The sequence below is a fragment of the Comamonas sp. wu1-DMT genome (genome assembly GCF_040187805.1).
Lineage (GTDB): Bacteria > Pseudomonadota > Gammaproteobacteria > Burkholderiales > Burkholderiaceae_C > Comamonas > Comamonas thiooxydans.
Genome location: NZ_JBANEM010000012.1, coordinates 161,329 through 205,831 on the forward strand (window position 1 = coordinate 161,329; position 44,503 = coordinate 205,831).

The window sequence follows — 44,503 nt, forward strand, 5'->3', positions numbered from 1 at the left end:
TTCTTCTGCATGCGCTGGTACAGCGAATACAGCGTGCTCTCGCGGCCCAGCAGGCGCACCGACAGGCTGTGCGTGGCAAAAGCGGTGCTGACTTCATCCTGCACGCGATGGACCAGGTCACGGCGGCGTGTACGCGAGCGACCGATGGCTTTTTCCAGCGTGGCATAGCGCCAGGGGTGCAGATGCTTGAACGACAGGTCCTGCAGCTCGCGATAGGTCTGGTTCAGACCCAGCCGGTGGGCGATGGGGGCGTAGATCTCCAGCGTTTCGGACGAGATGCGGCCCCACTTGCTGCGCGGCATGTCGCTCATGGTGCGCATATTGTGGGTGCGGTCGGCCAGCTTGATCAGGATGACGCGCACATCGCGCGCCATGGCCAGCAGCATCTTGCGAAAGGACTCGGCCTGGTTTTCCTCGCGGGTATTGAACTGCAGCTTGTCCAGCTTGGTCAGCCCGTCCACCAGTTCGGCCACATCCTCGCCAAAGCGTTCCTTCAGATCCAGCTTGGTGATGCCGCAATCCTCCATGGAGTCATGCAGCAGGGCCGCCATCAGGGCGGGGGCATCGAGCTTCCAGTTGGCGCAGATTCCCGTGACCGCGATGGGGTGGGTGATATAGGGGTCTCCACTGCTGCGCCACTGATCGGTATGTGCTTGATCTGCGTAGATATACGCTTGGCGCACGCGCTCGGCGCTGTCGGCATCCAGATAGCCGAGATGCTCCATCAAGCCCTCAAAAGCAGCAGCCGACACACGTGCAGCCTGATCAGCGGGCATGCGCTGAGGCTTGGCCGGTGCCGTAGAGGAAGGAGCAATCGTCGAGTTCTGGGCCGCTGTCATATTCCTTAAATGTAGCCTGCAAGTATGGAGTGCAAGCTGCTAGGCACAAAAAAGCACCGACGAGCGGTGCTTAATTGTCTATTTTGGTGCTGCGATGCAACAGCTCAACCCGGCACCTTCTTCAGCATTTCCAGGCCTACCTTGCCGTCTGCGATTTCACGCAGGGCTGTGACGCTGGCCTTATTCTTGGTTTCAATCTTGGGGGTATGGCCTTGATTGAGCATGCGGGCGCGATAAGTCGCGGCCAAAACGAGCTGGAAGCGGTTGGGGATCTGCTCCAGGCTATCTTCAACAGTAATGCGTGCCATCAGGAACTCCGGGAACGGTCAGTTGGATTCAGGGATATTGAGCGACTCGAAGGTGTCGGCGCGAAGGCGCCGCTGGGCCGCATATTTGAGGCGTTGCGCGTGAATGATCGCCTTGAGATCAAAGAGCGCACTCTCAAACAGTTCGTTGATTATAACGAAGTCGAATTTTGCGACCTGCGCCATTTCCTCTTCGGCGTTCTTCAGGCGCAACTCGATGACTTCGGGAGCGTCCTCGCCACGGTTTTCCAGGCGGGCCCGCAACTCGTCCCAGCTGGGCGGCAGGATGAAGATCAGCACGGCATTGGGAAATGCCCGTTTGACCTGCAATGCGCCCTGGTAGTCGATTTCGAGGAGCACATCGGTGCCGCTCTGGATGCGCTCTTCCAGAGACCTCTTGGCCGTGCCGTAGCGGCGGCTGTGCACATTGGCCCATTCCACAAAGCCGTTGTTGGCGACCATGGCGTCGAATTCGGCGTCCGAGACGAAGTAATACTCACGGCCATGTTTTTCCTGGCCGCGCGGCGCGCGCGTGGTGTGAGAGACGGAGGGGTAGACGCGTGCATCGAATTCACGCAGGGCGCGTACCAGAGAGGATTTGCCGGCACCGCTGGGTGCCGACACGACAAATAGATTTCCGGGATGGTCCATGACTTTGGGCATGACTTTGGGCATGAATCGAGCGTACGGGGTAGGTACGCCCAGGGCTTGCTTACTCGATGTTCTGCACTTGTTCGCGCATTTGCTCGATCAGCACCTTCATGTCGACGCTGATGCGGGTCAGCTCCAGCGTGGCTGATTTGGAGCCGAGGGTGTTGGCTTCACGGTGCAATTCCTGGATCAGGAAGTCCAGACGCTTGCCGATGTCGCCACCCTTTTTGAGCAGACGCTCGATTTCGTCGAGGTGAGAGCCCAGGCGCGTGACTTCTTCAGCCACGTCGATGCGGATGGCAAAGGCCGTGGCTTCGGCCAGGGCGCGGTCCTGGGCGGCTTCGGGTGCAACCGAGCCTTCGCCGAGGGCCATGGCCTCCTTCCAGCGCTCCAGGAACTTCTGGCGCTGCTGCTCCACCAACTGCGGCACCAGCGGCGTGGCGGTCTTGGCCAGTTCGCGCAGTTGCTTGATGCGGTCGAGCAGCATGTTGGCCAGGCGCTCGCCCTCACGGGCGCGAGCTGCGAGCAGCTCGGTGACGGCCTGTTCGGCCAGGGCCGGAGCGATTTCGCTCCAGTCCGTGGTGGCGGTGGCGGTGCCGCTGCACAGGCGCAGCACATCGGCCACGGAAAGGTCGCGTGCCTTGGGCAGCCAGGCCTGAACCGAGTCCTGCAGGGTCACCAGGCGTTGCAGCTGGGTGGCTGAGGGAATGGGCAGGGATTGGTTGCTGGAGACGTCGATGGCGGCTCGTACTTCCACCTTGCCGCGCTTGAGGCGCGCGGTGAGCAAGGTGCGCAGGGCCGGTTCAAGGGCGCGCAGTTCGTCGGGAAGGCGGAAGGACAAATCCAGAAAGCGGCTATTGACCGCGCGGATCTCAAGGCCCAGACGGCTGTTGGACTGGGACTCTTGACCACCCTCAACGGATGCGCTGTGCTGGGCACTGGCGTATCCGGTCATGCTGTAAACTGGCATTGGACTTTTGATGGATGCTTGCAATTTCCCGATTATCCGGGTTTCGTATCATCCTTGAGGTTTACCGGTAAAAAATGTCTACAAAAACCAAGCCAGCGCCCCTACCGTCGGGCAGCACAATAGGCGGATACCGGGTGGTGCGCAGGATTTCCTCGGGGGGGGTTCGGGATTGTCTACCTGGCTCTGGACGCCGATGGCCAGCAGGTAGCGATCAAGGAGTACCTGCCGGCTTCGCTTGCCACTCGGGCGCCTGCCGAACTGCAGCCCATGGTGGCGCCAGAAAAACTGTCCCTCTATCGCCTCGGGCTCAAGAGCTTTTTCGAGGAAGGGCGCTCGCTGGCGCAGATTTCCCACGCCTCCGTGGTGAGCGTGCTGAATTTCTTTCGCGAAAACGAAACCGTCTACATGGTGATGAACTACCTGGAAGGGGCGACCCTGCAGGAGTTCATCGTCACGGCGCGCGAGCTCAAGGCCGACAAGGTGTTCAGGGAGTCGACCATCCGCTCTCTGTTTGACGAGGTGCTGCGCGGCCTGCGCATCGTGCATCAGCACAAGATGTTGCATCTGGACATCAAGCCCGCCAATATCTTCATCACCAATGACGACAAGGCCGTGTTGATCGATTTCGGCGCCGCGCGCGAAGTGCTGTCCAAGGAGGGCAACTTCATTCGTCCCATGTACACGCCGGGCTTTGCTGCCCCTGAGATGTACCGGCGCGATTCCCAGCTGGGTCCTTGGACCGATATTTACGCCATTGGCGCCTGCATCTATGCCTGCATGCAGGGCATACCGCCCAATGAAGCTCCGCAGCGTCAGGACAAGGACCGACTGGCCCTTGCCTTGAACAAGCTGCGCGGCGTGTATTCGGACAATCTGATCGAGGTGGTGGAGTGGTGCATGGCCATGGATCCGCTCTCGCGCCCGCAGTCGGTGTTTGCCCTGCAAAAAGAGCTGAGCCGCGAAGGCGAGCGTCGCTATACCAAGCTCAGCATGCAGGAGCGCATGCGCATGCAGTTTGACAACATGGTGCATGACGCCAGGAAGAATCTTCAGAAACTCGGCGGCTCCGAACGTGGAGCGGTGACCGACAGCAATCGCAAACCATGAAATTTTCCGTCTTCCAGCTCAGCCGTCGTGGAGGCCGTGCCCTCAACGAAGACCGCATGGGCTACTGCTACACGCGAGAGGCGGCATTGTTCGTGCTGGCGGACGGCATGGGCGGGCATCCGGACGGCGAAGTGGCCGCACAGATAGCATTGCAGGTGGTTTCCACGCTTTTTCAGCAAAAGGCCAAGCCCATGCTGGAAGAGCCTGCCCTGTTTCTGGAAGAGGCGTTGCTGCAGGCCCATCGCCAGATACTGCGTTATGCCAGCACCAAGGGCATGATGGACACGCCGCGCACCACGCTGGTGGCGGCCGTGCTGCAGGACGGCAAGGTGACCTGGATACACTGCGGCGACTCGCGTCTGTACTGGGTGCGCGACGGGCAGCTCGTCGAGCGAACACGTGATCATTCGTACAGCGAGATGCGCAAGGTCTCCGGTGCGCTGGCGCCGGCCAACCGCAATGTGCTGTTCACCTGCCTGGGCTCGCCTTCCAAGCCCATCTTCGATGTGAGCGAGACAAGGCGGCTTGAGGAGGGCGATCAGCTGATGCTGTGCTCCGATGGCCTCTGGGGGGCGGTGCCGACGCCGGAAATTCTCCAGATCATGAACGGCAAGGCCGTGGCCCACTTTGTGCCCATGCTGGTCGATACGGCGCTCAAGCGAGCCGGGGACGGCAGCGACAATGTCACCGTGCTGGCACTGGTATGGGAAACACCGAATAATTTCGAGCCGTCTTCCATTTCCACACAGGAAATCGAGGATCAGGGCTTCGAGTCCACGATACAGGTGGGGCCGATCGAAGACTGCGAGGATGAGCTCGACGACGAGGCCATCGAGCGATCGATTGCCGAAATCAACGAGGCCATACGCCGTTCGGCACAGCGCCAGAAAGCCAAGACCTGAACACGGTTGCACGCTGCAATAGGCGCTGGCTTGAAACTACTGAATCAATAGCTGATTGCGTAAGCGCCATAAGCGCTTCCATGGATTTTTATTATGAAAATTGTGCTGGCATCCAACAACCGCGGAAAGCTCGCCGAGTTGCAAGCCATGTTTGCCCCGCTGGGCGTGGAGCTGATTCGTCAGGGCGATCTGTTCGAGGGAGAAGCTCCCGAGCCCTATGGCACCTTTGTAGAGAATGCGCTGTCCAAGGCGCGCTTTGCGGCCGAGAAGACCGGCTTGCCCGCCATTGCCGATGATGCCGGCATGTGTGTGGATCATTTTGGCGGTCTGCCCGGCGTGGACACGGCCTACTATTGCACCCAGTTCGGCTACGAGAAAAGCGACGACAACAATGTGCGCGCGCTGCTCGAGCAGATGCAGGGTGTGACCAACCGCCGTGCCGCCATGGTCAGCACCCTGGTGGGCGTGCGCTCGCCCAAGGACCCCGAGCCGCTGATTGCCGTAGGACGCGTGCAGGCTCTGCTCACGACCGAGCGCCGTGGCAGCAATGGCTTCGGCTTTGACCCGGTACTGCTTATTCCCGAGCTGGGCCTGACCTTTGCCGAGATGGAGCCCGAGCTCAAGCATGCGCACAGCCATCGTGGACTTTCTTCGCGCACCATGATCGAGATGGTGAAAGAGCGCTGGTTATAACCAGCGGTCTTTGACCGCACTCCCCCTGAGGCGCTTTGCCTAGGCGGCCCCGCGCCTTCCCCCTTTCTCTGCGCGCTATGAAAGGGGGACGACAGCCTCGCTGCGGGGCGGCGGGGCCGCCTAAGCCCTTGCTTGCTGTCCCATGGTGTTTTAGCGGCGTCGGTTTTGTTTGCGCTAGAAAAGCATATTTCCCATGATTCCCATTCAGCATCAAACAGAGACCGCCGAAGCGGCGGTGCAGCGCGATATTCAGCATTACATGCGGCCTGGCACGCTGCAACTGGGCAGCCTGCCGCCGCTGTCGCTGTATGTGCATCTGCCCTGGTGTCTCAAGAAATGCCCGTATTGCGACTTCAACTCGCATGCCTGGGCCAAGGGAGATGCACTGCCCGAGGATCGCTACATCGATGCTTTGATGGCCGATCTGGAGAGCGCACTGCCGCTGATCTGGGGGCGCACGGTGCACAGCGTCTTCATGGGCGGGGGCACGCCCAGCCTGTTCTCGCCCGAGTCCATAGACAAGCTGATTGCCGGTCTGCGCGCGCGTCTGCGCATGGAGCCCGATTGCGAGATCACCATGGAAGCCAACCCCGGCACCTTCGAGAAGGACCGTTTCAAGGCCTTCCGTGCGGCTGGCGTGAACCGCCTGTCAATCGGGGTGCAGAGCTTTGACGACCGCTATCTGCAGGCTGTCGGCCGTGTGCATGATGCGGCGCAGGCCCAGGCTGCGGTGCGCGAGGCGGCGGACAATTTCGAGACCTTCAATATCGATCTCATGTATGCGTTGCCTGGCCAGAGCATGGTCGATCTGCAGCGCGATGTGGACACGGCACTGTCGTTTGCACCGCCACATCTGTCGATTTATCACCTGACCATCGAGCCCAACACTTATTTCGCCAAATATCCGCCCGTGGTGCCGGAGGACGATACGGCCTATGAGATGCTGGACCTGATCACGGCCAGCACCAGGGCTGCGGGCATGCAGCGCTATGAGGTCTCGGCCTATGCCAAGGACGGCCATCAGTGCTTTCACAACAGCAACTACTGGCAGTTCGGCGACTATCTGGGCATTGGCGCCGGTGCGCACAGCAAGCTGAGCTTTGCCCACCGCATCGTGCGTCAGGTGCGTTTCCGCGATCCGGCCCGCTATATGGACATGGCACTGGCCGGCACGCCGCTGGCACAGGACAACGAGGTCAAGCGCGCCGATCTGCCGTTCGAATACATGCTCAACGCGCTGCGCCTGCGCGGCGGCTTTGCCTTGCAGGAGTTCATGGAGCGCACGGGCCTGCCCATGTCGGCCATTGCCAAGGGGCTCGATCAGGCCCAGGCCAAGGGCCTGATCAGCCGCGATCTGGGCCGCGTGGTGCCCACCGAACGCGGCTTTGACTTTCTGAGCGACCTGCAGGAAATGTTCCTGTAAGTCCTGGCGGGTGCTCAGCCGCAGCGCAGCGCCGTGATCTTGCCTGCGTCATTGGTGATGACGTTCAGGCGCTCCTGGTTGTAGTCCATGGTCGCGGGCTGACCCTCGCGCAGCACGCGCAGCAGGTACGAGCCGGACTTCTGGCGGATGGTTTCCAGCGTCGATGCCACGGTGTTGTGGCCGATATAGATCTGTACCGGCTCCGCGTGGCATACCTGCAGCTGACGCGCAGGCGGGGCGGTCTTGCCGCCTGCGACCATGCCGTTGCTGGCGCAGCCCGCCATCAGCACAGCCATGCTGGCAGCAGCCATGCCGAGCAAAGGGCGGGTGGAAATATGCAGAGTGGGTGTTCGATGCTTCATGCCCCACACCATAGCGCCCCCAGGTGCTCGCGCATGCCAGACCAAGCCTTGATGTGCAAGCGGGTGCAACAAAGCAATGCGAAAATTTGATAGCTTTATGCGCAATTCCCTCAAGGGAATGGTCGCATTTTGACTGTGAATTTTCAGCGCCAGAGTCTATGGCTTGTGGGCTCCTTCTGCACTTTGAAAGATGCCGGCATCGATATTCGCGGCCTGCAGCTTGCGTGCAGCCTTTTCAGCGCGCTTTCGGCTCTCGAAGGGGCCGCTGCGTACTCGGGTGACTTCCCCCTTGTTGCTGGCCATCTTCTGCGTCAGCGCGGGCAGTCTGGACTTTTGCAGCTGCGCCAGCACCTTGTCGGCATTGCCGGCCTCGGAATAGACGCCCAGATTCAGATAGAACTTGCCAGGAACCAGGTCCGAGCCGGCATGGGGTGTCGAGGGGGCAGCTTGTTCCTTTGTATCTGTCGCGGGCCTGGCTGTCGGCTTTTCGCTCAGCTCGGCCTTGACCGCCGCTTTGCTTGGCACTGAGGCAGCTGCGTCGGGCGCAGCCTGCGCTGTGCGTGTGTCTGTCTCGGTGGCGGTCACAGGCGCTGGCTCTGCCGGGCGGTTTTCTGGCTGGGCGGCAGCAGAGGTCGCCTCGGGGGCGGGCTTTGCCAGGTCCGGGCTGACAGCTGGACGATTGGCCACGGCGGTGGCTGCAGGCGCAGCGCTCTTGGTCGGTGCAGGGCCGTCGGCGGGCAGCAAGGCCAGGCCCGCGCCTGCGGCCGCTGCCGCAGGCAGGGCCAGCACCAGCATGGCTGCGGTTCTGTTGCGAGGAGAGCCGACCTGCGCCTGCAAGGCGGCATGGGCGGCGGCCATATTGGGCGCGTCCGTAATCGCCTGCAGCGTCTGGGCCCTGATCTTGCGCCAGTACCAGCCATTGCCCAGCAGGCCGGGCACGGCCACAGCCACCAGCCAAAGTGCAATGCCCAGGCCCAGCGCCATGGCCTCGGGCAGAGCCGGGCGCAGGCCAAACCACCAGATCAGCGCGGTTGCCGTGACGGCTGCGAGGTATTTGCCAGCCTCGCGCCATAGACCGTGCAGGCTGCACCAGGCCAGGGTCAGGAAGGCTGCCGCCATATTCCAGCTGGGCAGGCTGCGGTCCAGGGCATCGAAGCGCTTGAACTGGGCCAGGTAAAAGTCGCGTGAACGTGGGCTCAGGCGGCTGGCATAGAGCTGGGGCAGCAGGCCGCTGTCCTCCTCTTCGGGTGCAGTGCTCTGCCCGGCCTCGTGTTGCAGACTGTGCTGCATGGAATAGGCCGCGGCTGCAAAGGCTCCTGCAATGGAGGCAGGCAAGGGGCTGGCATCCGAGCGCGCAGGCTGGTTCAGTACGGGCTCCTGGCGCTGGTTTCGGCCAGCAGGGGCGAGCGCAGGGGTGGGGGTGTCCGAAGCGGAAGGCATGGCTGCAATTGTGTCATGGCGTTACGAGCAGGCCGAAGGCAGATTCCCAACAAAAAACCGGCGCCAGGCCGGTTTTTTGCGGGATGGCCGAGGCCCGCTCAGGCCTGGTGCGCGGGCAGAACGGTGGCACGGCATTCGCCAAAGCCGATGCGCGCGGCACCGGGCTTTTCGCACCAGCCGGCAAAGACCACGGCGTCTCCGTCGAGCAGGAAGGTGCGGGTTTCGCCGTTGCTCAGGCTCAGGGGCTTTTTGCCGCCTTCGGTGATTTCCAGCAGGGCGCCGGCTTCGGCCATGGTGGGGCCGGACAGCGTGCCCGTGCCCAGCAGGTCACCGGGTTGCAGATCGCAGCCGTTGACGGTGTGGTGGGCAATCAGCTGGGCCATGGTCCAGTAGGCGTGGCGGTAGCTGGTCCGGGTGATCTGCTCGGCGGCCTTGCCTTCGGCGCGCATCTTCTCGGTCTGGATGGCAACCGTGAGCTGCACGTCGAGCGCACCGCGCTGCGAGTTGGCTTCGGAGCTGAGGTAGGGCAGGGGCTGTGGGTCCTCGGACGGGCGGACAAAGGCCGTGCGATAGGGCTCCAGTGCTTCCAGCGTCACAATCCAGGGCGAGATGCTGGTGGCGAAGTTCTTGGACAGGAAGGGGCCCAGTGGCTGGTATTCCCAGGCCTGAACGTCGCGTGCCGACCAGTCGTTGAGCAGGCACAGACCGAAGATATGGTTTTCGGCGTCCTCGATGCCGATGGCATCGCCCCAGGCATTGGCCGAGCCGGCATAGATGCCCATCTCCAGCTCATAGTCGAGGCGGTTGCAGGGCTTGAGCACGGGGTCGGCATCGGGAGCCTTGAGCTGGCCGTTGGGGCGCTTGAAGTCCACGCCCGAGATGCGGATGCTGGAGGCACGACCGTGGTAGCCGATGGGCACCCACTTGTAGTTTTCCATCAGCGGGTTGGTGGGGCGGAACAGCTTGCCCACATTGGTGGCGTGGTGCACGGAGGTGTAGAAGTCCGTGTAGTCGCCCACCTGTGCGGGTACGCCGTATTCCACATCGGCCTGGGGCACGAGGCAGGCCTTGAGGGCGACTTCCTGGGCAGCACCGGCACGCAGGGCGCGCGACAGGGCCAGGCGCAGGGCCGACCAAGACGCCGGGCCCATGGCCATCAAGCTGTTGAGCTGAGCTTGCGCCGCTGCGTCGACCTGGGCCTGCACATCGCCGCCCAGTGCCTTGGCATCGCGAACAGCCGCCATGTCCAGCACCTGGTCGCCAATCGCCACGCCGCCGCGAAAGGCCTCGCTGCTGTTTTTGCGACGAAAGACTGCAAACGGCAGGTTCTGGATGGGGAAGTCGCTGCTGCCCGTGTTGGCGCTGGCGACCCAGCTTTGCAGGCCGGCGTCGTGGGTTTCGTTCAATGCCATGTTCGTCTCCTTAAACGATTTGAATAAAAACAGGCTGCAGCGCTGATCTGCTGTGCGCTGTCAGCCATCGATCTATGACTGATCTATGGGATCTGGCTTGTGGATCCTTCATGCTGCGGTAAAGCCTCCATCCATATTCCACTGTGCACCACGCACCTGGGCGGCGTTGTCGCTGGCCAGAAAGCCGACCAGTGCCGCGACCTGTTCCACCGTCACAAAAGCCTGCGAGGGCTGCTTGGCGCCCAGCAGCCTGGCGCGGGCTGCCGCCTCGTCCAGCTGCTCGCGCTGCGCCAGGGCTTCGATCTGGGCCTGCACCAGCGGCGTGAGCACCCAGCCGGGGCAAATGGCGTTGCAAGTCACGGGCGTGGTGGCCAGCTCCAGTGCCACGGATTTGGTCAGGCCCAGCAGGCCGTGCTTGCTGGCCACATAGGCGGGCTTGTGGGCCACGCCGACCAGGCCGCTGACGGATGCCATATTGATGATGCGCCCCCAGCCGTGCTCCAGCATGGCCGGCGTGCAGGCCTGTATGGTGTGAAACGGTGCGCTCAGGTTGACGGCCAGCATGGTGTTCCATAGGTCTGGCGGAAAGCTGAGCACGGATTCCACATGCTGCATTCCCGCGTTGTTGACCAGAATGTCCACCGCGCCCAGCTCGGCGGCGATGCGCCGGGCCAGCGGGGCAATGGCCAGGCCGTCGCTCAGATCCAGTGGGTAATAGCGGGCGGCCACACCCAGTGCGTGCAGCTCGGCCAGCTGTGCATCGGTGCTGGCAGACGCCTGTGCGCTGCCATGCAGGGCAATGGCGGCGCCTTCGCAGGCCAACTGTCTGGCAACGGCCCAGCCTATGCCGCTGGTGGAGCCGGTGATCCAGGCCACACGGCCGCTATGGGGCCTGGAGAGCTGCCGGACTTGGGGCAGGACGGTGGTCATTTGAGCAGGTCCATTTCGATATGCACGTATTCGCTGATGAAGCGTACCTTGGCCCAGTAGACGATCAAGCCCTGTGGATTGCAGGCCCAGCGCAGCGCCTGCATCAACGGCGTGCCCAGCGGAACGCCCAGATGCTCGGCAATCAGCTCGTCGGCCGGGGCTACGCTCAGGTACTGGCGGGCCTTGGCGATCTGCGCTGGATCATTTCCCAGCGCCTGAGCAAGCGTGGTGCGCTCCAGCTGCTCCTGCAGCCTGGGGTAGAGGTTTTGTTCCAGGTACAGCTCGGACAGGCAAAAGCGTGCATCGCCGTGCTTGTGTACGCGCAAAAAATAGGTATAGGCAGAGGCCAGTTCGCCAGGGGAAGGGAAGCCGGCCGGAATGGGCGGCACGCAGTCATTCGCTTGCTGCAGCGTAGTCTGCTGAATCTGCTCACCAAAGGCCACCAGCTCCTGCCAGGTCGTTGGCAGCAAAAAGGATGGGGGCTTGTAGGGCTGGCCAACGACCTTGGTGCCGCCGCGCTTGCGGGTCTGCAGCAGGCCTTCATCGACCAGCGCATGTACGGCCATGCGCACCGTGGTGCGCGAGACGCTGTGCAGGGCCTCGAGCTCCTCGACGGTGGGGATGCTTTGCCCGATCGTCCACTCGCCCGTCGCTATCTTGTTGCGAAACAGTCGGGCCAGCTGCAGGTGCAACTTGTCGCGGGTTTGGGGGGCGGTGGACGTCGCAGTCATAGGCACGGTTTTGCGGTGCAGTGTAGCAAATAAAGTATCTAAAAAAGTACTTTATTGAAAAAGACCAGCAGGCACTCAAGATGGCGCAATAAGGCAGCGGACGGGAGTGCAAACCAGCCCAAAGAAGCGCAAGAGTTCACAAATGTCACCATTCAGACAGTGCAAATGACTTTTAAACTCCTCGCTTTTGATAGCGGATAGTGCAGGCAGCCATTGGTTGCAATGTGCTTTGACAAGGGCAATCCTTGCCTGGGAGTTGGTAGTTTCATGCAGAAGCAGTACGAGTGGCAGTTTTTCCGCGCCGGCGAGGTGGACCAGGTGGTGATTCGCACGGGCCAGGACATTGCCCATATTGGTGAGCTGGATCAGAAGCTGTGGGTGGCTCTGGCCTGTCCCACGCGAGGTATCGAGTTCGACAGCGCAACGCTGGATTTGATTGACGAGAGCAAGGACGGCCGTATTCGCCCTCCGGAGCTGGTGGCCGCCTGTGAATGGGCCGTGGCAAGAGTGCGTGATCCGCAGGTTCTGGCCGATGGCGGCGATGTGCTGCAACTGAACAGCATCAACGATGCGACGGAGGAAGGCGCGCTGTTGCTGGCAGAGGCCAGACGCGTGCTGGAGCTCGCGGGCCTGCCCGATGCCCAGGCCATCACGCTGGCCCAGGTGCAGGAGCGCATGGCTTCGCTGCAGGCCCTGCGTTTCAATGGCGACGGCGTCGTCAGTGCAGCCACGGCCGAAGGCGACGAGGCCCTGGCTGGTCTGATTGCCCGCATTCAGGAGCTTTACGGCGCGGTGGACGGCAGCGATGGCGTTCCAGGCATCGATCGCAGCAAGGCCGAGGCCTTCTGGGAGGACGTGCAAGCCCTGCAGACCTGGTTTGCCCAGGCGGCAGAGCTGGGTTGCAATCTGCAGCCGCGTGCACTGGCGCTGGCGGCTGCGGAGGCCGTGAACGCAGTGCAGGCCAAAGTCGATGACTTTTTTGCCCGCACGCGCCTGGTGGAGTTCGATGCCAATGCACGTGCACCGCTCAACCCGACGGAAGAAGGCTATGCCGCTTTGGGGGCGCAGGTGCTCAGCAATGCATCGGAGTCTCTGGCCGCGCTGCCGCTGGCCGCAGTGACCGGTGAGCGCAGCCTGCCGCTGGTGAATGGCGTCAACCCCGCCTGGGCTGCTGCCTTGCAGACCTTGCGCGAGCAGGCCGTGCAACCCGTGTTCGGCGAAGCGTTGACGGCGCTGACCGAGGTGCAGTGGGATCAGCTCAAGACCATGCTGGCCCATTGCCAGCAATGGTTGTCGGAGTGCCCGGCAACGCCGCTGGGCGCAGTGGGCGAGGCCGAAATTCAGCAACTGCTGTCCAGCGGGTTGAAAGACGCAGTGATGCAGTTGCTGGACCATGACGATGCCGAAAAAGAGCATGCCGTGCAGGCCATGGCTCTGGAGAAGCTGATCCGCCTGCAGCGCGATCTGCTGGAGCTGCTCAACAACTTTGTCTCCTTCTCCCGCTTCTATCGCCGCGAAGGCGCGGCCTTCCAGGCCGGTACCTTGTTCCTGGACGGCCGCAGCTGCGATCTGACCGTGGAGGTTGCCGATGCGGCAGCCCACTCCACGCTGGCCGCCATGGCCAAAACCTATCTGGCCTACTGCGAATGCAAGCGCGAGGAGCAGAAAAAGACGATCGTCGCGGCCTTCACGGCAGGCGATGTGGACTTTCTGTTCGTGGGGCGCAACGGCGTCTTCTACGACCGTGCGGGCAATGACTGGGATGCCACCATCGTCAAGCTCATCGACAACCCGACCAGCATCGGCCAGGCCTTTTTCTCGCCCTACAAGAAGTTCCTGCGCATGATCGAGGAGCAGGTCGCCAAGCATGCCGCAGCCAAGAACGATGTGGTCAATACCAGCCTCAGCGACAACGCGACCAAGCTGGTGACGGCGCCCAAGGACTTGGCCCAGGCACCTGCTCCAGCGCGCAAGACCGATGTGGGGACGGTGGCCGCCATCGGTGTGGCGCTGGGCTCGCTGAGCGCCGTGATCGTTGGCATCTTCGGCAAGTTCATCGAACTGGGGCCGTGGATTCCGGTAGCCATACTGGGTCTTATCCTGGCCATCTCCGGTCCCAGCATGCTGATTGCCTGGCTCAAGCTGCGTCAGCGCAGCCTGGGACCGATTCTGGATGCCAGCGGCTGGGCCATCAATGGCCGCATGAACATCAATCTGGGCCTGGGCCGCAGCCTGTCGCAGACGGCCAAGGTACCGGTCAACGCCAGGCGCAATATTGCCGACCCTTACGCGGACAGCCATGGCCTGCGCAACAGCCTGTGTGTGCTGGCACTGATGGCAGCCGCCGCGCTGCTGGCCTGGCGCATGCACTGGCTGGACGCCGTGCTGCCTGTCAGCTGGCAGCATGTCCCGGCGGCGGCCAGCGCGCCAGCGGTCACCGCACCGGCAGCGGCCGCAGCAGAGTCCGCTGTCAGGTAAGCCAGAGGCGCGCGCCGTCTGCAGAGGCTGGCGGAAGGCCCATCGCTTCGCCGCACCACCCAATACCGCTTGCATGGGTGCGGTATTGGGGGCTGGAGCCGGAATCTGTCCTAGAGTGCTGTTCTGTACTCACCGAAGCATCTTGGATGTGCATGCATTCAAGGTGCTTTTTCATTGCATTTGATGACAGGAGCAAGCCATGGGACGTGCCATCCATTCCGCGCATGAACTTCTCGCCACCAATGAGCGTGAGCTCTACGATCTTTCCCAGTCCGATACGGCGCTGGTCAGGCTGAGCCCGGCCCAGCGCCGCCTGCAGCTGCAGCGCGCCCGCGCCATGCGCGATCGGGCACGTGCGCTGTACCGCCGGCAGGTCGGCCACACGCTGCACCACACGGCCACCAAGCGTGGCTTCACGGGCATGGCCAATGAGCGCACCCGCCAGAAGGCCCAGGTGCTGTCCGAGGTGGTGCGTCGGCTGGCGGGCGAGCCGGCCTGAGTCCCGCAGTCTTTGCGGAACTGTGCAGCTATCTAAAAGTGAGCTTTCTGCGCATGTCATTCAATGATTTCAATATTGAATGTCATTGAAATCATTGAATGAATTACGTATTCAGCTCATTTTTATGCTTGCGGTAGATGCACGGCCGACAGCAGCGGCATGCCGGTGCGGCGCGTGAACTCCTCGTAGCTGATGGGCGGGCCCATGCGGGTGTCGGCACTATTGGCCTGCCAGTACTCCCAGCTCTTGCCGGTGCTGGCGTCATAGACCAGCTTGAAGATGTGGCAGGGCACATGGACCTTGCCCGGCCCGATGGTGAGCGGCTGCCCGTCGAACACCGGGCCGGTGAAGACGTAGACATCATTCTTGGCGCGCTGGGCGTAGCGGCGCGTGTCCTGCTCGACCTTGCTCCAGACGCCGCCGTTGTGGGTCTGGTTCTGCGGAAGTCAGGATTCGATTCGACCAAGCCACAAGAAGACGGAGATCATCGAGTGGTCGGCCTGGATGCTCAGTCAACTCTCATGATTTTTCTGAGCGATGAGATCTTCCCAGTCATCTGGGCGCTGATCCTCTCCGCGCGAGTGCCAGTACTCATCATTGTTGGGATTGCATTTATTTGCATGGTTGTCGTTGTCGGCTTTGCTGGGCATGGTCGCTCTCCTTGATGGATGTGTCAGGAATTCCATTTCTGCTTTTTTGCGATGGCTTGTTGCATTCGATCAACATACGAGCCCTTGGGCACGCTACCTCCGGTCTTGATTGCAACAGCGCTTTGAATACGGGAAATCGCCGTCTGGGTAACGGGGGTCGGGTTGGCTGCCGGGCGCAGGGGCACTACGGCGAACGGATGACTTGGTCATAGAGTCTCCAATGAAGTTGAGAACGTGGCATTTTTCAGTGCCACGTAGGCACTGTCATCGATCAGTTCAATGGAGTTCATCCAGAAATGTTCACTTTGGCATGGGCGTGTACGGCACAGGGCAAGTTTTTGGAGGTACCCACGTCCGGCACAGGGTGCGGTCTATGCCAAAGCGGGTCGGCAGGCACCTTATCCATGGAATGTTTGCGTTTTAGATAAGTGATTGCTAAAGTGTCGCCATGCCCGAAAACGACATCTTCAAGGCCCTGGCCGACCCCACGCGCCGCTCCATCTTCGAGAAGCTGGCCGCTGGCAGCATGCATGCCAGCGCACTGCGCGAGGGCAAGGAGATCAGCCAGTCGGCCATGTCCCAGCATCTGGCCGTGCTGCGCAATGCGGGGCTGGTGAGCGAGCAGCGCCAGGGGCGCTTCGTGCATTACGAGGTCGATCCCGAAGGGCTGGCGCTGATTGCGGGCTGGCTGGCGAAGTACCGCGCCTACTGGCCGCAGCGTGTGGATGCCCTCAAGGGCCTGCTCAAGGACATGGACCAATGAATGATATGGACAACGACGATGCGGCCTGCGAACTGGTGCAGGAGTACGCGCTGGACGCCTCGCCCGAGAAGGTCTGGCGCGCGCTGAGCATTCCCGAGTTGCGCGCGCAGTGGCTGCCGGGCACCGAGCATGCCGAGCCGTTGAGCGAGGTGCCGCCGCAGGCGTTGAGCCTGCGGCTGCGCGAGGCCGAGCCGCCCTTTCTGGAAAGCACGGTGGACCTGAAGATTAGCCCCGCTGCCGACGGCGGTACGCTGCTGCGCATCGTCCATGTGCTGACCGATGCGCGGGCGCAGCCCGCCAGGGAGGTGGCCAATGATGGCGGCTTCCTGATGTACGCGACCTGAGGCGCTGCCCTGGCAACGGGGCGTGCGGCGCAGGGCTGCGGTTCTTTTTTTTCACCATCACACACAGGAGTTCGCCCATGCGCGAATCGATGATGCTCGTCCCCATGGTTGTCGAACAGTCGGCGCGCGGAGAGCGGTCCTTCGACATCTACTCGCGCCTGCTGCGCGACCGCGTGATCTTTTTGAACGGCGAGGTGAACGATGCGGTCTCTGCCTTGGTCTGCGCGCAGTTGCTGTTCCTGGAGGCGGAGAACCCCGACAAGCCCATACACCTCTACATCAACTCGCCGGGCGGCGTGATCACCAGCGGCCTGGCCATGTACGACACCATGCAGTTCATCAAGTCGCCCGTGCACACGCTGTGCATGGGCACGGCGCGGTCGATGGGCTCCTTCCTGCTGATGGCCGGCGAGCCCGGCCACCGCATGGCCATGCCCAACGCCAGCCTGCACGTGCACCAGCCGCTGGGCGGCGTGCAGGGGCAGGCCTCGGACATCCGTATTCATGCCGAGGAAATGCTGCGCACCAAGGACCGCGTGACGCGCCTGTACGCCCAGCACTGCGGGCGCAGCTACCAGGAGGTGGAACGTGACCTGGACCGCGACCGCTTCATGACCGCCAAAGAGGCCCGCGAGTGGGGCCTGATAGACAAGGTTCTGGACCGGCGCACGGCAACTCTCTGAGCCGCAGCGCCAGCAGCGCGCTTCTCTTCTCCCCATCCTCGTAACCGCCACGAGGCAAGTTGCCCGCAGCGAAGCGGAGGGTCGCGGACATTCGGGTCGCCTTTTCTTGGCCTACGTTCTTTTAGCGAAGCAAAAGAAGGTAGGTCGGCCGCCGGGCCGAGACCCGGCTTCAAAAAACAACCACCCGGCAGGGGCAAAGACGGCCTCCTGGTCCACGCCAGAAGGCTAACCGTGACCCCGCATCACCCCCGCCAACAACGGCATCCCCGTCCTCCGAGTGAACTCCTCATAACTGATGGGCGCACTCATCCGCGTATCCGCACTGTTGGCCTGCCAGTACACCCAGCTCTTGCCGGTGCTGGCGTCATAGACCAGCTTGAAGAGGTAGTCGGGCACCGCCACCTTGCTCTCACCGATGGTGGCGGCGTTCTTGTTGAAGACAGGGCCGGTGAAGACAAAGACATCGCCCCGGGCGCGCAGCGCATATTTGCGCGTGGCCTGTTCCACCTGGCTCCAGGCGCCCGCGTTGTGTACCTGGTTCTGCGGCACCATATTCGCGAGGCTGAAGCTCTGGGCCATGGCCTCGGGCGTGCTCATGTCGGCCGCCGGGGCCATATGGCCGCGTGAGAACCCGGAGCGCTTGTAGTCGTCGAGCTCGGAGCGCTCGGCGCGCGGCAGGCGGGCGTCGGCATAGAACTTGTCGCTGCGCTGCAAGCCCTGGGCCTGCTGCAGCATCTGGCGATTCAGGCGCTCGGCCACAAACACAGGGGTCTTGGTGCTGCCGTTGTGCAGCACGGCAAAACCCGAAAAGCACAGCTCGCGCTCACGGGGTTGAAGCTGCAGGGCCGGAGCCTTGCCGCCGGGAAAGAACTGGGGGCAGCGGGCAAAGTGCGTGGGCAGGGCTGTGGCCGTGACATCGGCCTTGTCCACCTTGCCGCCCACGCTGGGCGTGTGGGCGCCGGAACCGGAACCGGAACGCAGATCATCCAGATCCGGCCAGCCGTTCTTGCGAAAGGCCTGCAGGGTCTGGCCGAGCGCATCGAGTGCGGGAATATGCAGGGCTGCCAGCGCCTGGCCCAGCAGTCTCTCGGCGGAGACGCTGGGATTGAAGCTGCAACTGGCGATCTGGAAGCTGGCCAGTGCCGCAGCACCCGCAGACAGGGCAAAGCGCCTGATGCGGGAGAGGCTGTTGCCAGCAGTCCTGGAAGCTTTGCCGCGCTTGCGCGCAGGCGTTTTCTTTTTCTTGGCGGTCGTCATTCAGGCGGCAATGGTACGCCGCCTGAATGCTGCTTGAAGCGAGGTGCGGGCCGCAGGCCGCACTTTGTGTGTCCGGCAATGAAACCGTATGTGAACCATAGGCCCAGAGGCCTGCGATTCAGGGGCAGCCTGCGTGCTTCAGACCGTGATGTTCCCGGTACTGGCCTGGCGTCAGGCCCAGGTGTTTGCGAAACACATGGCCCATATGCGACTGGTGGTTGAAGCCGCAGTCCAGTGCAATTTGCGGAAGGGGCTGATCAGAGCCTTGAATCATGGTGCGGGCCGCCTGCAGCCGGGTCTCCATGATCCAGGCATGCGGCGTCATGCCCGTGAGCCGTGTGAACTCACGCAGAAAGCGCAAGGGGCTGGTGCCCACCATGGCGGACAGATCGGCAATGCTCAGCGACCGCTCGAACTCGGCGGCAATGCGGTCCAGCACGCGCGCATAGCCGGCGCCGGGGCGTGCGTCGGCCCCGCAGGCGCTGCCCTCCTGGCAGGCCATGAAGCGCAGCGCAGCCTGCTCGATGGCCAGAGCGTCCGGACAGGGGCTGAGCAGCAGCAGGCGCAGATGCAGTGCCATCTGCAAGGCCGAGCGCTGGCCATGTTGCGAGATGCGCTGCGATGGCCCGGGAGCGTCAGCCTCATGGGCGGCATAGCGCAGCACCAGATATTCGCCGCCGGTGGCCGACTCGGAAAATACTTCGACGCCTGGCGGCGTATAGCTCAGGGTGCCGGGCCAGGTATCGAAGTCCTCGCGCCTGTCGGAGGCAATGGCGTGCACGCCTTGCTGTCTTTGCAGCGCAATGCCCAGCGCATGCATGCGCACCGGGTCGCGGCTGCTGTAGGGCGCGCGGCCTAGCAAATGGATCTGCACCGCTGGCGCATCGGTTGTAGAAGGCTGAATCAGGTGGGTCTTCATGGCTTGCTGAAATTTCATGATAGACGATGGCGGTCGGCCGGCCTCACACTGCTGCTCATGAATCAAGACCTGCAAACAAGCACCGGGCCGCATCGCGTCATAGGCCTGATCGGCGGCATGAGCTGGGAATCCAGCGCCGAGTATTACCGCCTGATCAACCAGGGTGTCAGGGAGCGTCTGGGCGCGTTGCGCTCGGCCAGGCTGCTGATGTACAGCGTGGACTTCGGCCCTGTCGAGCAGGCCCAGCATGAAGGCCGCTGGGACGATGCGGCAGCGTTGCTGGCCGATGCCGCCCGGCGTCTGCAAGCCGGTGGCGCCGACTGTGTGCTGCTTTGCACCAACACCATGCACAAGGTGGCGGATCGGGTGGCAGCAGCCGTGTCGATCCCGTTTTTGCACATAGCCGACCCGGTCGGTGCGGCCGCGCGCGCAGCCGGTGTGCAGGTGCTGGGGCTGCTGGGTACGCGCTTCACCATGGAGCAGCCGTTCATGCGCGAGAGGCTGGAGCAGCAGTTCGGCCTGAAGGTGCTGGTGCCAGGCGAAGCCGAGCGCGCGCAGGTGCATCGCATCATCTATGAGGAGCTTTGCGCGGGGCAGATCAGCGATGTGTCGCGCAAGCTCTATCAGCGTGCCATCGAGTCATTGGCGGCCCGTGGCGCGCAGGCCGTGGTGCTGGGATGCACGGAAATCGGCTTGCTCATCAAGAGCGAAGACAGCGTGTTGCCGGTGCTGGACACCACGGCCTTGCATGCTGCAGCGGCCGTGGATTTTGCGCTACGGGCCTGAGTCGCCGGATATCAGCGCGCCGAGCCCGGCTGGAGGATTTCCGGAATGGCGCAATGCGTGCTGGCCTCGTTCATGGCGATGTCATGCTCGTGTTTGGCCACCTCCACCGACATGGCCTGCGGCAGCGGCACGGCGTTTTTCACGGCCAGAATCTCGGCCATTACGCTCACCGCGATCTCTGCCGGAGTCTTGCTGCCGATATAGAGACCGATGGGACCGCGCAGTCTGGCCAGCGAGGCTTCGGTCTCGCCAAAGTGTTCCATCATGCGCTCGCGCCTTGCGTGGTTGTTGCGGCGCGAGCCGATGGCGCCCACATAGAAGGCCGGGCTGTGCAGGGCTTCGAGCAGGGCCAGGTCGTCGAGCTTGGGGTCATGGGTGAGGGCGACGATGCAGCTGCGCGCATCGGGCTTGAAGGCTGTGACCGCATCGTCCGGCATGTCGGTGACGGTGTTGACCTGGGCCACCGACCAACTGCCCATATATTCCTCGCGCGGGTCGCAGACGGTGACCGTGAAGCCGTTGAACAAGGCCATGGTGGCCAGGTATTCGGCCAGGGCCCCTGCACCGATCAGCAGCATGCGGTAGCCGGGGCCGAGGTGGTTGACGAGTTGCTGGCCGTCAAACTCCAGCGCGTCGGGGTGCTCGGCCGTCTGCAGGCGGACTTCGCCGCTGCTGCAGTCGACACTGCGTTTCACCAGTGATCCTGCTTCAAGCTCGGCCACCAGTTGCTGCAGGCTGGCCGCATCGGGGTTGAATTCCAGCAGCAGCTCCAGCGTGCCGCCGCAGGGCAGGCCGAAGCGGTGGGCCTCGTCGGCGCTCACGCCGTAACGCACCAGTTGCGGCGAGCCGTCGGGAATGCCCAGGTTTTGGTTCAGGGCCTTGGTGTGGCGAGCTATCAAATCGTCTTCGATGCAGCCGCCCGATACCGAGCCAATGGCGCGACCGTCCTCGCGCAAGGCCATCATGGAGCCCACGGGGCGCGGGGACGAGCCCCAGGTGCGCACCACGGTGGCCAGCAAGGCGTGCTGACCGGCCGAGCGCCAGTCACGCAATGCCTTGAGTACCAAGACGTCAATATTGTCCATTGCTTGCTTTCTCTGTTTCTCTCGCTCGCTGCAATTTTGAAGCATCAGGCGGGCACCGGGTAGCGACGCTACCCGTAAATGATCACGCGCAAAAAGGCCTTCCGAGGCCTGAAGGACAGGGAAGGCCGGCTTGTGCAGAGCTGTGCAGCGCTTTGGCAGCGCCTGCTGTCAATGCGCCTGGGTCTGCTTGCGCAACTGGCCTACCTTGGCGGCCAGGTCCTTCCACTCGTCCACGCCGTACTGGGCACGCATGGTGTTGAGCAGGGTGGCGATCTGTGCATCGCTGAGCGCATGGCGGAAGGCCGGCATGGTGCCCAGGTCGGCATGGGCCGGATGCTGCACGCCTTCGAGCACGGCCATGATGGCGTTGTCGGGCGATGCGGAGTGCAGGCTGGTGCTCAGGGCCAGCTGGGGACGCACGCCGAAGCTGCTGCCCGAAGGGTCTGCCTTGTGACAGGCCATGCAGGCGCCCTGGTACAGACGGTAGCCTTCGGCATCGAGTGCCAGCTTGGGCTTGGCGGTCTTCTCTTCGATGAGTGCCTTGGCATCGCCGGGGGCGGCGTCGGCCTTGCGGTAGCTCATCAGATAGGTGGCAATGGCGTCGAGGTCGGCATCGCTTTGCTGCGACAGGCCGTGGGCCACGGGAGCCATGGGGCCGGCTGCCACACTGTGACGGGCCGAGAAGCCGGTCTTCATATAGTCGACCAGATCCTGCTTGGTCCAGGGCAGGGGCGAGGCCGTCTTGTCCGTCAGGGCGGGCGCATCCCAGCCTTCGGCGCTGCCGCCGCTCAGGTGGAATTCACCCGTTTTTTCAGCGGCCAGGCTGTTGCGCGGTGTGTGGCAGGCACTGCAGTGACCCAGGCCTTCGACCAGATAGGCGCCGCGATTCCACTCGGGAGCCTGCTTTTCATCGTCCTTCACTACGCCGGGCTTGAGGTAGAGCCAGTTCCAGGCCGCAATGCCGCGGCGCACGTTGTAGGGGAAGTTCAGCGCGGTCTTGGGCGCTTCGTTCTCCACGGCAGGCTCGCTCATCAGAAAGGCGTACAAGGCCTTCATGTCCTCGTCCGTCACGCGGCTGAAGGCCGTGTAGGGGAAGGCGGGGTAGAGGTACTGGCCTTCGCGGTCCACGCCGTGGCGCATGGCGCGCTCGAAGGCTTCATAGCTCCAGCTGCCGATGCCGGTCTGCAGATCGGGCGTGATGTTGCTGGTGTAGATGGTGCCGAAGGGGCTGGGCATGGCCAGACCGCCTGCGTTGGTCTTGCCGTTGGGCGCAGTGTGGCAGACGGCGCAGTCGCCCATGGCGGCCAGCAGCTTGCCCTTGGCAATCTGCTGGGGCGTGAAGTCGGCAGCGGGAATGGCTGACTGGGGCGCAATCTCGCCCTGATGGGTGAGTGCCAGGCCGGCGGCAGCCAGCACGACCACTACAGCCGCACTGCCCGCCAGAATCTTTTGGAACGTTCGCATATCTATGTTCTTTATCGGTGGAGTCACTTGGACGAGGCGGCGCCGCTCTTGGCAGCCTTGAGCGCGGCCAGCACGCGGCTGGGCGTGAACGGCACTTCCAGCAGGCGCACGCCGGTGGCGTCAAAGATGGCGTTGGCCACGGCGGCCGCGCTGGGCACGGACGCCGATTCGCCGGCGCCCATGGGGGCCTCGTTGGGGCGCTCGACCAGCAGCGAGTCGATCTCGGGCAGCTCGTCAAAGCGCAGGATGGGGTAGCCGCCCCATTCCACGGAGGTGACGCCGCTCTTGTCGAAGGTGACGAATTCCTTGAGCACGCGGCTGGTGGACTGCACCACGTTGCCGTGCACCTGATGACGCACGCCTGCGGGGTTGACCATGGCGCCGGTGTCCTGGGCGACAAAGACCTTGTCGACCTTGACTTCGCCGGTTTCGCGGTCCACGGTCACGTCGACCACCCAGGTCGCCCAGGCCGCACCGTAGCCGGGGAACTTGCTGTGGAAGTAGCGGGCATAGGCAAAGCCGCGACCCTTGACCAGGCGTTGATCTTCAGGTGCCGCATTGCGGCGGGCCGGGCCTTCCTGCCAGTTGCACTGCTTCTTGGCCTCGGCAATCAGCGCCACGGCGCGCGGGTCCTTGAGGTAGCGCAGGCGGTACTCGATGGGGTCGGCCTTGGCCAGGTAGGCGCATTCGTCGATCCAGGACTCATGGGCGAACACATTGGGCAGGGCGGAGACGCCGCGCATCCACGAGGCGCGCACGATGGGCACGGCGTCCTGGGAGATCACGCGCATCTTGGGGTACTCGTACTGCGGGATGGCCGTGCGGTCGCCCATTTGCTGAGCCTCGATCTTGGCGGACACCTTGCCCGTGAGGATCAGGGCCAGCGCCGAGGCGTTGTTCGAGGGGTAGCAGGTGCGCAGCTCGTAGGCGGCCACATTGTTTTGCTCGTCCAGGCCGCCGCGCACGCGAATCAGCTGGCCCGTGCCCTTGGGCTCCCAGCCGGCTTCCTGCTCACGCATCAGCTGCACGCGCACGGGCTTGCCCACGGCGGCCGACATCAGCACCGCATCCGAGCAGACGTCGTCCGCGCAGTTGCGGCCGTAGCAGCCAGAGGCTTCGAGGCGGGTGACGTTGATGTTGTCGGCATTCACGTCCATGAGCTTGGCAATGTCCTTGCACACGTCGTGAGGGTTTTGCGAGCCGGTCCAGACCTGGATCTGGCCGTTGCCCACTTCGGCAATCGCACAGGACGGGCCGATGGAGCCGTGAGCGTGATAGGGCCAGACATAGTCGCGGGTCAGCGCAGTCTTGACCTGCTCGACGGCCTGCAGCGCACCTTCGTCTTCCTGCAGCACGCGGTCGGTCTTGGCGTGGTCCACCAGAGTCTGGTGCAGGCCGCTCAGCGACATATCGGGCAGGCCGCTCCATTCCTTCCAGGTGACCTTGAGCTGGCGCATGGCAGCGATGGCCTGCTCTTCACGCTCGGCCACCACGCCCACGAAGTCGCCCTTGACCACGACCTTGACGATGCCGGGCAGATGGGCGATGGACTTCTCGTCCACTGACACCAGGCTGGAGCCCAGCGGAGCCGTGGCATCGGCGCCGGTGTAGGGAGGACGGATCACGCGGCCGTGCAGCATGCCGGGCACGCGCAGGTCGTGGATATAGGTCAGCGCGCCCAGCACCTTGTTGGGGATGTCCACGCGTTGAACCGATTTGCCGATGTACTCGAAGCCGGACTTGCGCAGCTCGATCTTGTCGTCGACCTCGATCTGCAGATCCTGGCCCTGGACCAGTTCGCCATAGCCGTAGCGCTTACCGCCGGCGATGACAAAGCCTTTCTGGGTGGTGATGCGGTCAGCGGGAACACCGGACTTTTCGCTGGCCAGCTTGATCAGCAGCTGGCGCACCTGCGCTGCGGCATGGCGCATGGGCAGGGACGATACCTGGATGGTGTTGCTGGCAATGGTGGGGCCCAGATCCGGGGTGCGGGCGGTGTGGCCCAGCACCATGGTCACGGCGGCAAAGTCCACATACAGCTCGTCGGCCACCAACTGGCCCAGAGCCGTGCGCACGCCCGTGCCCAGGTCCACGTGGCCGTTGTAGGCCGTGACGGAGCCGTCGGCGCCAATCGCGATGAAGCTATCCACCAGCTTGGCCGAAGGAATGGGGAAAGCGCCCTTGGCAGCCGCCTCGGGGGCGGTCTGGGCCATCAGCAGATGGCCGCCTGCCACGGAGCCGACCATCAGCATGCCGCCGGCCTTAAGCAGCTGGCGACGGGTCAGTTGAGCGTGATTGTCTTTGGTGAAGAATTTCATGATCAGGCAGCCTTTGCGGTGGTGGATGCGCCGGCGGCGGGGAGGGCAGGGCTGTGGCCCTTGGCAATCAGCTCGCGGGCGCGCGCGGCGGCCTGCATGATTTCCACATGGGTGCCGCAGCGGCACAGATGGCCGGACAGGGCGTGCCTGATTTCTTCGTCGCTGGCCTTGGGCTGCTGGTTGAACAGGGCAACCAGCGCCATGATCATTCCGTTGGTGCAATAGCCGCACTGCGCAGCCTGTGCATCGACAAAGGCTTGCTGCACCACATGCAGGGTGTAGGTGCGTGCGGTGGCAGGCGCCTTTGTCTCGGCGGCGCTGACATCCAGCACGGCGCGGTCCTGCAGGGCTTGCGCGCTGGCGGCCTTGCTGGCGTCAGGCGACAGGCCTTCCAGCGTGGTGACTTTCTTGCCGTCGACGGCCTTCAGGGGCACGGAGCAGGAGCGCGCCACCTTACCGTCGATCAGCACGGCGCAGGCACCGCATTCGCCCAGGCCGCAGCCGAACTTGGGGCCGTTGAGCTGCATGTCATTGCGCAGCACATACAAAAGAGGTGTGTCGGCAGTGGCGCTTTGCGCGTCCACTTCCTGGCCGTTCAGAGTGAATTTCATGACGTAGGTTTCAAGAGTCAGTCTTATATATGTGTAGTCAATTATATGACTAGACAAAAATAAAGGTGCCTGGCTTGATATAAAGCAGATTCGATTGCTCTGGTGTGCGCTAGCGAGGGGGTAAGCAGACCGGTGCCGAGCGGCGGCTTCAGCGTTCGGAGCTGCGGCCCCGGGGCCAGGCAGGGCGTGCGTGGTTCCGCATGCGGCCCCGAGCGCACGAGAAGCCGTCCGGGCCGCAGCCGTGGCGAGAGCCAGACTGCCAGGCTGTTTGGCAAGGCATTACCCTGCGCTCCTGATATGGGGATTGAAGCGCTGGGGAAATGCGGCTTCAATGCACAGACGCCGAAAGCCGCCGGTGCATCGACGCATTGGCGCATCGGCGCACCGGCGCACCGGTGCCTCGATAGAGAGGGGTCCGCGGTCTGCGGGTCTGCAGACATTCATCAGTCCCTGTTCAGGAGAGCCAAGATGGTCAGCAAAAACACGATTTGTCTCTGGTACGAAAGCGAGGCCCTGGAAGCCGCCAGGTTCTACGCCCAGACTTTTCCCGACAGCGCAGTGGGCGCGGTTCACCACGCACCGGGCGACTACCCGTCCGGCAAGCAGGGCGATGTGCTGACGGTCGAATTCACGGTTATGGGCATTCCCTGCCTGGGTCTGAACGGCGGCCCTGTCTTCAAGCACAACGAGGCGTTTTCGTTTCAGGTCGCAACAGATAGTCAGGAGGAAACGGATCGCCTGTGGAACGCCATCGTCGGCAACGGCGGCCAGGAAAGCCAGTGCGGCTGGTGCAAGGACCGCTGGGGGCTGTCTTGGCAGATCACGCCGCGTGTGCTGACCACGGCCATTGCCGACCCGGATCGTGCGGCGGCCAGACGGGCTTTTGAAGCCATGATGGAGATGAGGAAGATCGATATCGCCGCCATCGAGGCAGCCTGGCGCGGCTAGGCGGGCGGCTGCGATAGGAGCAGCGACAGGCTGGCAGGCTGCATTCATCGTCGCGGCACAGCTGCGACGGTCCGGTTCGGAGCAAGGATGCATCGGAGCGCCCGCGTGCTCTGGCGCACTTTGCCAAGCTTTGAGCGCCCTAGGGCAAACGCTTTGCAGACAGCTCTCCTACAGTGAAATTGCTTTCAATTTCGACGATTCGGTGCCTGCCGGCCGGTGTTGCCCATGCCTTTTGAATGCCTGGCGGCATTGCACAGGGCGGGCAAGCCGCGGCCATGGCTGTCCGTCGAAGCCCGCATTCACTTGGAGACATGTCATGAACTTCCTCGACGGCCATCTGTTCCCCGAAAACCAGCAACCCCTGATCATTACTGCGGCGCCCTATGCTCCGGGCTGGCTGCCTTCGGACTTCCCCGAAGACATTCCCGTCACCATGGAGGCGCAGATCCAGAAAGCCGTGGACTGCTACAACGCGGGAGCCACGGTGCTGCACCTGCATGTACGCGAGCTTGACGGCAAGGGCAGCAAGCGCCTGTCCAAGTTCAACGAGCTGATCTCCGGCGTGCGCAAGGCCGTGCCCGAGATGATCATCCAGGTCGGTGGCTCCATCAGCTTTGCTCCCGAAGACGAAGGCCAGGCGGCCAAATGGCTTTCCGACGACACCCGCCACATGCTGGCCGATCTGGACCCGGTGCCCGATCAGGTGACCGTGACGGTGAACACCTCGCAGATGAACGTGACCGATCAGGCCGAAGACGCGGACTTTGCCGGTACCTCGCGCGCCAATCCCACGCTGTTCAATGCCTACAAGGAAATGACCGTGCCCGCCCAGCCGGGCTGGGTGGAGGAGCATGTGCGTCGCCTGACCAAGGCCGGCATCCAGAGCGCTTTCCAGTGCTACAACCTGAACAGCTTCGAGTCGGTGGAGCGCCTGATGCGCCGCGGCTTCTACATGGGCCCGCTGGTCATGAACTGGGTGGCGATCGCTGGCGGCATGGACACCCCCAGCCTGTACAGCCTGGCCAACTTTGTGCGCGCCGTGCCCGATGGCGCCGTGCTGACCGTGGAGAGCAATGTGCGCAACGTGCTGCCCGTGAACATGTGGGGCATTGCTGCCGGTCTGCATGTGCGCTGCGGCACCGAAGACTGTCTGTGGAACCAGGCGCGTACGGAGAAGGCCAGCACCGTCTCGCAGATCGAGCAGCTGGTGCGGATCTCGCGTGAATTCGGTCGCCCTGTTGCCACCGCCAAGGAGGCGCGCGAGATCAGCAAGATCGGCGTGTTCTACGACAGCGTGGAGGAAAGCCTGGCCGCCAACGGCTTTGCGCCTAACCGGCCCGGCGCCAACCAGGGCTTCCTCAGGAAGACCTCCTGATCTCCCAGTGCAGGCTTGCAGGCAAGGCGATCACGGCCTCGCCTGCAAGCGGTCTCTGCTGAACCGACATGCGCAAAAACGGCCTCCGCAATGTAGGCCTTTTTCATGCCTGGATGATTTCGGGCAGGCCCGGAAAAATGGCCCTGGCAAGGCTGGGGCCGGGCCTGAGACAGGCCTGGTGAAGGCGTCTGGGCCGGCGGCTGCGGATGGATGGATGGTCTTGAGCATGCCTCTGGCCAGCTCACAGCTGTCAAGGCGCGGGAGGAGCGGGAGGTCCGTGATGCGCACGCTGCAGTGCTCGTCACCGACTCGCCGCGCAGAGATGCTGCAGGCGCGGTTGACGAGGATCACCATTGTGGTATTCAGGCTCGTCAGGCTCGCGCGTGCCATGGCTCACAGCAATGGCTGGTTGTACCTGGCAGTGCTGTCGCCCTCCCGGGCCTGCGCTCTGTCATCGGCCTCAGGGCGCGATTGGCGCAAGGCGGGGCCTGGTCAGGCGCACATTCATGCAGGAGGTGATGACAGAAAAAATAATAGCTGCCTGCGCTTGATTTAAAAGCGTTTCAGGCAGCTATGACTTTATCTTCAATGGCAGTCAAGCGATACAAGCTATTGTTTTTGCGCAGCGCCGGTGTGATGCGCCGTGTTCCGGCGCCGGCATGCGGCGCAGGTGGCGCTCGCTCAAAAAGGCTTGTCGCCGATGATGGCAGCGCGCTCCATCTTGCGCGCGGCGGGCCAGTAGTCCTGCACGGCGTAATGCTGGGTGCAGCGGTTGTCCCACATGGCGACGCTGCCGGGCTTCCAGCGAAAGCGCACCTGGTACTCGGGGATGGCCGCCTGACTGATCAGATAGTTCAGCAGCATGCTGGCACCGGGCGTCTTGTCCTGGCCATAGCGCACGTTCTCGGGCGTGTGGTAGTTGGCAAAGTGGGTGGTGAAGCTGCAGACGTAGAGAATCTTCTCGCCGGTTTCGGGGTGGGTGCGCACCACGGGATGCTCCACTGGAGGATGCTGGCGGCCCAGTTCCAGACGCTTTTCTTCGGGCATGACGGCGCCGAAGCCGTGCTCGATGCTGGACTTGGCCTTGAGGCCGGCTATCTTCTGCTTGATGTCTTCGGGCAGGTTGCGGTAGGCCTCGGCCATGTTGACCCAGATGGTGTCGCCACCGACGGCAGGGCCTTCGATGCAGCGCAGCACGCAGCCCATGGTCGGGTTCTCGCGCCACTGACCGTCGGTGTGATAGGTGTTCTCGTAGTTCTCGCGCTTTTCGCTGCGGTAGATCTGCACCAGACCGGGGTGCTCGGGGTCGCTGCCGGCCACGGGGTGGTCTTCCAGATCGCCGAAGTGGCGCGCAAAGCCCACATGCTCGGCACGCGTGATGTCCTGATCGCGGAAGAACAGCACCTTGTGCTGCAGCAGCAGGGCGCGAATTTCCTCGGCCAGGCCCTTGTCGCGGGACGCATCGCCGAGGTGGATGTCGGAAACCTCAGCGCCGATGCTGCAGGTCAGTTGTTCGACTTTCATGGTCTTCTCCTAAGTACCCGGCAAGGCCTTGATGCAGGGCGCCGCCGTCTGATGGAAAAATTCTCGGCGCAGCAACAGCCCCGGGGCTTGACCGATCGCGTCAGCTTGTTGCCCTCTTGGGTGGGTGCAAGGAAAACCCTAGGGTGGGGCCCGGGTGTCATGAAGTGGACGCATCTGCGCGCCGAACCGTCATATCTGTCGCGATCTACTGGTATCCATTGATTGACTGCTTGTTGCGATATTGATAAACATCAACACCCGAAATGCAGGTTGCCCTTAGAGCCTGCTTCCATCCATGAAATCCGGGCCTGTTGCGCAGTACCCGGGTCAACCGTTTTCCTGGTCACGATGAAGCCCCGTATCCGAAGTGTGAGCCTGTGCAAATACGCCAAGGTGGCGAATGAGCTCGGCATCGATCCGCTGCGCATGTTCCGCCAGGTGGGGCTGGATCACAGCTGTCTGAGCTCTCCCGACCTCATGGTTCCAGAAGCTGCGTTTGCGCAGTTGCTCGAGGCTTCGTCCGCCCAGGCAGGCCATGCTTCGCTGGGCCTGCTCATGGGCTCGCATTGGCGTCTGTCCGACTTCGGGCCGATCAGCCTGCTGCTGCAGCACCAGGCCAGCCTCTCCAGCATGCTCAAGACCTTCAAGGACTATGACCACATGATCAGCACCACCGTGGGCACGGAGGTGGTGACCCAGGGGCGCTATTCCATCATTCAGCTGAACCTGGATACCGAGCGCGAGAACCCGGGGCGCCACCCGGTGGAGCTGGGCATCACGGCGCTGATGAGCCTGTGCCGCTATCAGCTGGGCAAGCACTGGAGCCCGGCCAGCATCCACTTCTCGCACAGCTCGCCAGGCAGCACCATGAGCCATCGCCGCGTGCTGGGCAGCGAGATCGTGTTCGGCTCGGACTTCGATGGCATCGTGGTGAGCAACGAGGATCTGGAGGCCATCGATGCCGATCACGACAGCCTCATGGAGAGCCATGCCCGCAGCCTGATGGAGAGCCATGCACCGCGGCCCATGGCCCGGTCGCTGGAGCAGCAGGTGCGCAGCACCTTGCAGTCGCTGCTGCCACATGGGCGCCACAGCATTGCCCATGTGGCCGGCGCGCTTGGCTATACGGCCCGCTCGCTGCAGCGGCACCTCGAAACCCAGAACACCAGCTTTCAGGAAACGCTGGACGCCGTGCGCAGCCAGGCCGCGCTGCGTGCGCTGCAGAATCCGCAGCTGTCGGTAAGCGAAGCGGCCGCTCAGGCCGGCTTTGCCGAGAACAGCTCGTTCACGCGCTGGTTCAGCAAGCATTTTCAGCAAAGCCCCAGCAGCTGGCGCCAGCAGAATCTGAATCGCAGCCTGTCCTGAGCCCTCTGCCCGCATGAGAACGCCAGCCTGGTCGCTGGCGTTTTGCGTTGCAGCTCAGGGCTGGGGCATTGCGGCCAGCCGGGTTGCTTCGGGTTGGGCCTTGGCCAGCAGAAAATCGATGCAGGTGCGCACGGCCTTGGTCTGATGCCGGTTGGGCAGGTAGAGCAGATACATATGGGTGCCGAAAATGCTGAGCCGGTACTCGTCCAGTGTGCTCAGCACCTCGCCCGTAGCCAGCTTGTCCTGCACCACATAGTCGGGCACCAGGCCTACCCCCAGGCCGGCCAGGATGCCATCGCGCAGAAAGGGAAAATGCTCGGAGATCATGGTGGGCTCCAGCATCACCTCGTGGCGCTCGGAGCCCAGATAGGCGGCCAGGCGCAATTGCCGCCCCGTGACTCCGGCGGTGATCAGCGGGCTGGCGCGCAGGGCATGCAGGGTTCTGGGCAGGCCGTGGGTCTGCGCATATTCGCGTGAGGCACAGGCCAGGTAGCGCACCGTACTCATGCTGCGCGCCACCAGGGAGAGGGGGGGGCTCCTGGATCACGCGCACGATGATGTCCACATCGTCGCGCAGATTGTCGGCCCGGTTCTCGAACAGCACATCGAGCACGATGCCCGGGTACAGGCGCTTGAACTCAATCAGCCATTCGCTCATCACGATCTGGCCGTAGCCGCTGGGCACGCTGATGCCCACGCGACCCTGCAGGCTCTGGCCCAGCGCCGTGATGGCCTCGCGTGCGGCCAGCATTTCGTTGTGGATGTTGCGCCCGTGCTCGTACAGGCGCATGCCGATCTCCGTGGGCTCCACGCGGCGCGTGGTGCGCTTGACCAGTTGCACGCCCGCAGCCTTTTCCAACTGGGTCAGGTGATAGCTCACATTGGCACGCGTCATCTTGAGCTTGCGCGCTGCCTGGCTGAGATTGCCGCTATCAATGATTTCGACCAGCAGGGTCAGCGATTGGGAGTCCATGGCGTATTTGTCTAATTTTCTTTGACAGTCTGTCAATGATTCATGGGATTGTTAGAAAACATTGTCGTCGTAAAAATAAAGCCCATTCCATAAAGAGATTCAGGAGACTCGCATGACCGCCCAAGCCAGCACCTCTGTCGTCGAACTCAGGCAAGACGGTGACGTCCTGCTCGTCAGCGTCAACAATCCGCCCGTCAATGCGCTGGGCGCTGCCGTGCGCCAGGGTCTGATGGCGGCCATGGAACAGGCCGATGCCAGCGCCGCGGTCAAGGCCGTGGTCATCGTGGGTCAGGGCAAGGCTTTCATCGCCGGTGCCGATATTCGCGAATTCGGCAAGCCCCCGGTCCAGCCTTTCCTGCCCGATGTCTGCAACCGTATCGAGGCCTGCAGCAAGCCCGTGGTGGCCGTGATTCATGGCGCGGCACTGGGTGGCGGCCTGGAGATTGCCATGTCGGCGCATTACCGCCTGGCGCTGCCTGGCGCCAAGCTGGGTCTGCCTGAAGTCTCCCTGGGTCTGGTGCCCGGCGCCGGCGGCACGCAGCGTGCGCCGCGCCTGATGGGCGTCAAGGCCGCAACCGAGCTGATGCTCAGCGGCCAGCAGATCGGCGCCAAAGCCGGACTGGCAGCCGGTCTGGTGGACAAGCTGGAAGAGGGCTCGGACCCCGTGGCCGCGGGCCTGGCCTATGCACGTGAACTGCTGGCGCAGGGCGCGCCGCTGCGTCCTGTCAGCGCCACGCCGGGACGCCTGGCCGACAAGGCTGCCGCCCAGGCGGAACTCGATGCGCTGCGTGCGGACACGGCCAAGAAGTCGCGCGGCCTGTTCTCGCCGCTGAAGATCATCGATTGCGTTCAGGCTGCGCTGGACCTGCCTTTTGCCGAAGGCCTGAAGTTCGAGCGTGCCCAGTTTCTGGCCTGCATCGACAGCCCGCAGCGCGCCGGCCTGATCCACGCCTTCTTTGCCGAGCGCGAGACAGCCAAGATTCCCGAAGCCCGTGCCGCCCAGCCGCGCGCCTTCAGCAAGATCGCCATCATTGGCGGCGGCACCATGGGCGCGGGCATCACCGTCTCGGCGCTGGATGCCGGCCTCGTCGTGACCATGATCGAGCGCGATGCCGAATCCATCGCACGCGGCCAGGCCAATGTGGAGAAGGTCTACAACGGCCTGATCGCCAAGGGCCGCATGAACGAGGAGGCCAAGGCCGCTATTCTTGCGCGCTATACGCCTTCGACCCGCTATGACGACATTGCCGATGTGGACCTGGTGATCGAGGCGGTCTTTGAAGACCTGGAGGTCAAGAAGGCCGTGTTCAAGGAACTGGACCGCGTCTGCAAGAGCGGCGCCGTGCTGGCCACCAACACCTCGTATCTGGACATCGATGCGATTGCCGCCGTCACCAGCCGCCCGCAGGATGTGATCGGTCTGCACTTCTTCAGCCCGGCCAACATCATGAAGCTGCTGGAGATCGTCGTGCCCGCCAAGGTGGCGCCCGATGTGGTGACCACGGCCTTCGAGCTGGCCAAGAAGATGAAGAAGGTGCCGGTGCGTGCCGGCGTCTGCGACGGCTTTATCGGCAACCGCATTCTGGCCACTTACAAGCAGGCCGCCGACTACCTGATGGAAGACGGTGCCAGCCCCTACGAGATCGACGAGGCCGTGCGCGGCTTCGGCTTTGCCATGGGGCCCTTCCAGGTCACCGACCTGGCCGGCGGCGATATCGGCTGGGCCACGCGCAAGCGCCGCGCCGCCACGCGCGACCCCAAGGCCCGTTATGTGGAGATTGCCGACCGCATCTGTGAAAACGGCTGGTTCGGCCAGAAGACGGGACGCGGCTTTTATCTTTACCCGCAAGGTGCGCGCATCGGTCAGCCCGACCCCGAAGTGCTGGCGATTGTGGATGCCGAGCGCGCCAAGAAGGGCGTGACAGCGCGCCCGTTCACGGCCGAGGAAATCATGCGCCGCTACATGGCCGCCATGGTCAACGAAGGCGCCAAAGTGGTGGGCGAGGGCATTGCGCTGCGCCCGCTGGATGTGGACGTGACCTTTATCTCCGGCTACGGCTTTCCGCGCCACCGCGGCGGCCCCATGAAATGGGCCGATATGCAGGGCCTGGCCAAGGTGCTGGCCGATATCGAAGCCTTTGCCAAGGAAGACGCGCTGTTCTGGAAGCCTGCGCCGCTGCTGCAGAAGCTGGTGGCCGAGGGCAAGAACTTCGAAAGCCTGAATAAGTAACACCCCCTGAGGCGCTCCGCGCCTTCCCCCTCTCTCGCTTCGCGGGAGGGGGACACTGCCCTCGCTGCGGGGCGGCGGGGCCGCCTAGGCCCTTGCTCGGCAGTCCGGCTATGGGGTGTGCCAGTTTTTGAGCGATTAATCAAAAAAGTAGCTGCTAGCGCATGATTTGCATTGATTTCAGTATGAAAAGCATCTGAAAGCAATGAATGACAAGCGCAGATAGCTATCAGAAATAGTTTTCAACATTCACAGAGACAAGCACCATGCGTGAAGCCGTTATCGTTTCCACCGCCCGCACACCGCTGACCAAGTCGCATCGTGGCGAGTTCAACATCACTCCTGCCGCCCAGCTGGCTGCTTTCTCCGTCAAGGCGGCGGTGGAGCGCTCGGGTGTCGATCCCGAAATGATCGAGGACCTGATTCTGGGCTGCGGCAACCCCGACGGCTTCCAGGGCCGCAATCTGGGTCGCCAGACCGTGTTGCGCGCCGGGCTGCCGCTGTCGATCGCCGGCACCACGATCACTCGCTTTTGCGCTTCGGGTCTGCAGTCCATCGCCATCGCGGCGGGTCGCGTCGTGGCCGAGGGCGTGGACGTGATGCTGGCCGGCGGTATCGAAACCATCTCCGGCATCCGGGCCGGCAACAATCTGCCCACCGACATGGACCCCTGGCTGGTGGAGCACAAGCCCGAGCTCTATATGGCCATGATCGACACCGCCGATGTGGTGGCCAAGCGCTATGGCATCACGCGTGAAGACCAGGATGCGTTCTCGCTGCAAAGCCAGCAGCGCACGGCTGCGGCCCAGGCCGCCGATCTGTTCAAGGACGAGATCATTGCCTGCTCCACACGCATGATGGAGAAGAACAAGGAAACCGGCGAAGTCACCTACCGCGACGTGGTGGCCACGCAGGACAACTGCAACCGCGCCAGCACCACGCTGGAGGGACTGGCCAAGCTGGAGCCTGTGAAGGGCCCTGGCAACTTCATCACGGCCGGCAATGCCTCGCAGCTGTCCGACGGCTCCAGCGCCTGCGTGGTGATGGAAGCCAGGCTGGCAGAGCGCCTGGGCCTCAAGCCCCTGGGCGCTTTCCGCGGCTTCGCCGTGGCCGGCTGCGAGCCTGACGAGATGGGCATCGGCCCGGTGTTTGCCGTGCCCAAGCTGCTCAAGCGCCACGGCCTTACGGTGGATGACATCGACCTCTGGGAGCTGAACGAAGCCTTTGCCTCGCAGGCCCTGTATTGCCAGCGTCAGCTGGGCATTCCCAACGAGCGCCTCAACGTCAACGGCGGCGCGATTGCCATCGGCCACCCCTTCGGCATGACGGGTGCACGCCTGACCGGCCACATCCTGCTTGAAGGCCAGCGCCGCAAGGCCCGCAACCCCAAGGTCAAGTACGGCGTGGTGACCATGTGCATCGCCGGCGGCATGGGCGCTGCGGGCCTCTTCGAGATCTTTTGATCCCCCTGAGCCGCTGCGCGTCTTCCCCCAAGGGGGGACGGCTGCATTGCTGCGGGGCGGCGGGGCCGCCTAGGCCCTTGCTTGCAGCCTCTGGCGCAAGAGCATGCCAGTTTGAAGATTAAAGGCGCCAGAAGCAGCGCCATGGATTACCAGGAAATAGCAATGGATTTGCAATTCACCCCCCAGGAAGAGGCGTTTCGCGCCGAGGTGCAGAGTTTTCTCAAGGAAAAGCTGCCCAAGCATATTTCGGCCAAGGTCAAGGCCGGACAGCGCCTGAGCAAGGCTGATCAGGATGAATGGCATGCCATTCTCAACGAGCGCGGCTGGTATGCGAATCACTGGCCCCAGGAGCATGGTGGTCCGGGCTGGGGGGCGGTCGAGAAGTTCATCTTCGACACCGAGTGCGCCCTGGCGGGCGGCCCGCGCATCGTGCCCTTCGGCGTGAACATGCTGGGGCCGGTGCTGATCAAGTACGGCAACGAGCAGCAAAAGAAGTACTGGCTGCCGCGCATTCTGAGCGGGCAGGACTGGTGGTGCCAGGGCTATTCCGAGCCCGGCGCGGGCTCCGATCTGGCCTCGGTGAAGACCACCGCCGTGCGCGATGGAGACTTCTACATCGTCAACGGCCAGAAGACCTGGACCACCCAGGGCCAGCACGCCAATATGATCTTCTGCCTGGTGCGCACCAACCGTGAAGCCAAGGCCCAGGCCGGCATCAGCTTTTTGCTGGTGGACATGAACAGCCCCGGCGTGGAGTTACGCCCCATCCGTACGCTGGACGGCGACAAGGAAGTCAACGAAGTCTTCTTCACCGATGTGAAGGTGCCGGCCGAGAACCTGGTGGGCGAGGAAAACCGGGGCTGGACCTATGCCAAGTATCTGCTGACCTACGAGCGCACCGGCATTGCGGGCGTGGGCTTTTGCATCTCGGCCCTGGCCAAGCTCAAGGTCATCGCCGCCAAGGTGCACAAGAACGGCCAGCCTTTGAGCCAGGACCCACTGTTCGCGGCCCGCATGGCCCGTGTCGAGATCGACCTTGAGAACATGAAGACCACCAATCTGCGCGTGATCGCGGCCGTTGCCGGTGGCGGCGTGCCCGGTGCGGAGAGCTCCATGCTGAAGATCCGCGGCACCGAGATCCGCCAGGAGATCCTGTCGCTGATCCGCCGCGCCATGGGCGTGTATGCCGTGCCCTATATCGACGAGGCCCAGTACGAAGGCTATGACCAGGCGCCCCTGGGCGGCATCGACGAAGCCGCCACGGCCTCGACCAACTACTTCAACTACCGCAAGCTGTCGATCTTCGGCGGCTCCAACGAAATCCAGAAGAACATCATCTCCAAGATGATTCTGGGCTTGTGAACCTGTAACCCCCTGAGTCGCTTCGCTTGGGCGGCCCCGCACCTTCCCCTAGCCGGGCGCCCCCAAGGGGGACGACGCCCTCGCTGCGGGGCGGCGCGGCCGGCCTAGGCCCTTGCTGGGCGTCCCTGGCGAACCGGGCGGTGGCATGCGACACCGATTCGTTCGATTGGGTAGAGAGAATTTGTCATGAACTTCACACACACCGAAGACCGCCGCATGCTGGCGGACAGCCTGAACCGCTTTGTTTCTGAGCAGTACGGTATCGAACAGCGCAACCATTTGGCCTATGGTGCAGAAGGTCACAGCCCCGCGCTGTATGCGCAATTTGCCGAGCTGGGTGCGATCGGCGCGCTGTTCCCGGAAGAAGAGGGCGGCTTTGGCGGCTCGGGCTTTGACATCAGCGTGGTGTTCGAGTCGCTGGGCCGTGGCCTGGTGGCCGAGCCGCTGCTGGGCGCGCTGGTCGTGGGCCAGGCCCTGATTGCGGCCGGCAGCGATGCGCAAAAACGCCAGCTGGAGGACATCATCGCCGGCAGCGCGATCGCCGCTCTGGCGCACGATGAACCAGGCAGCCACTACGAGCTCAACAAGGTCACGGCCACGGCGGCCAGGACCGCCACGGGCTGGGTGCTCAACGGCGCCAAGAGCGTGGTCGCCTTTGGCGAGAAAGCCGATCTGCTGCTGGTGTCCGCGCGCACCGCAGGCGGCATGTTCGATACTGCCGGCATCAGCCTGTTTCTGGTCGACGGCAATGCCGCCGGCATTGCCAAGCGTGGCTATAGCCGCATGGAAGGCGGCCGCGCCGCCGAGCTGACTTTCGAGAATGTGCAACTGGCCGAGGATGCGCTGCTGGGTGCCGAGGGCCAGGGCCATGGCGTGCTCGAGCATGTTCAGGGCTTTGCCTTGCTGGCGCTGGCTGCCGAGGCGCTGGGCGCCATGGATGTGGCCAAGCAGAACACGCTGGAGTATCTGCAGACGCGCAAGCAGTTCGGCGTGGCCATCGGCAGCTTCCAGGCGCTGCAGCACCGCATGGCCGATCTGCTGCTGGAGGTGGAGCAGGTGCGCTCCACGGTCATCAATGCGGCCGATGCCATCGACAACGCCCAGGGCACCGAGCGCGAGAAGATGCTGTCTGCCGCCAAGTACACCGTGGGCTCGGTGGGGACCCTGGTGGCCGAGGAAAGCATACAGATGCATGGCGGCATCGGCATGACCTGGGAGCTGCCGCTGGCGCATTACGCCAAGCGACTGATCATGATCGACCACCAGTTTGGCGACGAGGACCATCACCTGGCGCGTTTCATGGCCTTGACGCTGGCATGAACTCCAGCGCCTGAGGCGCTGCGGTTTCACTAGACATGGAGAACATCAATGAGTGACGCTTTGCTGATTCGCCGCGAAGGCGCCGTACTGGTGCTGAGCAACAACAATCCGGCTGCGCGCAATGCACTGTCGCCCGCGTTCTACGCGGCCGTCACGACCGCGCTGGCGGAGGCTGCGGCTGACGCCAGTGTGGGCGCGGTCGTGCTCACGGGCGAGGGCGGGCATTTCTGCGCCGGTGGCGATCTGCGCCAACTGGCCAGGCGCCGCGAACTGCCCGTGGAGCAGCGCCGTGAAAAGCTTGAAGGCCTGCACGATCTGATTCGCGCCGTGCGCGACTGCCCCAAACCCGTCATCGCCGCCGTCGAAGGCGCGGCAGCGGGCGCGGGCCTGTCGCTGGCACTGGCCTGCGATATGCTGGTGGCCGCCCGCGACAGCTTGTTCTCCGTGGCCTATGTGAAAGTGGGTCTGACGCCCGACGGGGGCGCCACGGCCTTTCTGGCCGAGTTCGTCTCGCGGCAGGTCTTGACCGAGCTGTGCCTGACCGGCGAGCGCATCAGCGGCGAACGCATGCACGCTTTGGGCTCCGTCAATCGCCTGGCCGAGCCCGGCCAGGCTCTGGCCGGTGCCGTTGCGCTGGCCGCCCAGATCGCGACCGGCCCGGACCAGGCCACGGCCTTGATCAAGGACCTGTGCCGCCAGGCACCGCGCAACACGCTGGAGCAGCAGCTGGAGCTGGAGGCTCAGCACATGGTGCACTCGCAGGGGAGCGAAGAGTCCCGTGAAGGCATTGCCGCCTTTCTCGAAAAGCGCAGCGCCGACTTCAACAAATTGCGTGCTTGAGCGCTCGACTAAACCAAGATTTTCCAAGGAGACAAGGCAGATGGCCGACAGCAATACCGAACAGAACCAGGACATCGACTTCCCGCTGGAGGGAGTGAAGGTACTCGATCTGTCCCGCGTCTTCGCCGGGCCGCTGTGCGGCATGGTACTGGCCGACTTCGGCGCCGAGGTGGTCAAGGTCGAGCACCCGGGCCGCGGCGACGACACGCGCGACTGGGGCATTCGCATCGGCAAGACCGAGACCACCTACTACAACAGCATGAACCGCAACAAGCGGTCCATCACGCTGGATCTGCAAACGCCCGAGGGCGTGAAGATCCTCCATGAACTGCTGCCTCAGTTCGACGTGCTCATCCACAACTTCAAGACCGGCGGCGCCGAGAAGCTGGGTCTGGGCTACGAGCAGCTCAAGGCCATCAAGCCCGACCTGATCTATTGCGCAGTGGCTGGCTATGACAGCAGCGGCCCCGAGGCCAAGCGCCCCGGCTACGATCTGGTGATCCAGGGCGAGGCGGGCCTGATGGCGCTCAACGGCGAGGCAGGCATGCCACCGCTCAAATTCGGCGTGGCCGTGGTGGACCTGGTAACCGGCATGTATGCTGCCCAGGCCGTGCTGGCCGCCTTGTTCCGCCGCGAGCGCACGGGCAAGGGCCGGCTCATCGAGATGGCGCTGTACGACAGCGGCATCACGGTCACCGGCTACTACGGCCTGGATGCCCTGCAACTGGGGCACGACCCCGAGCGCTACGGCAATGCCCACCCCTCCATCGTGCCTTACGGCATGTACGAGGCCGCCGACGGCCCGCTGATCATTGCCGTGGGCAATAACAGCCAGTTCGACAAGTTCTGCCGTCAAGTCATCATGCGCCCCGACATCGTCGAGGACCAGCGCTTCTCCACCAACGTCAACCGGGCCAGGAACCGGCTGGAGTTGCTGCCCATGCTCAAGGCGCTGATAGGTAGCTTCCCGCGCGATCTGCTGCTGGAGCGCCTGACGGCTGCAGGCATTCCCTGCGGCCGTGTGGCCGGCCTGCACGAGGCCCTGACCAGCGAGCGCACGCGCCGCAGCGGCCTGCTGCGCGACATGCCCCATCCCGTGGTCGGCACCACGCCCGTGTTCGCGCCGCCCTACCGCCTGGACGGGCAGCGTCTGCCCATCCGCCATGCACCGCCCACGCTGGGTGAGGGCACGCGAGAAGTGCTGCAGCGCCTGCTGACGCTCGATGATGCGCAACTGCAGGACCTGCAAGCCAAGGGCGTTCTCACGCTGCCCCAGGAGCCTTCATGAAGCACCCCCTGAGCCGCTGTGCGGCTTCCCCCGTGTGCACGGCGCCCTCTCTCGCTTCGCGGGAGGGAGCGTACGGGCAGCCGGCGACACCTTCGCAGCGGGGCGGTGCGGCCGGCATAGGCCCTTGCTCGGTGTCGCTGCGTTGGGCTGTGTCAGGCTCACAGGCAGCGGACATCTCATAGAGCCAAAAATAACTGAAAAGCAAGTTTAAAGGCCGCATAAGACGGCAAACAAAGACAGCGACTTCATAGGAGACAAACCATGAGCATCCCAGTCACACGCCGCGATCTTCTGCAAGGGCTGGCCGCCATCGGCGGCGGAAGCCTGCTGGCCACGGCCGCCGGCAGCGCCCTCGCGCAGGCAGGCAAGCCGGCCTGGCCCGCAAAGCCCATCCGCGTGGTCGTGCCCTTCAACGCGGGCGGCGCCACCGACATCATCGCGCGCACCATCGGCGAGGTCCTGGCCAAGCGCCTGGGCCAGCCCGTGGTCATCGACAACCGCGGCGGCGCGGCCGGCATCCTCGGCACCGAGGCCGTGGCCAAGGCCGTGCCCGATGGCCACACGCTGATGGTCTCGCTCAGCACCTCCATGCTGATCAACCAGTTCCTCTACACCAAGCTGCCCTACAACCCGCAAAAAGACATCGCGCTGATCAGCCAGATCGCCGCAGCGCCCGTCACGCTGGTGGTCCATCCTTCGGTGCCGGCCAACAACATGAAGGAGCTGCTGGCCTATGTGAAGGCGCACAAGGGCAAGCTCTCGTACGGGTCCTGGGGCGTGGGCTCGTATGCCCATCTGGCCGGTGCCTATATGAGCAAGACCATGGATGCCGACATGAACCACGCCGCCTACAAGGGCGAGGCCCCCATGATCCAGGAGCTGATCGGCGGCCAGCTGCAGCTGTGCTTTTCCAGCGCGCTCAACACCAAGCCCTTCATTGAGTCGGGTCGTCTCAAAGCCATTGGCGTGACCGGCAAGGAACGCATGGAAATTCTGCCCAAGTTGCCGACCATCTTCGAGCAGGGCGTGACCGACGACGCCTATTCGATCTACGGCTGGGTGGCAATGGGCGCGCCAGCCGGCACGCCCAAGGAGGTCGTGGACCAGCTCTACGGCCACCTGCGCGAAATCATCAAGGACCCCAAGGTGCTGGAGCGCATCGCGGGCGCCGGCTTCATACCCATGATGAACAGCCCCCAGGCTTTCCGCGACAACTACCAGCGCGATATGCCGATCTGGAAAGCGCTGGTCGAGCAGGCTGGCGCCAAGCTTGATTGACCTCCCAGAGTCGCTTCGCCTGGGCGGCCCCGCGCCTTCCCCCTTGAAGGGGGCATACGGGCGGCCGGCGACACCCTCGGTGCGGGGCGGCGCGGCCGGCGTAGGCCCTTCCTCGGTGTCCCTTGCATTGGGACATGCCGGATTCATGGGCAGTGGGTGGCGCGCAGCGCCATGGATCACTGAATGACTGATTTTTACGGCCCGCGGTAGTGGGCCGCCACCGACGACTGCTGAGACAGCTTTGAGAGGAGACTTCATGTACACGCGCAATACCGCACCTCAGGTCGGAGCCACCCGGCGCAGCGTTCTGGCCCTGGCCGCCGCGCCGTTGCTGGCCGGCCTGGCCGGCGGCGCACTGGCCGAGACCGAATGGCCCGCCAAGATGCTGCGCCTGGTCGTTCCCTTCCCTGCGGGCGGCCCGACTGACACGGCATCGCGCATCGTGGGCCAGAAGCTGGGCGAGCGCCTCAAGCAGACCGTGGTCGTGGAAAACCGCCCTGGCGCATCGGGCTCCATCGCGGCCGTGCAGGTCGCCAAGAGTCCGGCCGACGGCTACACGCTGATGATGCTGGCCACGCCCACGCTGCTGGCACCCCATCTGTACAAGAAGGCCGGCTACGACACCGTCAAGGATTTCGCGCCCGTGGCCACGGTCTATGACCTGCCCATCGTCATCGTGGTCAATCCTGCGCTGCTGCCCGACGTTACCGACCTCAAGAGTCTGATCGCCCACGCCAAGGCCCAGAAATCACCGCTCAACTACACCAGCTCGGGTGCCGGCAGCTTCGGCCATCTGAGCATGGAGATGCTCAAGCAGATGGCCGGCTTCGACATGCAGCACGTGCCCTACAAGGGCGGCGTGCCCGCCATCACCGACACCATCGGCGGCCAGGTGCCCATCATGTATGCCGACCTCGTGGCTGCGCTGCCCCATATCCAGGTCGGCAAGCTGCGCGCCATCGCCGTGGGATCGCCCCAGCGCGTGAGCATGCTGCCCGACACGAAGACGATCGCCGAACAAGGCATCAAGGGCTATGACGCCGTCTCCTGGGGCGGCCTGCTCGCGCCCAAGGGAACGCCCAAGGCCGTGGTCGAGCGCATTGCCTCAGAAGTCCAGCAGATACTGGCCGACAAGGACATCCAGAGCAAGCTGCTTCACGCGGGCGCCATCGCCACTTTCCAGAATCCTGCCCAACTGGGTCAGCGCATCCAGCAGGACTACACGCGCTGGGGTCAGCTGATCCGCGACAAGGGCATCGCAGCGGAGTGACAACGACATGAAGACACGCATCACCGAACTCTTTGGCATCGAGCACCCCATCATCCAGGGCGGCATGCACCATGTAGGCCTAGCCGAGCTGGCCGCTGCCGTCTCCAACGCAGGGGGACTGGGCATCATCACGGGCCTGACCCAGCGCACGCCCGAGTTGCTGGCGCGCGAGATTGCGCGCTGCCGCGAAATGACGGACAAGCCCTTTGGCGTCAACCTGACCTTTCTGCCCTCGGTCAACCCGCCCGACTACCCGGGCTATGTCAAGGCCATCATCGAAGGCGGCGTCAAGGTGGTCGAGACGGCCGGCAACAACCCGCAGAAATGGCTGCCCGCGCTCAAGGAAGCCGGCATCAAGGTGATCCACAAGTGCACCTCGGTGCGCCATGCGCTCAAGGCCGAGGCCATCGGCTGCGATGCCATCAGCGTGGACGGCTTCGAATGCGGCGGCCATCCGGGCGAGGACGACATCCCCAACTTCATCCTGCTGCCGCGCGCCGCAGAAGAACTGAAGATTCCGTTTGTCGCCTCGGGCGGCATGGCCGACGGCCGCTCCCTGGTGGCCGCGCTGGCGCTGGGCGCCGAAGGCATCAACATGGGGACGCGCTTCATCGCCACGAAAGAGGCCCCCGTACACGCCAACGTCAAGCAGGCCATCGTGGCGGCCAGCGAGCTCGACACCCGTCTGGTCATGCGCCCGCTGCGCAACACCGAGCGCGTGCTGAGCAATGCGGCCACCGAACGCCTGCTGCAAAAAGAGCGCGAGCTGGGTGCGGCCATCACCTTTGCCGACATCGCGCCCGAAGTGGCCGGCGTCTATCCGCGCATCATGCACGACGGCGACATGGACGCAGGCGTCTGGTCCTGCGGCATGGTCGCGGGCCTGATCCACGATGTGCCTACGGTGGCGCAGCTGATCGCCGGCATCATGGACCAGGCCCATGCACTGATCAACGAGCGGCTCGCGGGCCTTGCCCGCTAAGCCTTTCACTCTTCAAAACCAGGAAAGATCTTTCTCATGAAAATCCTTGTACCCGTCAAACGTGTCGTGGACTACAACGTCAAGGTCCGCGTGAAGTCGGACGGCACGGGTGTGGACATCGCCAACGTCAAGATGAGCATGAACCCCTTTGACGAAATCGCCGTCGAAGAAGCCGTGCGCCTGAAGGAAAAAGGCGTGGTGACCGAAGTCATCGCCGTCTCCTGCGGCGTGGCTCAGTGCCAGGAAACCCTGCGCACGGCCATGGCCATCGGTGCCGATCGCGGCATTCTGGTCGAGACCGATGTCGAGCTGCAGCCCCTGGCCGTGGCCAAGCTGCTCAAGGCCCTGGTGGACAAGGAGCAACCCGGTCTGGTCATCTGCGGCAAGCAGGCCATCGACGACGATGCCAACCAGACCGGCCAGATGCTGGCGGCCCTGGCCGACCTGCCCCAGGCCACTTTCGCCTCCAAGGTCGAAGTCGCTGGCGACAAAGTGAATGTGACCCGCGAAGTGGACGGCGGCCTGGAAACCGTGGCCCTGTCCACGCCCGCCGTCATCACCACCGATCTGCGCCTGAACGAGCCCCGCTACGTCACCTTGCCCAACATCATGAAGGCCAAGAAAAAGCAGCTGGACACCTTCAAGCCCGAAGACCTGGGCGTGGAC

The 44,503-nt window shown here is 63.6% G+C and carries 38 protein-coding genes and 3 pseudogenes (1 of these 41 cut by a window edge); 23 read left to right on the plus strand and 18 right to left on the minus strand.

What is annotated here, in order from left to right:
* The 4 genes from V8Z78_RS17960 to V8Z78_RS17975 all read right to left on the minus strand — a co-directional run.
* Positions 1-839 carry the start of a RelA/SpoT family protein gene (locus tag V8Z78_RS17960; protein ID WP_003062694.1) on the minus strand. 1,417 nt of this gene lie to the left of the window's left edge, so the window shows 839 of its 2,256 coding nt (coding positions 1-839); it begins with the start codon at positions 837-839; its stop codon lies beyond the left edge, outside the window.
* 104 nt (positions 840-943) lie between these two features.
* On the minus strand, positions 944-1,147 hold the full coding sequence (gene rpoZ, locus V8Z78_RS17965) for a DNA-directed RNA polymerase subunit omega (protein ID WP_003052081.1): 204 nt from the start codon (positions 1,145-1,147) through the stop codon (positions 944-946).
* Positions 1,148-1,165: 18 nt separating this feature from the next.
* Positions 1,166-1,795: a guanylate kinase gene (gene gmk / locus V8Z78_RS17970; protein ID WP_003062692.1), complete on the minus strand. Its 630-nt coding sequence runs from the start codon at positions 1,793-1,795 to the stop codon at positions 1,166-1,168.
* Between the two features lie 61 nt (positions 1,796-1,856).
* Complete coding sequence (locus tag V8Z78_RS17975; protein WP_349731871.1) at positions 1,857-2,750, minus strand: YicC/YloC family endoribonuclease; 894 nt, start codon at positions 2,748-2,750, stop codon at positions 1,857-1,859.
* A gap of 89 nt (positions 2,751-2,839) precedes the next feature.
* Between V8Z78_RS17975 and V8Z78_RS17980 the strand changes: the two are divergent.
* The 4 genes and pseudogenes from V8Z78_RS17980 (at position 2,840) to hemW (ending at position 6,890) form a co-directional block, all read left to right on the plus strand.
* Positions 2,840-3,872, plus strand: a pseudogene (locus V8Z78_RS17980) (serine/threonine protein kinase).
* A complete protein-coding gene (locus V8Z78_RS17985; RefSeq protein WP_012839581.1) occupies positions 3,869-4,774 on the plus strand; it encodes a PP2C family protein-serine/threonine phosphatase in 906 nt (301 codons plus the stop codon). The pseudogene V8Z78_RS17980 and the gene V8Z78_RS17985 overlap by 4 nt, the downstream one beginning before the upstream one ends.
* A gap of 93 nt (positions 4,775-4,867) precedes the next feature.
* Positions 4,868-5,467, plus strand: coding sequence for a non-canonical purine NTP pyrophosphatase (locus V8Z78_RS17990; RefSeq protein ID WP_003062684.1), 600 nt, complete (start codon positions 4,868-4,870; stop codon positions 5,465-5,467).
* Between the two features lie 193 nt (positions 5,468-5,660).
* Entirely contained in the window at positions 5,661-6,890 is a 1,230-nt protein-coding gene (hemW, locus tag V8Z78_RS17995; protein WP_034392159.1) for a radical SAM family heme chaperone HemW, read from the plus strand.
* 14 nt (positions 6,891-6,904) lie between these two features.
* On the opposite strand, the gene V8Z78_RS18000 is transcribed toward hemW, so the two are convergent.
* The 5 genes from V8Z78_RS18000 to V8Z78_RS18020 form a co-directional block, all read right to left on the minus strand.
* The gene (locus V8Z78_RS18000; RefSeq protein WP_231879734.1) at positions 6,905-7,252 is read right to left on the minus strand and encodes an I78 family peptidase inhibitor; all 348 of its coding nucleotides are present in this window, start codon (positions 7,250-7,252) and stop codon (positions 6,905-6,907) included.
* A 156-nt stretch (positions 7,253-7,408) separates the two neighbouring features.
* Complete coding sequence (locus tag V8Z78_RS18005; RefSeq protein ID WP_279090007.1) at positions 7,409-8,692, minus strand: SPOR domain-containing protein; 1,284 nt, start codon at positions 8,690-8,692, stop codon at positions 7,409-7,411.
* A gap of 98 nt (positions 8,693-8,790) precedes the next feature.
* Entirely contained in the window at positions 8,791-10,104 is a 1,314-nt protein-coding gene (gene fahA, locus V8Z78_RS18010; protein ID WP_349731856.1) for a fumarylacetoacetase, read from the minus strand.
* A 108-nt stretch (positions 10,105-10,212) separates the two neighbouring features.
* Positions 10,213-11,034: a 3-hydroxybutyrate dehydrogenase gene (locus V8Z78_RS18015; RefSeq protein WP_279090002.1), complete on the minus strand. Its 822-nt coding sequence runs from the start codon at positions 11,032-11,034 to the stop codon at positions 10,213-10,215.
* Positions 11,031-11,765 carry a GntR family transcriptional regulator gene (locus V8Z78_RS18020; protein ID WP_279089999.1) on the minus strand — a complete coding sequence of 245 codons (735 nt, stop codon included), beginning with the start codon at positions 11,763-11,765 and terminating at the stop codon, positions 11,031-11,033. The genes V8Z78_RS18015 and V8Z78_RS18020 overlap by 4 nt, the downstream gene beginning before the upstream one ends.
* A gap of 267 nt (positions 11,766-12,032) precedes the next feature.
* Here V8Z78_RS18020 and V8Z78_RS18025 point away from each other — a divergent pair, with 267 nt between their 5' ends.
* Together V8Z78_RS18025 and V8Z78_RS18030 are read left to right on the plus strand one after the other, a co-directional pair.
* Positions 12,033-14,243, plus strand: coding sequence for a hypothetical protein (locus V8Z78_RS18025; protein WP_349731857.1), 2,211 nt, complete (start codon positions 12,033-12,035; stop codon positions 14,241-14,243).
* 199 nt (positions 14,244-14,442) lie between these two features.
* Positions 14,443-14,742: a hypothetical protein gene (locus tag V8Z78_RS18030; protein WP_003062668.1), complete on the plus strand. Its 300-nt coding sequence runs from the start codon at positions 14,443-14,445 to the stop codon at positions 14,740-14,742.
* 122 nt (positions 14,743-14,864) lie between these two features.
* Here V8Z78_RS18030 and V8Z78_RS18035 read toward each other — a convergent pair.
* A pseudogene (locus V8Z78_RS18035) lies at positions 14,865-15,188 on the minus strand (DNA/RNA non-specific endonuclease); the annotation flags it as partial.
* A 652-nt stretch (positions 15,189-15,840) separates the two neighbouring features.
* Here V8Z78_RS18035 and V8Z78_RS18040 point away from each other — a divergent pair.
* The 3 genes from V8Z78_RS18040 (at position 15,841) to V8Z78_RS18050 (ending at position 17,182) form a co-directional block, all read left to right on the plus strand.
* A complete protein-coding gene (locus V8Z78_RS18040; protein WP_003052112.1) occupies positions 15,841-16,155 on the plus strand; it encodes an ArsR/SmtB family transcription factor in 315 nt (104 codons plus the stop codon).
* Positions 16,152-16,499: an SRPBCC family protein gene (locus V8Z78_RS18045; RefSeq protein ID WP_003062661.1), complete on the plus strand. Its 348-nt coding sequence runs from the start codon at positions 16,152-16,154 to the stop codon at positions 16,497-16,499. The genes V8Z78_RS18040 and V8Z78_RS18045 overlap by 4 nt, the downstream gene beginning before the upstream one ends.
* A gap of 77 nt (positions 16,500-16,576) precedes the next feature.
* Complete coding sequence (locus tag V8Z78_RS18050; protein ID WP_057093260.1) at positions 16,577-17,182, plus strand: ATP-dependent Clp protease proteolytic subunit; 606 nt, start codon at positions 16,577-16,579, stop codon at positions 17,180-17,182.
* A gap of 225 nt (positions 17,183-17,407) precedes the next feature.
* Here the strand turns inward: V8Z78_RS18050 and V8Z78_RS18055 are convergent, their stop codons facing one another.
* Positions 17,408-18,439 carry a DNA/RNA non-specific endonuclease gene (locus V8Z78_RS18055; protein ID WP_057093257.1) on the minus strand — a complete coding sequence of 344 codons (1,032 nt, stop codon included), beginning with the start codon at positions 18,437-18,439 and terminating at the stop codon, positions 17,408-17,410.
* A gap of 118 nt (positions 18,440-18,557) precedes the next feature.
* Positions 18,558-19,358 (minus strand): AraC family transcriptional regulator, encoded by an 801-nt coding sequence (locus V8Z78_RS18060; protein ID WP_314352845.1) that lies wholly within the window; start codon positions 19,356-19,358, stop codon positions 18,558-18,560.
* 57 nt (positions 19,359-19,415) lie between these two features.
* Here V8Z78_RS18060 and V8Z78_RS18065 point away from each other — a divergent pair, with 57 nt between their 5' ends.
* Positions 19,416-20,144, plus strand: coding sequence for an aspartate/glutamate racemase family protein (locus V8Z78_RS18065; protein ID WP_034361486.1), 729 nt, complete (start codon positions 19,416-19,418; stop codon positions 20,142-20,144).
* Between the two features lie 11 nt (positions 20,145-20,155).
* Here V8Z78_RS18065 and V8Z78_RS18070 read toward each other — a convergent pair whose 3' ends face one another.
* The 4 genes from V8Z78_RS18070 to V8Z78_RS18085 form a co-directional block, all read right to left on the minus strand.
* Complete coding sequence (locus V8Z78_RS18070) at positions 20,156-21,229, minus strand: XdhC family protein (protein ID WP_279089896.1); 1,074 nt, start codon at positions 21,227-21,229, stop codon at positions 20,156-20,158.
* Positions 21,230-21,397: 168 nt separating this feature from the next.
* On the minus strand, positions 21,398-22,693 hold the full coding sequence (locus V8Z78_RS18075) for a c-type cytochrome (protein ID WP_349731858.1): 1,296 nt from the start codon (positions 22,691-22,693) through the stop codon (positions 21,398-21,400).
* Between the two features lie 23 nt (positions 22,694-22,716).
* Complete coding sequence (locus V8Z78_RS18080) at positions 22,717-25,011, minus strand: xanthine dehydrogenase family protein molybdopterin-binding subunit (protein WP_349731859.1); 2,295 nt, start codon at positions 25,009-25,011, stop codon at positions 22,717-22,719.
* A gap of 2 nt (positions 25,012-25,013) precedes the next feature.
* Positions 25,014-25,622: a (2Fe-2S)-binding protein gene (locus tag V8Z78_RS18085; RefSeq protein ID WP_054075551.1), complete on the minus strand. Its 609-nt coding sequence runs from the start codon at positions 25,620-25,622 to the stop codon at positions 25,014-25,016.
* A gap of 468 nt (positions 25,623-26,090) precedes the next feature.
* Between V8Z78_RS18085 and V8Z78_RS18090 the strand changes: the two genes are divergently transcribed.
* Both V8Z78_RS18090 and V8Z78_RS18095 read left to right on the plus strand, forming a co-directional pair.
* The gene (locus V8Z78_RS18090; protein ID WP_349731860.1) at positions 26,091-26,570 is read left to right on the plus strand and encodes a VOC family protein; all 480 of its coding nucleotides are present in this window, start codon (positions 26,091-26,093) and stop codon (positions 26,568-26,570) included.
* Positions 26,571-26,886: 316 nt separating this feature from the next.
* The gene (locus tag V8Z78_RS18095; RefSeq protein WP_279089890.1) at positions 26,887-27,945 is read left to right on the plus strand and encodes a beta-keto acid cleavage family enzyme; all 1,059 of its coding nucleotides are present in this window, start codon (positions 26,887-26,889) and stop codon (positions 27,943-27,945) included.
* Between the two features lie 681 nt (positions 27,946-28,626).
* Here the strand turns inward: V8Z78_RS18095 and V8Z78_RS18100 are convergent.
* On the minus strand, positions 28,627-29,469 hold the full coding sequence (locus V8Z78_RS18100; RefSeq protein WP_314352828.1) for a TauD/TfdA dioxygenase family protein: 843 nt from the start codon (positions 29,467-29,469) through the stop codon (positions 28,627-28,629).
* Between the two features lie 348 nt (positions 29,470-29,817).
* Between V8Z78_RS18100 and V8Z78_RS18105 the strand changes: the two genes are divergently transcribed.
* The gene (locus V8Z78_RS18105) at positions 29,818-30,834 is read left to right on the plus strand and encodes an AraC family transcriptional regulator (protein WP_349731861.1); all 1,017 of its coding nucleotides are present in this window, start codon (positions 29,818-29,820) and stop codon (positions 30,832-30,834) included.
* A gap of 54 nt (positions 30,835-30,888) precedes the next feature.
* On the opposite strand, the pseudogene V8Z78_RS18110 reads toward V8Z78_RS18105, so the two are convergent.
* Positions 30,889-31,807: pseudogene (locus V8Z78_RS18110) on the minus strand (LysR family transcriptional regulator).
* A 112-nt stretch (positions 31,808-31,919) separates the two neighbouring features.
* Here V8Z78_RS18110 and V8Z78_RS18115 point away from each other — a divergent pair.
* The 10 genes from V8Z78_RS18115 to V8Z78_RS18160 form a co-directional block, all read left to right on the plus strand.
* Positions 31,920-34,037 (plus strand): 3-hydroxyacyl-CoA dehydrogenase NAD-binding domain-containing protein, encoded by a 2,118-nt coding sequence (locus V8Z78_RS18115; protein WP_349731862.1) that lies wholly within the window; start codon positions 31,920-31,922, stop codon positions 34,035-34,037.
* A 263-nt stretch (positions 34,038-34,300) separates the two neighbouring features.
* Complete coding sequence (locus V8Z78_RS18120; protein WP_003062624.1) at positions 34,301-35,497, plus strand: acetyl-CoA C-acyltransferase; 1,197 nt, start codon at positions 34,301-34,303, stop codon at positions 35,495-35,497.
* A gap of 162 nt (positions 35,498-35,659) precedes the next feature.
* Entirely contained in the window at positions 35,660-36,859 is a 1,200-nt protein-coding gene (locus V8Z78_RS18125; RefSeq protein ID WP_349731863.1) for an acyl-CoA dehydrogenase family protein, read from the plus strand.
* A gap of 186 nt (positions 36,860-37,045) precedes the next feature.
* Positions 37,046-38,179 (plus strand): acyl-CoA dehydrogenase family protein, encoded by a 1,134-nt coding sequence (locus V8Z78_RS18130; protein WP_349731864.1) that lies wholly within the window; start codon positions 37,046-37,048, stop codon positions 38,177-38,179.
* Between the two features lie 48 nt (positions 38,180-38,227).
* On the plus strand, positions 38,228-39,019 hold the full coding sequence (locus tag V8Z78_RS18135) for an oxepin-CoA hydrolase, alternative type (protein ID WP_349731865.1): 792 nt from the start codon (positions 38,228-38,230) through the stop codon (positions 39,017-39,019).
* A 40-nt stretch (positions 39,020-39,059) separates the two neighbouring features.
* Entirely contained in the window at positions 39,060-40,307 is a 1,248-nt protein-coding gene (locus tag V8Z78_RS18140) for a CaiB/BaiF CoA transferase family protein (RefSeq protein WP_054075557.1), read from the plus strand.
* A 261-nt stretch (positions 40,308-40,568) separates the two neighbouring features.
* Entirely contained in the window at positions 40,569-41,585 is a 1,017-nt protein-coding gene (locus V8Z78_RS18145) for a Bug family tripartite tricarboxylate transporter substrate binding protein (RefSeq protein WP_349731866.1), read from the plus strand.
* Between the two features lie 256 nt (positions 41,586-41,841).
* Positions 41,842-42,855 (plus strand): tripartite tricarboxylate transporter substrate binding protein, encoded by a 1,014-nt coding sequence (locus tag V8Z78_RS18150; protein WP_349731867.1) that lies wholly within the window; start codon positions 41,842-41,844, stop codon positions 42,853-42,855.
* 7 nt (positions 42,856-42,862) lie between these two features.
* Positions 42,863-43,837 carry an NAD(P)H-dependent flavin oxidoreductase gene (locus V8Z78_RS18155; protein ID WP_314973226.1) on the plus strand — a complete coding sequence of 325 codons (975 nt, stop codon included), beginning with the start codon at positions 42,863-42,865 and terminating at the stop codon, positions 43,835-43,837.
* A gap of 36 nt (positions 43,838-43,873) precedes the next feature.
* A partial coding sequence (locus tag V8Z78_RS18160) for an electron transfer flavoprotein subunit beta/FixA family protein (protein ID WP_349731868.1) occupies positions 43,874-44,503 on the plus strand: 630 nt, incomplete at its 3' end.

What these genes read in the sequence shown, in the direction of transcription:
- rpoZ (WP_003052081.1), bottom strand. Translation starts at nt 1,147, where the DNA reads ATGGCACGCATTACTGTTGAAGATAGCCTGGAGCAGATCCCCAACCGC.
- gmk (WP_003062692.1), bottom strand. Translation starts at nt 1,795, where the DNA reads ATGGACCATCCCGGAAATCTATTTGTCGTGTCGGCACCCAGCGGTGCC.
- V8Z78_RS17975 (WP_349731871.1), bottom strand. Translation starts at nt 2,750, where the DNA reads ATGACCGGATACGCCAGTGCCCAGCACAGCGCATCCGTTGAGGGTGGT.
- V8Z78_RS17985 (WP_012839581.1), top strand. Translation starts at nt 3,869, where the DNA reads ATGAAATTTTCCGTCTTCCAGCTCAGCCGTCGTGGAGGCCGTGCCCTC.
- V8Z78_RS17990 (WP_003062684.1), top strand. Translation starts at nt 4,868, where the DNA reads ATGAAAATTGTGCTGGCATCCAACAACCGCGGAAAGCTCGCCGAGTTG.
- hemW (WP_034392159.1), top strand. Translation starts at nt 5,661, where the DNA reads ATGATTCCCATTCAGCATCAAACAGAGACCGCCGAAGCGGCGGTGCAG.
- V8Z78_RS18000 (WP_231879734.1), bottom strand. Translation starts at nt 7,252, where the DNA reads ATGAAGCATCGAACACCCACTCTGCATATTTCCACCCGCCCTTTGCTC.
- V8Z78_RS18005 (WP_279090007.1), bottom strand. Translation starts at nt 8,692, where the DNA reads ATGCCTTCCGCTTCGGACACCCCCACCCCTGCGCTCGCCCCTGCTGGC.
- fahA (WP_349731856.1), bottom strand. Translation starts at nt 10,104, where the DNA reads ATGGCATTGAACGAAACCCACGACGCCGGCCTGCAAAGCTGGGTCGCC.
- V8Z78_RS18015 (WP_279090002.1), bottom strand. Translation starts at nt 11,034, where the DNA reads ATGACCACCGTCCTGCCCCAAGTCCGGCAGCTCTCCAGGCCCCATAGC.
- V8Z78_RS18020 (WP_279089999.1), bottom strand. Translation starts at nt 11,765, where the DNA reads ATGACTGCGACGTCCACCGCCCCCCAAACCCGCGACAAGTTGCACCTG.
- V8Z78_RS18025 (WP_349731857.1), top strand. Translation starts at nt 12,033, where the DNA reads ATGCAGAAGCAGTACGAGTGGCAGTTTTTCCGCGCCGGCGAGGTGGAC.
- V8Z78_RS18030 (WP_003062668.1), top strand. Translation starts at nt 14,443, where the DNA reads ATGGGACGTGCCATCCATTCCGCGCATGAACTTCTCGCCACCAATGAG.
- V8Z78_RS18040 (WP_003052112.1), top strand. Translation starts at nt 15,841, where the DNA reads ATGCCCGAAAACGACATCTTCAAGGCCCTGGCCGACCCCACGCGCCGC.
- V8Z78_RS18045 (WP_003062661.1), top strand. Translation starts at nt 16,152, where the DNA reads ATGAATGATATGGACAACGACGATGCGGCCTGCGAACTGGTGCAGGAG.
- V8Z78_RS18050 (WP_057093260.1), top strand. Translation starts at nt 16,577, where the DNA reads ATGCGCGAATCGATGATGCTCGTCCCCATGGTTGTCGAACAGTCGGCG.
- V8Z78_RS18055 (WP_057093257.1), bottom strand. Translation starts at nt 18,439, where the DNA reads ATGACGACCGCCAAGAAAAAGAAAACGCCTGCGCGCAAGCGCGGCAAA.
- V8Z78_RS18060 (WP_314352845.1), bottom strand. Translation starts at nt 19,358, where the DNA reads ATGAAGACCCACCTGATTCAGCCTTCTACAACCGATGCGCCAGCGGTG.
- V8Z78_RS18065 (WP_034361486.1), top strand. Translation starts at nt 19,416, where the DNA reads ATGAATCAAGACCTGCAAACAAGCACCGGGCCGCATCGCGTCATAGGC.
- V8Z78_RS18070 (WP_279089896.1), bottom strand. Translation starts at nt 21,229, where the DNA reads ATGGACAATATTGACGTCTTGGTACTCAAGGCATTGCGTGACTGGCGC.
- V8Z78_RS18075 (WP_349731858.1), bottom strand. Translation starts at nt 22,693, where the DNA reads ATGCGAACGTTCCAAAAGATTCTGGCGGGCAGTGCGGCTGTAGTGGTC.
- V8Z78_RS18080 (WP_349731859.1), bottom strand. Translation starts at nt 25,011, where the DNA reads ATGAAATTCTTCACCAAAGACAATCACGCTCAACTGACCCGTCGCCAG.
- V8Z78_RS18085 (WP_054075551.1), bottom strand. Translation starts at nt 25,622, where the DNA reads ATGAAATTCACTCTGAACGGCCAGGAAGTGGACGCGCAAAGCGCCACT.
- V8Z78_RS18090 (WP_349731860.1), top strand. Translation starts at nt 26,091, where the DNA reads ATGGTCAGCAAAAACACGATTTGTCTCTGGTACGAAAGCGAGGCCCTG.
- V8Z78_RS18095 (WP_279089890.1), top strand. Translation starts at nt 26,887, where the DNA reads ATGAACTTCCTCGACGGCCATCTGTTCCCCGAAAACCAGCAACCCCTG.
- V8Z78_RS18100 (WP_314352828.1), bottom strand. Translation starts at nt 29,469, where the DNA reads ATGAAAGTCGAACAACTGACCTGCAGCATCGGCGCTGAGGTTTCCGAC.
- V8Z78_RS18105 (WP_349731861.1), top strand. Translation starts at nt 29,818, where the DNA reads ATGAAGCCCCGTATCCGAAGTGTGAGCCTGTGCAAATACGCCAAGGTG.
- V8Z78_RS18115 (WP_349731862.1), top strand. Translation starts at nt 31,920, where the DNA reads ATGACCGCCCAAGCCAGCACCTCTGTCGTCGAACTCAGGCAAGACGGT.
- V8Z78_RS18120 (WP_003062624.1), top strand. Translation starts at nt 34,301, where the DNA reads ATGCGTGAAGCCGTTATCGTTTCCACCGCCCGCACACCGCTGACCAAG.
- V8Z78_RS18125 (WP_349731863.1), top strand. Translation starts at nt 35,660, where the DNA reads ATGGATTTGCAATTCACCCCCCAGGAAGAGGCGTTTCGCGCCGAGGTG.
- V8Z78_RS18130 (WP_349731864.1), top strand. Translation starts at nt 37,046, where the DNA reads ATGAACTTCACACACACCGAAGACCGCCGCATGCTGGCGGACAGCCTG.
- V8Z78_RS18135 (WP_349731865.1), top strand. Translation starts at nt 38,228, where the DNA reads ATGAGTGACGCTTTGCTGATTCGCCGCGAAGGCGCCGTACTGGTGCTG.
- V8Z78_RS18140 (WP_054075557.1), top strand. Translation starts at nt 39,060, where the DNA reads ATGGCCGACAGCAATACCGAACAGAACCAGGACATCGACTTCCCGCTG.
- V8Z78_RS18145 (WP_349731866.1), top strand. Translation starts at nt 40,569, where the DNA reads ATGAGCATCCCAGTCACACGCCGCGATCTTCTGCAAGGGCTGGCCGCC.
- V8Z78_RS18150 (WP_349731867.1), top strand. Translation starts at nt 41,842, where the DNA reads ATGTACACGCGCAATACCGCACCTCAGGTCGGAGCCACCCGGCGCAGC.
- V8Z78_RS18155 (WP_314973226.1), top strand. Translation starts at nt 42,863, where the DNA reads ATGAAGACACGCATCACCGAACTCTTTGGCATCGAGCACCCCATCATC.